Origin of the sequence: Micromonospora chokoriensis (assembly GCF_000718555.1) — a bacterium.
GTDB lineage: Bacteria > Actinomycetota > Actinomycetes > Mycobacteriales > Micromonosporaceae > Micromonospora > Micromonospora chokoriensis_B.
On record NZ_JOAN01000010.1, the window covers coordinates 57,672 to 113,806 of the forward strand.

Below are 56,135 nucleotides of genomic sequence, written 5' to 3' on the forward strand. Positions count from 1 at the left end.
AGCAACACGGTGCAAAGACGATCGGTCATGCCGGAACTCCCACCTCGTAGCTGCTCGCAGATCGTACCGGTCGGCGTGACGTAGCCGACATCCCGCCCGGAGGCGCGCGTCGGGGCGTACCGTCCGGGCAGCTCAGGCGGGTGCGGCGTCGGCGGCGCGTTCGCGGGCCTCCTGGCGGTCCAGCTCGCGGTCCACCCGGCGGGCCTCCCGCTCGGACTGCTTGACCCACTGCACCACCAGCACCGCGAGCATGGTCACACTGACGAACTCGCCACCGGCCCAGAGGATGCCGCCGGCGACCACCTGGTCCTGCCAGGGGTCGACCCAGCCGAGGTTGAGCGACGGGTACCAGTCGCCGCCGAAGAGCGTGCTGCTCTGCATGATGGTGAGGCCGAGCACGGTGTGGAACGGCACGGAGAGCAGCATCAGCAGCGCGCGCGCCGGGTACGGCCAACGGCCGGGCAGCGGATCGAGGCCGAGCAGCGGCCAGAAGAACACGCAGCCGGTCATGATGAAGTGCGCGTGCACCAGCTCGTGCGCCCAGGCGTGTTCGAGGGTGTAGCGGTACAGGTCACTGAAGTACAGCACGAACGGGTTGACCACGAAGATGGCGAACGCCACCAGCGGGAAGCTGTAGACCCGGGCGACGCGGCTGTGCACGATCGCGAGCAGGCGCTTGCGCGGCCCGACCGGCAGGGTCCGCAGGGCCAGGGTCATCGGCGCCCCCAGCGCCAGGAAGATCGGCGCCACCATGGACAGCACCATGTGCTGAATCATGTGCACGGAGAGCAGCGCGGTGTCGTACGCGTGCAGCCCGCTGACCGTGACCAGCGCGATGCCGCCCAGCCCGGGGCCGATGAAGAACACGGTACGGGCGATCGGCCAGCGGTCGCCCCGCAGACGCAGGCGGTATACCCCGTAGAGGTACAGGCCGGCGGCGAGCACCAGGCCCAGGGCCAGCCAACTGTCCAGCCGGGTCTCGCTCAGCACCGCGCCGACGGTGAACGGTGGCGGGGCCGAGGTGGCGGCGAAGATCGGATCGACGTGCAGCACGCTTTTCAGGCTAGGCCAGGCGAACCGGACCCTGACGGTCGGGCCACGGAAGGCGCAGGTTTGGCCCCCCGCTGATCGCCGGCCCCGGTCAGGGGCAATAATGACGGCGTGACTGCGGCCCCAGCCATTGACAAGAGCCGGATCCACTCTCTGACCCGACCGAACATGGTCAGCGTCGGGACGATCGTGTGGCTCTCCAGCGAACTCATGTTCTTCGCGGCGCTGTTCGCGATGTACTTCTCGATCCGCGCGGCTGCGCCGGAGCAGTGGGAGAAGCACACCGAGGCGCTGAACATCCCCTACGCGACCACCTTCACGGTGATCCTGGTGCTGTCCTCGGTGACGTGCCAGCTCGGCGTCTTCGCGGCGGAGAGGGGCGACGCGCACGCGCTGCGGCGCTGGTTCACCGTCACGTTCGTGATGGGCCTGATCTTCGTCCTCGGCCAGCTGAACGAGTACCGGCACCTGGTCGCCGACGGCATCAAGATCAACGAAGACGGGTACGGGTCGGTGTTCTACCTGACCACCGGCTTCCACGGTCTGCACGTGACCGGCGGTCTGATCGCCTTCATCATCTTCATGGTCCGTACGACCATGGGCCGGTTCACTCCGGCGCAGGCGACGTCGGCGATCGTCGTGTCGTACTACTGGCACTTCGTCGACGTCGTGTGGATCGGGCTGTACGCCATGATCTACTGGCTCCAGTGATCTTGCGCGTCACATTCCGCGCTGCTGCTCCGTCCCCTGAGACAGGTCCAACCGGTTAAGGACACCGCTCATGACTTCTGACAACGACCGCCGACGCGGTCTGCTCGCGCGGTTGCGCGAGCGGCCCGCCGCGCGCAGCAGGGGCCGCCGCCGGCTGGGCGCCGCGGTCCGGCTGATCGCCGCGCTGATGCTGGCCGGCGGCGCATACACCGTCTTCGCCCCGGGTGCCCAGGCGCAGGACAACCCGCAGCTGACCGGCGCCGCCGCCGAGGGCAAGGCGCTGTTCGACGTGAGCTGCGTGACCTGCCACGGCCGCAACGCCCAGGGTGTCGAGGGCCGCGGGCCGAGCCTGATCGGCGTCGGCGCGGCATCGGTCGAGTTCCAGGTCAGCTCCGGGCGGATGCCGCTGGCCCGCCAGGAGGCCCAGGCGCACCGCAAGCCCCCGGTCTTCACCGACGAGCAGACCCGGCAGCTGGCCCAGTACATCCAGGAGCTGGGCGGTGGCCCGGTCGTGCCCCAGGGCGACGACCTCCACGAGGACGGCAACATCGCTGCCGGCGGTGAGCTGTTCCGGATCAACTGCTCGCAGTGCCACGCGTTCGGTGGCGGCGGTGGTGCGCTCTCCTCGGGCAAGTTCGCCCCGAGCCTGCACCCCGCCACCGACCGCCAGATCTACGCGGCGATGCTGAGCGGCCCGCAGAACATGCCGGTGTTCGGCGACAACCAGCTCCGGCCGGAACAGAAGGCCGACATCATCGCCTACATCCAGGAGACGCTGAAGCACGACCAGGACCCGGGTGGGTTCAACCTCGGGCGGTACGGCCCGTCCACCGAGGGCCTGGCGATCTTCTTGATTGGCATCGTGGCGCTCGTCTTCGCCAGCCTGTGGATTGCGGGCAAGTCGTGACCGAGCGGACCATCCGATTCAGTGCTGTGGTGCCGCTCGGCGCCACCCGTAGCGAGGTGACGGCATGAGCACCCACCCCGAGCACCAGGCCCTGCAGGGCCCGGAGCCGCTCGACGTGAACGACCCCAGGCTGACCCGGTTCGACATCGTTCGCGAGGGCGCACGCCGGGACGACATCGAGATCGTCCACTACGAGCCGCAGGTGCTGCCGGGCACCAAGGCGGAGCGTCGGCTGACCCGGGTGGTTGCCGGCTTCTTCCTGATCACCGGTCTGGCCGCGACGGCCTTCCTGGCCATCTACATCTGGTGGCCGTGGCAGTACGAGGCGGGCCGCGGCGGCGACAAGTTCTACACCCCGCTGCTCGGCTTCACCCTCGGCGTGGCGCTGCTCGCCGTCGGCTTCGGCATCCTGACCTGGGGCAAGAAGTTGCTGCCCAAGGAGGTCTCGATCCAGGACCGGCACGAGGGCACGGTGGACTCCGAAGGCCGCACCATCACCGGCCAGACCATGCTCTACATGGCCGACGAGCTGGGTGTGAAGCGTCGCCCGCTGCTCGGCATCTCGCTGCTGGCCGGTCTCGCGCCGGTCGCCGCGGTCGCCGCAGCGCCGCTGGTCGGCGGCCTGATCTCGCAGCCGCACAAGAACAACCAGATGTTCACGACCGGGTTCGCCACGCCTGAGGGCGGCCAGCGGATCCGCCTGGTCCGCGAGGACGGCCGGCCGATCCGCCCGGCGGACATCAGCACCGGTGGGCAGATCACCGTCTTCCCCGGCATCGACCACGGCGTGAGCAACAAGCACGCCGACTCGCCGACGCTGCTGATCCACCTTCGGGATTCCGACGCGCAGGAGTCGCGCCGGGCCAACGAGCGGGTCGGCCACGGCGACTACATGTGGGGCAACTACGCGGCCTTCTCCAAGATCTGCACGCACGCCGGCTGCCCGGCCAGCCTTTTCGAGCAGCAGACCAACCGGCTGCTCTGCCCGTGCCACCAGTCCCAGTTCCTGATCACCGACAACGCCCGGCCCGTCTTCGGCCCCGCCAGCCGGCGGCTGCCGCAGCTGCCGATCGAGGTGGACTCCGAGGGCTTCTTCGTGGCGAAGTCCGACTACACCGAGACCGTCGGGCCTGATTTCTGGGAGCGGCCATGAAGCGTCGAAAGTTTGACCTTGCGGCGACGCCGGGCAAGGCCGCGGTGGGAGTGGACGACCGCTTCCAGGTGGCCACGCCGCTGCGCAAGCTGCTGAACAAGGTCTTCCCGGACCACTGGTCCTTCCTGCTCGGCGAGATCGCGCTGTTCTCGTTCGTCGTGCTGCTGCTGACCGGCGTGTTCCTCACGTTCTTCTTCGAGCCGGCGATGACCGAGGTGGTCTACAACGGCAGCTACGCGCCGTTGCAGGGCACGCCGATGTCCGCCGCGTACGCCTCCAGCCTGGACATCTCGTTCGATGTCCGGGGCGGTCTGGTGATGCGGCAGATGCACCACTGGGCGGCGCTGCTGTTCATGGCCGCGATCGTCGTGCACATGCTGCGGGTCTTCTTCACCGGCGCGTTCCGCAAGCCGCGCGAGACCAACTGGATCATCGGTTCGCTGCTGTTCTGGGTCGGCTTCCTGGCCGGCTTCAGCGGCTACTCGCTGCCAGACGACGGGCTTTCCGGCACCGGTCTGCGGATCGCCTCGGCGATCATGCTGTCCATCCCGGTGATCGGCTCCTGGGTCACCTCGTCGATCTTCGGTGGCGAGTTCCCCGGCACGATCATCATCAGCCGGTTCTTCATCGCCCACGTGCTGCTGATCCCGGGTCTGCTGCTCGCGCTGATCAGCGTCCACCTGGGCCTGGTCTTCAAGCAGAAGCACACCCAGTGGCCCGGCCCCGGCCGGACCAACAACAACGTGGTCGGCGAGCGGATGTTCCCGCGGTACGCGTTGAAGCAGGGCGGCTTCTTCATGGTCGTCTTCGGCGTCATCGCGCTGATGGGCGGTCTGTTCCAGATCAACCCGATCTGGCTGTTCGGCCCGTACGAGGCGTGGGTGGTCTCGGCCGCCAGCCAGCCCGACTGGTACGTCATGTTCCTCGACGGGTCGACCCGACTCATGCCGGCCTGGGAGATCAACATCCCGATCGGTGACGGGTACGTCATCCCGCCGCTGTTCTGGCCGACGGTAGTGCTGCCCGGCATCCTGGTGGGCCTGTCGACGATGTATCCGTTCATCGAGGCCAGGCAACGCAAGGACTACAAGAGCCACAACCTGCTCGAGCGTCCCCGGGATGCTCCGGCCCGGACTGCGGTCGGCGCCATGGCCGTCGCGTTCTACATCGTGCTGACGCTCTCCGGCTCCAACGACGTGATCGCGGACAAGTTCCAGATCAGCCTGAACGCGATGACCTGGGCTGGCCGGATCGGTCTGCTGGTGGTCCCGCCGCTCGCGTACTACGTCACCTACCGGCTCTGCCTGGGTCTGCAGCAGCACGACCGGGAGGTGCTCGCGCACGGCGTGGAGACCGGCATCATCCGGCGCCTGCCGGACGGCCGGTTCGTCGAGGTGCACCAGCCGCTCAGCGCGTCGAACGGGCACGCGGACGGTCACGGCCAACTCGACTACGTCGGCTGGGTCGTGCCGAAGAAGATGAACCGGCTGGGGGCCCTCGGCCCGGCCATCCGGGGCTTCTTCTACCCGATCGAGAAGCCGGTCGAGGCGCCGGTCTCGCCGGGGCACCCGCCGGTCGAGGCTCGGCCCGAGCGCGAGGAGATCGGCAGCGGCGAGAGCCGCCGCTGACCGCCCGATCGCACCGTTACGTGGCGCCCGCCGGATTCCGGCGGGCGCCACGTCGTATCCGCACCCCCCGCCCATCCGACCAGGAGTCGGACGGCCACGGCGCGACCGGTCGACCCCGCGCGACGGGCGATCGCAGGAATAACCCCGGTGAGCCGGGTATCCGTGCGGTCCAACGTCTCAAGGGGGGGAAGCATGTTGGGTATCAAACGCCTCGGCCTGTTGGCCGCGCTGGTACTTGTCGGTGTCGCGCCGGCTGCGGCCGCGCAGGCCGCGGCACAGCCGTCAACGCAGGACACCCAGTACCTGCAGGCGGTACACCAGGTCAACCTGTTCGAGATCACCGCCGGTGACCTGGCCCAGCAGAAGGGTCAGAACCAGGGGGTCAAGGACCTGGGCGCAATGCTGAAGACCGACCACACCCAGCTGGACCAGACGGTGCAGCAGACCGCGTCCCAGCTCGGTGTGGAGCTGCCGAACGAGCCCAGCGCCGATCAGCAGGCGGTCATCGACAAGCTGAACAACGCCAGCGGCGCGGAGTTCGACCGGCTCTGGGTGACCAGTGAGCTGGCCGGTCACGTCCAGGCCATCCAGGCCACCCAGACGGAGATCTCGCAGGGCTCCGAGCCGTCGGTGGTCCAGTTGGCGCAGACGGCGCTTCCGACGCTGCAAACGCACTACGACGAGCTGGTGGCGCTGGCCAACAAGCTCGGCATTCCGGTTCCGCAGACCAGCGCCAGCGGTACGCCCAGCCCGGGCGGCACCGGCACTGAGTCGCCGGCTCCGGGCGGCACCGGCACCGAGTCGCCGGCTCCGGGTGGCACCACCGAGTCCCCGGCTGCTCCGGGCGGCGGTAGCACCGAGGTACCGGCTCCCAGCGAGAGCTGATGTAGCGACAGCAGACGGCCGGTCCACCCGGGTGGGTGGACCGGCCGCCGTGCGTGCGGTGGGCGGGTCAGTCGGAGCTGGCCAGGCCGATTGCGAACGCCTCCTCCAGGTCGTGCTGGGAGTACGCCCGGAACGCGATGTGCGACTCGGTGTTGAGCACGCCCGGCACCTTGGAGATGCTGCCCGCGATGACCTGGGCGATCTGGTCGAACTCGCGGACCCGGACGATGGCGATGAGGTCGACGTGCCCGGCCACCGAGTAGACCTCGCTGACACCGGGAAGGTTGGCCAAGGTCTCCGCCACCTCGGGGATCGCGTCGGTGGCGCAGTCGATCAGCACAATCGCGGTGATCACGGGGCGTTTCTCCGTTCGTCGGCGTCGTCGCCCATGCTAGATGTTCCGGCCCGAGCCCGAGGGCGGGAGCCGTCAGGGCTCAGCCCTGGGCGGCGCAGGGCACAGTCAGGTCACTCCCGGCCCGGATCACGTTGTGCAGCCGCTCGCCGGCCCGCACGACCGCGTCCGGCCACACCACCGTGCGGGACACGTCACCGTCCACCCGCGCGCCTGCGCCGACGACCGACTCCACGCAGCGCCCGGAGACCGTCGCGGACTCCTCGACGAGAACGCCGCCGGCTGCGGCGTGCAGGTTGGCTGCCAGGTAGTCGGCCGGGGTGCCGGTGTCGAAGAAGGTGCCCGGATAGGGCACGACCTCCAGGGCGCCCGCCGCCTCGGCCGGACGCCACACCGCACGGACCAGGTCCGAGAAGACGACCGGCAGGTCGCGGACCAGCCGCCAGGGCAGCAGCGAGAAGCCGGTGAAGCAGTGCCCGGCGAAGGTGCCCGGCGCCGCCGGGTCCGCGGCGGGCTGGCCGAGCAGGCGTACGGTGTGCCCGTCCCAGCCGTCGAGTAGGGCGGCCACGTCCGGGCCCGGAGGAGCAGCCGGGTCGGCGAGGTACGCGTCGGCGTTGCCGACCAGCACCGGCCGCCCGTCGATCCAGTCCCGCAGGTTGGCCACCCCGCCCGCGGTGCCCAGCGGGTCGCCCGGCTCCACCGAGAGGTGCGCGCGGTCGCCGACGTGCGCGACCACCTGGTCGCCGAGGTAGCAGGCGTTCACCGCGACCCGGTCCGGACTGGTCAGGCCGAGCCCGGCCAGCCGGGCCAACGCCCGGTCCAGCAGCGGCACGTTGCCCACCGGGCAGAGCGCCTTGGGAACCCGTTCGGTGAGTGGGCGCAGCCGCGTGCCCTCGCCGGCGGCGAGCACCACCGCGCAGAGCTGGGCCGGCACACCGGCCGCCCCGGTCATGGCATGTCGTCGGGCACCGGTGGCGGGAACTGCCCGGCCAGTGGCCCGATGTCGTAGTAGGCGAGCAGCCGGGCCGTCGGCCAGGTCAGCTTGGGTAGGTCGTCCAGGGGGTGCCAGGCGGCCTCGAAGACCTCCCCGCCGTCGACGGTCAGCTCGGTGCGCGACGCCGGCACCTCGGTCTCGAAGACCATGTCCACCCAGCCCTTGGCGTGCACGATCGCGTTCGGCACCGCCGGGCGCAGCCGCGACGGCGGGAGCCGGACGCCGGACTCCTCGAACAGTTCGCGGGCCGCGCCCACCACCGGGGCCTCACCCCGGTTGAGCAGGCCGGCGGGGAGTGACCAACCCTTGCCGGGCGGCTGGCGCAGCATCAGCAACCGCCCCGGGCCCGTCGCCTCGGCGTCGCGGACCAGGGTGACCGCGCCGACGATGTACTTGGGCACGGCCAGCCGGACCAGGCGTCGGCGCACCGGCAGCGGCAGCCGGTAGAAGGCCTGGTAGAAGAGGGCCCGACCGGTGGCGCGGGAGCGGGGGATCATGACTCCAGGCTAGTGGTCACGAATGTCCTTCGGACGCGCTGGGGCCGGGCCGGTCACTGTCGATGGTCGACCAGGTCGATGAGCTGGCGGACCACGGTGTCCGGTTCGATCACCCGGTCGAAGACCGCGACCAGCATGGTCTCCAGGTCGGGGTAGCCCAACTCCTCGGAGAGGCGCAGCAGCGGCAGATCACTGGCGAGGCCCCGGTTGTGCTGGCGCAGGGCGAGCCCGATGGTGGCCCGACCGAGCCGAACCTTGTCGCTGATCGTGATGCCCGGCTCGGTGTGCTCGGCGAACCACCTGTTGATCTGCATCTGCGCGTGCGGCGACTTGACGAAGCTCAGCCACTCCCGGCGAGGGCCGCGCGGTGCCACCCCGGCCTCGAAGCCGTTGTCGCCGTCGTTCTCGGTGAAGATCTCCACCACGTCGCCCTCGTCCAGCTCCGAACTCAGCGGGGCAAGTCGACCGTTGATCCGTGCGGCGAGGCAGTGGTCGCCCCGGTCGTTGCCCAGCTCGTACGCCAGGTCGACCGGGGTGGCGCCGGCCGGCAGCACGACCTGTCGCCCGTCGGCGAAGACCTGGATCTGGCCGTCGGCGAGGTCGCAGCGAAGCGACTCGTAGAACTGTGCCGGGTCGGCGGCGTCCGGCTCCCAGTCGAGCACCCGGCGCAGCCAGTCCAGTTTCTCGGAACGGGCCGAGGTGCTGCTGCCCGAGCGGGGGAACCGGAAGTCGGCGGCGATGCCGTACTCGGCCGCACGGTGCATCTCCTCGGTGCGGATCAGCACCTCCACCGTGCGGTCCTGCGGGCCGCAGACGCTCGTGTGCAGCGAGCGGTAGAGGTTGTTCTTCGGAGAGGCGATGAAGTCCTTGAAACGGCCAGGCACCGGTCGCCAGGTGCCGTGGATCGCGCCGAGCGCGGCGTAACAGTCGGTCGCCGGGCCGTCGACCACCACCACGATGCGGGGCAGGTCGTACGGGGCGGTGTGGCCGCCGGCGATGGTGTCCTTCCAGATCGAGTAGAGGTGCCGGGGGCGAGGGCTCACCTCGGCGTCGACCCGGCTGCGGCGCAGCGCCACCCGCGTCCGGGTGACCACCGAGTTGAGGTATGTGTCCCAGCCCGGCCGGTCGTGCACGTGCCGGGCCAGCCGGGCGTGCTCGTCCGGCTCAAGGTGCAGCAGCACCACGTCGTCCAGCTCACGCTTGAGGGTCTGGATGCCCAGCCGGTCACAGAGCGGGACCAGCACCTCCTGGGTCTTGCGGGCGATCCGTTCCCGCGACGACGCCGAGCGCACCCCGAGGGTACGCATGTTGTGCAGCCGGTCGGCCAGCTTGATGATCAACACCCGGACGTCCTTGGCGGCCGCGACGATCATCTTGCGGATCGTCTCCGCTTCGGCGGCCTTGCCGTAGAACGCCTTGTCGAACTTGGTCACCCCGTCGACCAGGTGGGCCACCTCGCCGCCGAAATCCTCGGAGAGCGCCTGGAGGGTGTAGCGGGTGTCCTCCACGGTGTCGTGCAGCAGCGCCGCGACCAGGGTGGTGGTGTCCATCCCCAGCTCGGCGCAGATCTGCGCCACCGCGAGGGGATGGGTGATGTACGGTTCCCCGCTCTTGCGGAACTGCCCGCGGTGCATGTTCTCCGCGATCGTGTACGCACGCCGCAGCACCGCCGGATCGGTGCCGGCGTGGATGCCCCGGTGGGTGCGGACCAGCTGGGTGACCGGGTCGGAGTCGGTGGTCGGCCAGCTGAGCAGCGACCGCAGCCGGCGGGCGAGCGGCAGCTCACCCGGCTGTGTCGGCAGGGCGCCCCCCAGGGCGGCGCCGTGTCCGGCGTCGACGTCCACGAGGGACACCTCCTCACCCCGGCTCCACCTCGCCGGAGCCCGGCGGAGGGGAGCAGGCCCACGAATCGGGCAGGACTGCACTTCTCTAACAGCCTAAGCGAGTCGACGTAGTCCGATCGGTCAGTTGGTCATGAGCGTTCGGTCGAGAGTTGGTGGGACGCTCCGCTCTCGGCCTTCGCCAGCAGGTCACGGAAGCGGCCCGCGCCACCCGCCGGCGACGACCAACCGGCGGACATCTCCATCAGTCGGGTCTCCGGTCGCTCCAACCAGGACAGGATCCGCTCGGACTCCTCGGCGGTGGCCGCCGGCACCGGCCCGTGCCCGCCCGACACCGTCTCGGCGGTGGCCCGGATGGTGGTCAACGTGGGCCGCGGGTGCACGCCCGGCGGGGACACCCCCGCCCCGGCCAGCCGGCCGTGCCGGACCAGCGCCAACTCCCAGCCGCCCCGGGCCGCCGGCCGGGCCGCGGCCAGCTCGGCGATCCCGGTCAGCGCGGCCAGCCGCTGCATCCGCACGGTGGCCCGCAGCACGGCGGCCAGCCGGGAACGCACCACGGCGGCCTCCTCGTAGCGCTGGTCGCCGGAGAGCACGTCGATCCGGGCGAGCAACGCGTCCACCACCGGCTGGGGGTCACTGGCCGTCGCGGCGCGGAAGGGGGCAGCGGCGCTGTCGTCGTACTCCTCGGGGGTGATCTTGTGCTCGCAGGGTGCCGGGCAGCGACCCAGCTCGGCCAGCGCGCAGGCCGGCGTGATGGTGCGCAGCGAGAGCCGGTGCGTGCACTGGCGCAGCGGCACCGCGTCGTGGAAACCGGCGGCGGCCAGCTCGGCGGCCCGGCGGGAGGTGAACGGCCCGAGGTACGCGGTGTCGGTGGGGGAGAGGTCGCGCACGATCGACAGCCGAGGGTACGGACCGTCGGTCAGCTTGAGCCAGAGCATCCGCTCCGGGTATTTGGACCGCCGGTTGTACGGCGGGGCGTGTGCGGCGATCAGCCGCAGCTCGCGGACCTCCGCCTCCAACGAGTGGGCGCACTCCACCGCCTCGACCCGCTCGGCCACGCCCAGCATCTCGGAGATCCGGGCGCGCTTCTCCCCGGCGGTGAAGTAGCTGCGCACCCGGGTGGCGATGTCGACCGAGGTGCCCACGTAGAGCGGCCGGTCGTCGGCGGCCCGGAAGATGTAGACCCCGGGGACCTTGGGCAGCCCTTCGGCCAGGTGCCGTTTGCGGCGCTGGGCCGGGGTGACCGCCCGGGCGAACTCGATGGCGTCGCCGACCGTGTCCACCCGGTGCCCACCGAGCCGACCGATCAGCCCGTGCAACACGTCGACGGTGGCCTTTGCATCGTCCAATGCCCGGTGGGTGGGCTGGACGGTGGTGCGGAAGTAGGCGGCCAGGGTGCCGAGCTTGCGGTTGGGCACCTCGTCGCGGGTCAGCACCCGGCGGGCGAGCGCCGCCGTATCCAGCACGCGGGGGTTGGGCCAGCGGTAGCCGTGCTTCACGCAGGCGGCCTTGAGAAAGCCCACGTCGTACGGGGCGTTGTGGGCCACCAGCACCGCGTCGTCGATGAACTCCAGAAAACTCGGCAGCACCTGCTCGATCGGTGGCGCCGGCACCAGCATGGCCTGGGTGATGCCGGTCAGCACGGTGATGAACGGCGGGATCGGCTGCCCCGGGTTGACCAGGGTCGCCAACTCCCCCAACTGCTCGCCGCCGCGCACCTTGACCGCGCCGATCTCGGTGATGCCGCCGCCGTCCGGTGCGCCGCCGGTGGTCTCCAGGTCGACCACCACGAAGGTGGTCGCGTAGAGCGGCAGCGCCGGGTCCACCCCACCCACCGCCGGGTCGAGACCGGCAAGTGACTCCTGGACGTACTCCGCCTGTGCCATCGGCGGCACGCTAGCGCGCCGGTCCGACACTCCCGTCACAGCCGTCCCAACAGTCACCATGGGGCTAGGATGAGAGATCGGCTCACTCACCGGGCGGTGGGCCCGGTCGCGGTGGGAGACTTGCCACATGCCCCTCACCGAGCCATCCGACGACCACCTCCCGCAGGAGGATCAGGTCGCGCTCGACGGGGTCCTGAGCAACCCGGACGACAACGTAGTCAGCGAGACATCCGGCCCATCCGAGCCGACCGCACCGGCCGACGCCCCCGCGGCCGAGCCGGAGCCGACGCTGCCCGAGCCAGAGCCGACGCTGCCCGAGCCGGTCCGGCAGCGGATCGTGGCGCTGACCGCCGCGGTGCTGCCCACCCTGCCCGCCGACGAGGTGCCGGTGCCATTGCGCCGAGTGGCCAAGTTCGCCCCCAACCGGCGTGCCCGGCTCGGCGCGCCGGTCATCGCCGCCCAGCTCACCGCCGACCCGCTGTTCCGGCAGCGGGTCACCGCGCGGGTCTTGGCCGACGCCGGTGACCTCGGTGCGGCCGTCGTCGAGGGCACCGCTCCGGCCGCCGCCGACCCGGTCGAGGTGGCCGCGCTGGCCTACCTGGCCCGACCCCGTGGCTGGCGCGAGCTGATCGACGCCAGCGGCGCGGCCGTGCGCGCCGAGGCGGACAGCGCCGTCGTCGCCGAGCTGGTCCGCGAGGCCGAGCAGCGGGCCACCCGCGCCGAGCACGACCGGGCGGTGGCCCGGGTCGAGGCGGAGAAGCTCCGCGATGAGCTGGCCCGCGTCCGCGAGGAGTTGGGTCAGCTCCGCGAGGAGTCCCGGCAGGTGACCCGCACCCTGCGCGAGACCCAGGCCCGCGAGCGCAAGGCCACCGAGCTGCTGGCCACCGAGCGCGGCCGGGCCGCGCGCGCCAGCGCCGACGTGGACGCCGAACTCCGCCGGGCTCGGGCCCGGCTCGCCGAGGCCGAGTCGGCGGCCGGGGTGGCCCGGGCCAGCGCCAAGGAGGCGCGCTCCGTCGACGACGCTCGGCTCTGGCTGCTGCTGGAGACCATCGGCCAGGCCGCCGTCGGGCTGCGCCGGGAGCTGGCGCTCGACCCGGTCGACAAACTGCCCGCCGACTTCGTCGCCGACGCGTTCGCCGAGCAGCCGGGCACCGCCCCGGCCGGCCCCGCCGCCCGTGCCCGCGACACCGACGACCCGGCCCGGCTCGACCAGTTGCTCGCCCTGCCCCGGGCGCACCTCGTGGTGGACGGCTACAACGTCACCAAGCGCGGCTTCGGCGAGATGTCCCTGGAGCAGCAGCGCAAACGCCTGATCACCGGGCTGGGCGGGATCGCCGCGCAGACCGGCGACGAGGTCACCGTGGTCTTCGACGGCGCCGAGCGGATGCATGGGCTACCGCCCGCGCCGCGCGGCGTACGGGTGCTCTTCTCCCGCAAGGGCGAGACCGCCGACGAGCTGATCCGGCGCCTGGTCCGCGCCGAGCCGTCGGGGCGGCCGGTGGTCGTGGTGTCGTCCGACCGCGAGGTCGCCGACGGGGTACGACGGCACGGCGCGTACCCGCTGGGCGCCGACTCGCTGCTGCGGCGCCTCGCCCGCTCCTGACGCCGTCGTCGGGCACGTCGGCAATGGCCGACACGATTTCCGTGATGTCGGGGTGTCCGACCGGGCGTGATGGACCGATTTCATGGAACTGGAGTGGATCTCGCACTCAAACGGCCGGTCGGACGGGGTTTCTGTCGTACCCGGTGGTTAGCGTCGATGTGACCGACGGTGCTTGGTTGGCGACGACAGGGCGTCGGCCGTACGCCGCGAGCCGATCAGGAGGTCGGATGCTTATCGACTGCGACGGGTGCGTGAGGCGGGATAGCGGCTGTTCCGGCTGCCCGCTGACCGCCCTGTTCGACGACACGTCCCCGGCGGCCGGGTTGGTCGCCGCCGAGGTCGAGGCCATCGAGGTGCTCGCCCGGGCCGGCTTCGACGTGGAGGTGCTGGCCGCGCCGGCCCGCCCGGAGACGGCTCGCCGCCGGGCCATCCGTCGGGTCGCCTGAGCGCGACACCGTGCCCGGAAGCGGGCTCCTGGCGGGCCATAGGATGAGCGGTCACGGCGGGAGGAGCGGCGCGATGAGCGGGACACGACAGGCGGTGACGCGGTGACCCCGCGCGGGTGGGCGCTGCTGAGTCTGGCCGGGCTGACCGTCGCGCTGCTGGTGGTCGCCGCGCTGTTCATTCCGTGGCACCGTCCGCCAGCGCCGCGGGCCGACCAACTCGCCGCACTTGGTGACCTGCCGGCCGAGCAGGTGGCCAAGGGGCGGGAGTTCCGGGCCGCGCTGCGCCCCGGCGGCTATGCCGCGCTCGCCATTGGGCTGCTGGTCGCCCTCGCGCTCGGGCTCACCCCGCTGGGCAGTCGCCTGGTCGAGCTGGTGGGTCGGCCGTTCGGTGGGCACTGGGCCGCGCAGGCGGTGCTCGGCGGGCTGGCGGTGGTGCTCGTCGCCGACCTGGTGACGCTCCCGTTCGCCGCCTGGCGGCAGAGCGTGCTCACCCGCTACGGGCTGAGCACCAACGGCTGGAGCGGGTGGACGGTCGACCTGCTCAAGTCGTACGCGGTCAGCGCGGTGATCGGCGCGGTGGCGCTGTTCGGCTTCTACGCGGTCATCCGGCTCGCGCCGCGCTGGTGGTGGGCGTTCGGCGCGGCCGGCGCGGCGGTGCTGGTGGTGCTGCTGTCGTTCGTGCTGCCGGTGCTGGTGGAGCCGGTGTTCAACCGGTTCACCCCGATGGAGCAGGGCCCGCTGCGCACCGAGTTGATGAGCATGGCCGCCCGCGACGGGGTGCCGGTGCGCGACGTGCTGGTCGCCGACGCCTCCCGCCGCACCAAAGCGGTCAACGCGTACGTCTCCGGTCTCGGGCCGACCCGGCGGGTGGTCGTCTACGACACGCTGCTGCACGAGGCGACCCCGGCCGAGGTGACCGCCGTCGTGGCGCACGAGCTGGGGCACGCGAAGGACTCCGACGTCGCGGTCGGCACGCTGACCGGGGCGCTGGGGGCAGCCGCGGCCGTGGTGGCGCTCTACCTGCTCGGCTCGTGGGGGCCACTGCTGCGGCTGGCCGGCGTCGACTCGGTGGCCCAACCGAGCGCGTTTCCGTTGTTGGTCGCCCTGGTCACAGTGGTCGGCCTGGTCGCTGCGCCGGTGCAGGCGCTGATGTCTCGACGGGTCGAGGCGCGGGCCGACGCGCACGCGCTCGCGCTCACCAACGACCCGGAGTCCTTCGAGTCGATGCAGCGCCGGCTCGGCTCGGTCAACCTCGGCGACCCCGACCCACCCCGCTGGGAATACCTCTACTCGGCCTCGCATCCATCCACCGTGGAGCGGATGGCCGCCGCCCGCGCGTACGCCCGGGAGGCCGGCCGATGAGCCGCACGCTGCTGATCACCAACGACTTCCCGCCCCGACCGGGTGGGATCCAGTCGTTCGTGCACAACCTCGCGGTGCGTCAACCGGCCGGCTCGGTGGTCGTCTACGCGTCGAGCTGGCGCGGGGCTGAGAAGTTCGACGCCGACCAGCCGTTCGAGGTGATCCGGGAGCGCACCCGGGTGCTGTTGCCCACCCCGTTGATCGCCCGCAGGGCGGCGCGGCTGGCTCGCGCGTACGACTGCGACACCGTGTGGTTCGGCGCGGCGGCCCCGTTGGGGTTGCTCGCCACCGGTCTGCGGCGACGGGCCGGCATTCGCCGGGTGGTGGCGCAGACCCACGGCCACGAGGTCGGTTGGGCGGCGGTGCCGGCCGCCCGGCCGGCGCTGCGGCGCATCGGTCGGGGTGTGGACGTGACCACCTACCTCGGCGAATACACCCGTAGCCGGTTGGCCCGCGTGCTGGACGGGGTGACCGAGCTGCGCCGCCTCGCCCCCGGCGTCGACGTGGACACCTACCACCCGACTGTGGACGGTGAACAGGTCCGGGCCCGGCTCGGGTTGACCGACCGGCCGGTGGTGGTCTGCGTGTCCCGGCTGGTGCCACGCAAGGGCCAGGACATGCTGATCCGGGCACTACCGGAGATCCGCCGCCGGGTGCCCGACGCGGCGCTGCTGATCGTCGGCGGCGGGCCGTACCGGGCGACCCTGGAGAAGCTGGCCCGCCAGGCCGGTGTGGAACGGGACGTGGTGTTCACCGGCACGGTGCCGTGGGCCGAGTTGCCGGCGCACTACGCGGCCGGCGACGTCTACGCGATGCCGTGCCGCACCCGCAACCGTGGTCTCGACGTGGAGGGGCTGGGCATCGTCTACCTGGAGGCATCCGCGACCGGTCTGCCGGTGGTGGCCGGTGACTCCGGGGGCGCACCGGACGCGGTCCGCGAGGGGGAGACCGGCTACGTCGTACGCGGTCGGGACGTCGCCCAGCTCGCCGACCGGGTCGCCCGGCTGCTCGCCGACCGGGACCTGGCCCGCGAACTGGGCGCGGCCGGTCGGGCGTGGGTGGAACGGGAGTGGCGCTGGGAGGCGCAGGCGGAACGCATGGCGGCACTGCTCGCCGGTTGATCGCCGCCGGCGTTCAGCTCTGCAGGGCTCAGCTCTCCCGGGCCGGCGCGTAGCTCGGCACGTACTCCTGGCCGGTGAGCTTCTGGATCTCCGCCATCACCTCGTCGGTGACCGTCCGGATGTCGCGCGGCCCGTTGATCCGGTCGGCGACCGGAATCGGTGGGCCGAACCGCAGGGTGACCGGGTGCCGACGGGGCAGCCGCGCGTCGACCGGCAGCACCTCGGCGGTGCCGAGCACGCCGACCGGGATGATCGGCACCCCGGCGTCGCGGGCCAGCCGGGTCATCCCAACGCGGCCCCGGTAGAGCCGCCCGTCCGGGGAACGGGTGCCCTCCGGGTAGATGGCGACCAGGCCGCCGGCGCGCAACACCGGTACGGCGGCGTCGAGGGCGCGCAGGGCCGCCCGGCCGTCGACGCGGTCGACCGGGATGGCGCCCATGCCGGCGACGATCCGCCGGTTGAGCCAGCCGCCCGGACCGCGCCCGTTGAAGTACTCGACCTTTGCCCAGAAGGTGACGTGTCGGGGCGTCGAGGTGACCAGAAACCACTCATCGGCGACGGAGAGGTGGTTGCCGGCGAGGATCGCGCCGCCGTGTCGGGGCAGATGCTCCAGCCCTTCCACGCGGGGCCGCCAGCCCAATCGCAGCGCGGCGCCGACGGTCAGCTTGGCGACGTCGTACAGCAGGGGCACGGTTCCTCCGGGGTCTCAGGCCAGCGCCGGGCCGAGGTGGGCTTCTAGCGTGGCGCGCAGCAGGGCGTCGTCGTCGGTGGCGCCGGTGGCCAGCGGTAGGCTGCCCCACGCCCAGAGCTGGGCTATGCCGTGCAGATTGGCCCAGAGCGCGCCGGCGAGCACCGCCGCGGGCGCGTCGGTCGGGCGGCGTACCTGCGCCACCAGATCGGCCAGCACGGCGAAGAGCGGCAGGCTCGTCTCACGCAGCCGCAGCCGGCCGCTGTCCAGCAGGTCGTGGCGGAACATCAGCTCGAACATGCCGCGGTGGGTCGCCGCGAAGTCCAGGTACGTCCGGGCCAGTGCGGTCAATCGGGTACGCGGGTCCGGGTCGACGTCGCGCATCGTCTGCTCGACGCGCGCGGTGAGGTCGGCGAAGCCCTCCCGGGCGATTGCGGAGAGCAGGTCGACATGGGTGGGGAAGTAGCGGCGCGGTGCTCCGTGCGAGACCCCAGCACGGCGGGCGATCTCCCGCAGCGACACCGCTGACTGGCCCTCGCGTAGCACCAGGTCCACCCCGGCAGCCACCAGCCGCCCTCGTAGGCCCGTCTCATCCGCGTTCATAGACACTGTCTACCAGTAGCCGTAGACGCTGTCTACCTCAAGGGTGTGGGCCTGCCGTGCATTGCCGGGATCAGTGTGATGTCTGTGAGTCATCTTGATGACTCACAGACATCACGCTCAATGAAGCGTCCGGCCCCGGGCTCAGCTCGCCCGCGCCGTCGACGATCCGGTGAGCTGGGCGTGGGCGGGAACGGGTTGGGCGATGGCTGGGCCCGAGGGGTCAGCGGATGCGGGCCAGGATGCGATCGGCGGGGGCCGGGCGGCCGAAGTGCCAGCCCTGGGCGGCGTCGCAGCCGATCGCGCGCAGCCGCTCGGCCTGCCCGGCGGTCTCCACCCCTTCGGCGGTGACGGTCAGGTCCAGCGCGTGCGCCAGCGAGACCAGCGAGGCGAGGATTCGCTCATCGGTGCGGCCGACCGAGGGCGACCGCAGGCCGGCCACGAACTCGCCGGCGACCTTCAGTTCGGTCACCGGCAGGTCTCGCAGGTACGCCAGGTTGCTGTAGCCGGTGCCGAAGTCGTCGATGGCGATGCGTACCCCGAGGTCGGCCAGCACTCGCAGGGCGCGTACCGGTTCCTCGGCGGTGCTCATCATCGTGCTCTCGGTGATCTCCAGTTGGAGCCGCTCCGGCGGTAGGCCGGTCTGCCGCAGCAGCGCCCGGACCTCCTGCACCAACCCGGGCCGGTGCACCTGCCGTACCGCCAGGTTGACGCTGACGAACGGCGCGGCGACACCTCCAGCCGACCACGCCTCCGCCTCTCGGCACGCCTCGGCCAGCACCCACCCGCCCAGCTGGACGATCAGGCCGGTCTCCTCGGCCAACCCGATGAAGCTGTCCGGCCGGAGCACCCCCAGCTCCGGGTGCCGCCAGCGGACCAGGGCCTCCACGCCGACCAGGCTGCCGTCGCGCAGTGAGGTCAGCGGCTGGTAGTCGAGGTAGAACTCGCCCCGCTCCAGCGCGGCCGGGATGGCCGCGGAGAGCGCGTAGCGGGCCAGTTCACGTTGGTTGCGTTCGGCGTCGTAGAGCGTCCAGCGTGCCCCACCGGCGGCCTTCGCCCAGTGCAGAGTGCTGTCGGCGGCCCGCATCAGGTCGGTGGGGTTGGCTCCGGCCACCTGGCGCTCGACGATGCCGATGCTCGCCGAGATCTGCAGCTCGTGCCCGTCGACAAGCGCCGGGGTGCGTACCGCGGCGAGCGCGGTCTCGGCAACGGCGACCATGTCGTCGGTGCCGCCGGTGCGCTCCACCAGGATGACGAACTCGTCGCCGCCGAGCCGGGCCACCAGGTGCTCACCCATGGCCTTGCGTAGCCGCTCGGCCACCGTGACCAGCAGCAGGTCACCGATCTGGTGCCCCAGGCTGTCGTTGACGACCTTGAAGCGGTCCAGGTCGAGGAAGCACACCCCGACCCGCTGTGCCCCCCGGCCTGGCTCATTGAGCGCGGCGGTCAGTCGTTCGGTGAAGAGCGTCCGGTTGGGTAGGCCGGTGAGCGGGTCGTGGGTGGCCTGATGCCGGAACCGGGCCTCGCTGGCCCGCAGCGCCCGCTCGGCCTGGGTGCGAGCACGCATCGCGGCCCGGCGGATCGACTCCTGCTCGTCGAGCGTCCGGTCGCGCAGAGCACGGGCGTAGCCGGTCGCCACGGCCGCCAGCAGCCGGGCCATCCGGTCCTCGACGTCCTCGGCCACCAGCCCCAGATCGCGCACCAACCGGAGCTGGATGACCTCGACGGTACGACCCAGCCCCTCAGCGGAGGCGATGTGCGCGGCGACCAACTCGGCGCCGACCCGATGCCCGGCACGCAGGTCGAACGGCTCGGTGAGCAGCGCGCCGGCCAGTTGCCCGGTGAGCCGGTCCAGCAGGGTCTCCAACTGGGCCTGGGTCATCGGTAGGTAGCTGGTGCCGGAGACCGCCTTCGCCCAGGCCCGGGCGAAGGTGCCCGGGTAGGGGGTCGCCCCGAGCGACTCAGCCACCGAGGCGCCCGACGCCGCCCATGAAGACCGCGCGCTCGGCGTCCTCGGCGCTCTCGGGAGTGTCCGGTCGCCACTGGGGCACCCAGACCACACCGGGGTCGAGCAGCTCGAACCCGTCGAAGAGCGCGGTCAGCTCGGCGCGGTCGCGTATCCACAGGGGGTTGTCGGTGCGCCGGTAGACCCGCTCGGCCTCGGCGCGTTCGTCGTCGCTGCGGCCGTCCTTGCTGGCCTGGGACAGCACCAGATAGCTGCCGGGGGCCAACGCGTCGCGCAGCGTCCGCAGCAGCTCCGCCGGCCGGTCGTCGTCGGGGACGAAGTGCAGGACGGCCACGACCATCACCGCCACCGGTTGGTTCAGGTCGAGCAGCTTGCGGACGTCCGGATGGGCCAGGATCGCCTCCGGGTGCCGCAGGTCCTCCTGCACCACCGCGGCCCGCTCGTTGCCGGCGAGGATCTCGCGGCTGTGCGCCACCGCCACCGGGTCGACGTCCACATAGACCACTCGTGACTGCGGGTCGAGCCGCTGGGCGATCTCGTGCACGTTGCCGACGGTCGGGATGCCCGAGCCGATGTCCAGGAACTGCCGGACCCCGGCCTCGGCGAGGTGGTGGACGGCCCGGCGTAGGAACGCCCGGTTGGCCTGGGCCATCAACGGCGCCTCGGGCACCGCCGCGACCATTGCCTGCGCCGCGGCCCGGTCGGCGGCGAAGTTGTGTGAGCCGCCGAGGTAGTAGTCGTACATCCGCGCGACGCTCGGGCGCTCGATGTCGATGGTGTCGGGTGCCCAATCCGGCCGCTGCATGCGTTCACCCCTCGAATCCGCGACGCGAGCGTCGTCGCCCGCGCGGGTATTGTGCACCCGCCACGCACGCCAGACCATAGCGCGCTGGAGGTTCTCCGCCGACATCGGTCGATGCGCGACGGTCCGCGTCAGCCGAAGCTGGCGCGGACCGTCGGTCGCGACGTCCCGCTCGACGAGCGGGAGGCAGGTCAGAACTTCGGCGCGTCCGGTGCCTCGAGCAGGCCGAGCCGGAGCGCGGTCATCAGGGCCTGAGCCCGGTTGGCCGCGCCGAGCTTCTCGTAGAGCTTGGAGATGTGCGTCTTCGCCGTGGACTCGCTGACGAACAGCTGCTTGGCGATGCCCGCCACGCTCATCCCGTCGGCGAGCAGCCGCAGCACCTGCCCCTCCCGCGGGGACAACTGCGGGCCGGACGGCGCGAGCCGGCGCTTCATCGCCTCGGCCAGGTCGGCCGCGGTGAACGCGCTGGGGGAGGAGGCGGCATGCCGTGCGGCGGCCACCACCTCGTCGGCCGGGGCGGTCTTCGGCACGAAGGCGCTCGCGCCGGCCTCCAGAGCGCCGAAGAGCTGGTCGTCGCCGGCATACATGGTCAGCACCACGATGCCCATCGACGCGCTGGACTTGCGCAGCGCGCGGGTGGCCTCCAGGCCGCTGCCGTCGGGCAGCCGCAGATCCATGATCACCACGTCCGGCTGCAAGGCGCCGGCCTGGCGTACGCCCTCCGCCGCCGTGGCCGCCTCACCGACGACCTCGAACTGGCGGTCGCGCTCGAAGGCGTGCCGCAGGCCCTTGCGAATCAGGTCATGATCGTCGACAAGGAGGACCTTGGTGCGGGTGGCCGGTATCGGACTTGTGGTCATCCTCGGGTTACTCCCCTTCTGGTGCTGCGCTGCCGCGCACGTTATCGCGCCGGGCCGAGGTGCCGAGAACCACCGCCACGGTTGTGCCGCTGGGTTGCCGCGGCCTGATCTCCAACCGGCCCCGGATACGTTCCGCCCTCTCGGCCATGATCGCAAGACCGTACCGTCCGTCGGGGCGCTGGTCAGCCATCCCCTGACCGTCATCCGACACTTCTATTTGCGCGTACGGGGGGTCGACCTCACACGTGACCCACAAATTCGACGCTCCGGCGTGCTTGCGCGCGTTGGTCACCGCCTCCTGCGCGATGCGCAGCAACTCGGCCTCCGTCGCGGCCGGCAGCCGGGCGGTGGACTCGTCCAGCGAGAGGTGCACCCGCAGCCCGCCGGACGCGCCCACGGTGCGCGCGTACTCCGCGATCGCCGCGGCCAGCCCACCTTGGCGGTCCACCTCGCTGCGCAGCTCGAAGAGGCTCAGCCGCAGCTCCTGGATCACCCGGGTCACCTCGCCGCGCAACGTACGCAGGGCCTCGGCGGTCTCGTCGGCGTCGTCGAAGACGGTGGCCAGGGCGTTGTCGATGCCGTAGCCGACCATCACCAGCTCCTGCGCCACCCCGTCGTGGATCTCCCGGGCCAGCCGCTGCCGCTCCTCGTTCGTGGCCAGCGAGCGCACCTCGTCGAAGAGCAGCGCCGCCTCCAGCCGCAGCGCGGCCGGGCGGGTCAGCGCGGTCACCCGGGACACCACCGGCGGTGGGTACGCGTGTGCGGCGTCGGCCTCCAGCACCACAAGCCCCACCGTGCGCACCCCGGCGAACAGCGGAACGATCAGCGCGGAGACGTCCCCGCCACGGTGCGAGCGGGACTGCGACCGCGCGGCCGTGGTGGCCTGCTGGCTGGCCCAGGCGTCGGCGATCGCCGAGTCCGCGTCCAGCGTCGTCTCCCAGTCCACCCGATCGACACCGGCCTGGGCGAGCACCACGAGCCGGCCGCCGCCGCTGGCCGACAGCACCGCGCCCCGGTCGGCGCGGGCCACCGTGCGCAGCTCCTCCAGCAGGTGCTCGGAGATGCCGCCCGGATCCAGCGTCGCCCCGGGAAGTTGCCGGGCCACCGTGCGCAGCTGGGTCAACAGCCGGGTGGCCTCGGCGTACGGCTGGGGTTTGCCCTCACCGCGGACCGCCATCACCCGGTGCAGCGTGCTGGCGGCGTAGAGCCCGAGCGCCGCCAGGATCAGCCACTGCGCGCAGACCGCGAGGTAACCCGGCTGGCCGAGCTGGCGCCCTCCGTCGACCTGGGTCAGCGCGCCGCTGACCAGCAGGGTGGCGGCGGTGACGACGAGCAGGGCGGCGCCTTCGCGGAAACGACGGCGCAGCGCGGTGACGGTCACCGGGACGGCCAGGTAGGGCAGCACCGCCGACGCGCCCAGGCCGTCGACCGTGCCGCCAATGGACGCGGCGGCGGCGACGTGGCTCGCGGCCAGCCCCAGGACCACCACCTCGGCCACCCGGCTCAGCGGACCGACCAGCCGGTGCTGTGGTGCCAGCAGCGACGGCAGCCCGGCCACCGCCAGCAACGCGATCCACCACAGCTGGGCGACGTCGTGGGTGGCGAAGAGGGTCAGGACGGCGACCAGCGCCAACATCACCAGGCGGGCGGCCGCGGCGAGGGGATGCGGGTGCGGTGCGGTGGCTGTGGATGCGGGCACGTGACGGATGGTAGTCAGCCTCGGTAGATATCGGCGATCTCCGCCGCGTACGTCTTGTGGACAACCTGGCGTTTGACCTTGAGCGACGGGGTCAGCTCGCCGGTCGCCTCGGTGAAGTCGCGGGGCAGGACCCGGAACACCTTGATCGCTTCGGCCTTCGAGACGGCCTGGTTCGCGGTGTCGATGGCGGCCTGGATCTCCTTGCGGAGGCCCTCGTGCTCGCGCAGCTGCTCGACCGAGGTGTCGAGGGGCATCCCGGCGCCTTCCAGCCAGGTCGGCAGCGCCTCCTCGTCGACGGTGACCAGCGCCGCGATGAACGGCTTGCGGTCACCGACCACGACGCACTGGCTGATCAGCGGATGCGCCCGGACCAGGTCTTCCAGCACGGCCGGAGCGACGTTCTTGCCGGCGGCGGTGACGATCAGCTCCTTCTTGCGGCCGGTGATGCTCAGGTAGCCGTCGGAGTCGAGCTGGCCCAGGTCACCGGTGCGGAACCAGCCGTCGGTGCTGATCGCCTCGGCCGTCGCCGTCTCGTTGCGCCAGTAACCCGCGAAGACCAGCTCGCCGGAGATCAGAATCTCGCCGTCGTCCTCGATCCGCACGGTCACGCCGGGCAGCGGGCGGCCGACGCTGCCGATCCGGGTACCGGTGGGCAGGTTCGCGGCGGCGGCGGGCGAGGTCTCGGTCAGGCCGTAGCCCTCCAGGACCGTCACGCCGATACCCCGGAAGAAGTGGCCGAGTCGGGCGCCGAGCGGCGCGCCGCCGGAGATCGCGTCCCGGCAGCGTCCGCCGAGCGCGGCGCGTAGCTTGCGGTAGACCAGCCGGTCGAAGACCACGTGCTGGGCGCGTAGCGCCAGCCCCGGCCCGCCCGGGGTCTCCAGAGCCTCGCTGTACGCGATAGCGACCTGCTCGGCGCGGGCGAAGATGTTGCCCTTGCCGTCCGCCTCGGCCTTCTGCTTGGCGGCGTTGTAGACCTTCTCGAACACCCGGGGTACGGAGAGCACGAAGGTCGGCCGGAACGCCTGCAGCTCGGCGACCAGGTTCTTGGTGTCGGCGCAGTGCGCCATGGTGGCCCGTGCCTGCACGACGCCGATCTGGATGAGCCGGGCGAAGGCGTGCGCCAGCGGGAGGAAGAGCAGGGTGCTCGCGCCGGCGTTGAACAGGTTCGGCAGCACCGGCACCGCGTTGGCGACGTCGGCGTACATGTTGCGGTGGGTGAGCACGCAGCCCTTGGGTCGGCCGGTGGTGCCGCTGGTGTAGATGATCGTGGCCAGGTCGTTGGCGCGGACGGCCTTGCGCCGCCGCTCGACCTCGGCCAGCTCGACGGCGGCGCCGGTCGTGACCAGCTCGTCGACCCCACCGAGGTCGATCTGCCAGACCTGGCCCAGCTCGGGCAGTCGGTGCCGGACACCGGCGATGAGGGCGGCGTGCGCCTCGGTCTCCACCACGACGGCGACCGCGTTGGAGTCCTCGAGGATCCACGCGGCCTGCTCGGCGCTGGACGTCTCGTAGATCGGCACGGTCACCGCGCCGACGGCCCAGATGGCGTAGTCCAGCAGGGTCCACTCGTAGCGGGTACGACTCATCAGTGCGACCCGGACACCCGGCTCGATGCCGGCGGCGATCAGCCCGCGGGCGACGGCGGCCACCTCGTCGCGGAACTGTAGGCAGGTCACCTCGGCCCAGGCGGTGGCGGTGCCGTCGGCGCTCGGGGTGGGGCGGGCGAACTGGACGGTGTCGGGCGCGACCTCGGCGTTGTCCCAGACCGGATCGGTGAGGTTGGCCGCGTCGCCAACGGTGACGATCGGCGGGACGGAGAACTCGCGCACCTGCACTCCTTCGTGCTCGCACTGGCCGGGCTGACCGCCGCCGTGGGCGTCGGTTGTGTCGAAACCTACCCGCCGCGCGGTCCGAGGGGGACAGGCAGGAGGGTCGGTGGGGCGGTGTGGCGTGCGAGCGGTACCCGCCGGGTAGCCTCCCCCCATGGCGGACTCCTCCACCCAGTCGATCATCATTGGCGCCGCACCGGATCGGGTGACGGCGGTCATCTGCGACTTCGCGCGCTACCCGGAATGGACCGACGCGGTGCGTCGCGCCGAGGTCATCGAGGAGTACGAGGACGGCTACGCCAGTCAGGTGCAATTCACCATCGACGCCGGGGTGATGGCCGACGAGTACGTGCTCGCCTACGAGTACGCCGAGGACCTGTCCCGGATCGAGTGGCACCTGATCGCCCCCTCGAAGATGCAGAAGGCCCAGCGTGGTTCGTACGACCTGGTAGGTAACCCGGACGGCAGCACGACGGTGACCTACACGCTGGAGGTCGACCTGTCGGTCGGAATGCTCGGGATGTTTCGGCGCAAAGCCGAGAAGATGATCATGGACACCGCGTTGAAGCAGCTCAAGCGCCGGGTAGAAGCAACCGGCGCGGCGCAGTGACGTGTCCGGTGGCACGGTAGAGGAGCCGACGATGGGCGCAACGGATCCGGGTTCGGCCCGGGAAGAGGCAGAGCGACTGGTCGCCACCCTGCTCGCGGGGGCACGACTGGCCTCGGTCGGCTCGGCGGGCGACGCGCTCGGCTCGTTGGGCGGGATGTTGTCCGGTGTCCTCGGTCACAGCGCCGGTCCGGACGGGCGCTCCGGCGTCGGCGGTGCTTTCGCCACCGGTTCGCCCGAATGCTGCGTCTGCCCGGTCTGTCGGGGCATCGCCGCGTTGCGCGACCCAAGTCCGGAATTCGCCGAACGCCTCGCGACCGGCGCGGGTGACTTCGCCGCGGGCGTGGCCAGCCTGCTCCGTGCGTTCTCACCGGCGGAACCGCCTGCGACGAGCCCGTTCGAGCCGGCCGCCGCCCCGAGCGCCCCGGCGTCTTCGACACCCGCCGCGAGCACCGACGACGTGCTTCCGGAGCCAACCCCGAGCGCCCCGTCCACCGGGGCCGGCGACGATCACGTGTGGCGCGATGCCACCCGCACCGGGCATGATTCTCAGCCGGCGCCGGAGCGGGATGTCTGGTCGGTCGCCACCCGGACGGCGGACCCACTCGCCCCGGCCGCCGTACCACCCGTCGACGAGGCCGGGTCGGCGACCGTACCGGTACCGACCACCCGTCCCGTGGTGCCCGCCTCGCGGGTGCCTGACGACACCGGCGCGCAAGCATCGGGCGACGGCGCCTGAGCGCGGGACACACCGATCCGGACCGGCACTGGGCCGGGACACGGGCCGGACAGCACAGCAGAGGGGGGCGGCAGCGGTGACGCTGACCATCGGAGTCGACGTCGGTGGCACGAAGGTGGCCGGCGGTGTCGTGGATGACACCGGCACGGTCCTCGTGCAGACCCGACGGGACACTCCCGCCGATGACGTTGCCAAGACCCGCGACGTCATCATCGAGCTGGTCGGCGAGCTGGCTGCCGGGCGGACGATCGAGGCCGTCGGCATCGGCGCGGCCGGCTGGATCGACGCCAGCCGTTCGACAGTGCTCTTCGCCCCCAACCTGGCCTGGCGTGACGAGCCGCTGCGCGAGTACGTCAGCGAGGCCATCGGGCTCCCGGTGATCGTGGAGAACGACGGAAACGTCGCCGCCTGGGCCGAGTTCCGCTACGGCGCGGCCCGTGCCGCCGACGACTCGATGATCATGTTCACCATCGGCACCGGCGTGGGCGGCGGCATCGTCCTCGGCGGCGAGCTGATGCGCGGCGCGCACGGCATCGCCGCTGAGCTGGGCCACATGCTGGCCGTGCCGGACGGGCACCAGTGCGGGTGCGGCCGGCTGGGCTGCATCGAGCAGTACGCCAGCGGCAGTGCCCTCGTCCGGTTCGCCCGCGCGGGCGCCCGGCAGGAGCCCAACCGGGCCACCGCTCTGCTGGAGCTGGCCGGCGGTGAGGCCGAGGCGATCACCGGCCCGATGGTGACCGCCGCCGCGCAGGGCGGCGACCCGATCTCCGCCGAGGCGTTCGCCCAGATCGGCCGGTGGCTGGGCACCAGCCTCGCCGACATGGCGCAGATCCTCGACCCGCAGACCCTGGTGGTCGGCGGCGGTGTGATCGACGCCGGTGACCTGCTGCTCGGCCCGACCCGTCGCTCGTACCTCGACGCGCTCGCCCAGCGTGGTCGCCTGCCGGTGGCCGAGGTGCTCCCGGCGAAGCTGGGCAACAGCGCCGGGGTGATCGGCGCCGCCGACCTGGCCCGCCGGATCTGAGGCGGTCGGCGATGGGCGTGCCGCTGCGGGTGGTGTCGTACAACATCCACAGCCAGCGCGACGACACCGCCGCGCTGGCGGCAGTGGTCCGGGCCGCGTCGCCGGACGTGGTGATCGTGCAGGAGGGGCCGCGCCGGTTCCGGTGGCGGCAGAAATCCGCCACGTTGGCCGAGTCGTTCGGGCTGGTGGTGGCCGCCGGCGGGCTGCCCGCCCTGGGTAACCTGCTCCTGACCAGCCTGCGGGTTCAGGTGCGGGGCACCCGCTGCCAGCGCTTCCCGCTGACCCCCGGCCGGCACCTGCGCGGTGCCGCGTACGCCGACTGCCGGGTCGGCGACGCCCAGTTCACCCTCGCCGGTTCGCACCTGTCCACCGACCCGGCCGAGCGTCCGGCGCAGGCCGCCGAGTTCAAGCGCGAGCTGGACTCGGCGACCAGCCCGGTGCTGGCCGGGGCGGACCTCAACGAGGGACCGGACGGGCCCGCCTGGGCCACCGTGTCGCGCGGGTTGACCGACGCCGCGGTGGCGGCCGACCGGGCCGAGCGGCTCACCTACTCCTGCGCCGACCCGCGTCGACGCATCGACGCGCTCTTCGTCGACCCGCGGATCACCGTGGTCGACTACGACGTGGTGGACACCCCAGAGACCCGCCGGGCCAGCGACCACTTCCCGGTCCTGGTCGACCTGCTCCTGCCCAGCACCGGCTGACCCCCGACCCTGGCTCTACCGTCGACGCGTCCGGCTCAGGACTGGACATCCGGCTCGGTTGTGGAGAGGATTTCGCGGCGACCGGCACGCCTGCCGTACCCAAAAGGAGATCCCCCCGGTGTCCACCTCCACCGACCACGGCCGGCCTGACCCGGAGGCGACCTCGTCCGCGGTGAGCGGCGACGGCCGCCCGGTCTCCGACCGGGGCGACACGGTCTGCGTCATCGGGGCCGGGGCCAGCGGCCTGACGGCCATCAAGAATCTGCGCGAGCACGGGTTCGGCGTGGACTGCTACGAGCGGGAAACCGGCATCGGTGGCGCCTGGAACTGGCGACACGACCGCAGCCCGGTGTACGCCAGCACCCACCTGATCTCGTCGAAGCCGTTCACCCAGTTCCCCGACTTCCCGATGCCGGACTCCTGGCCGGACTACCCGCACCACAGCCAGCTGCTGTCGTACTTCGAGCGGTACGCCGACCACTTCGACCTGCGTTCACACATCTGGTTCGGCACCGAGGTCATCCGGGTCGAGCCGGCCGAGGGCGAGCGGTGGGACGTGACCACCCGCTCCACCGGCGGGTACGGCCCCGAGCGCACCTCCCGGTACGCCGCCGTGGTGATCGCCAACGGGCACAACTGGTCGCCGAAGCTGCCCCGCTACGAAGGTCTCGAACAGTTCCGTGGCGAGATCATGCACGCCTCGTCCTACAAGGACCCGGCGCAGCTGCGCGGCAAGCGGGTGCTGGTGGTCGGTGCCGGCAACACCGGCTGCGACATCGCCGTCGAGGCCGCCCAGCAGGCGTCGCGCTGCTGGCACTCCACCCGCCGCGGCTACTGGTACGCGCCGAAGTACGTCCTCGGCCGCCCCGCCGACCAGGTGAACGACAGCCTGCTGGCGCTGCGGGTGCCGCTGCGGGTACGGCAGTGGCTCTACCACTGGACGATGCGGCTGACCGTCGGCGATCTGACCCGCTTCGGCCTGCCCAAGCCCGACCACCGGGTGTACGAGACGCACCCGATCGCGAACAGTCAGCTCGTCTACTACGTGGGCCACGGCGGCATCGGCCCGGTGCCGGACATCGCCCGATTCCACCCGTACGCGGTCGAGTTGGCCGACGGCCGCGAGATCGACCCCGAGGTGGTCATCTTCGCCACCGGTTACCTGCCTCGCTTCGAGTTCCTCGACGCGTCGGTCTTCGGTGACAGCGCGGGCGCCGGCCGGCCCACGCTGTGGCTCAACGCGTTCACCCCGGGGCACCCGACCCTGGCCGTCGCCGGCCTGGTGCAGCCAGACTCCGGGTTGTTCACCCTGTCGCACTGGCAGATGGTGCTCTTCGCCCGACTGCTGCGGGCCCGCCGGGACCGACCGGAGCGGGCTGCGGCGTTCGCCCAGCGGGTGCGGGACCGGGCCGGAGAGCGGTACTCCGGGCAGGTCAAGGAGAGCAGCCGGCACTGGTTCGAGGTCGGGCACGCCGACTACCTGCGCGCCGTCGAGCGCGCCCTAGTCGACCTGGAGGCCAAGTGAGCGCGAGAAGTGAGTTGCGGATCATGCGGGGCCGGGAGTGGTCTCGCCCGGTCCGGCCGGCCCGGCGGGAGGTGCTCAGCGCGATCCCCGAGCTGGAGGAGGGGCGTCCACCGCTGCTCTTCGTGCCCGGGTTCGGGCATGGCGCGTGGGCGTTCGCCGAGCACTGGTTGGGGCACGCGGCGTCGCGGGGTTTCCCGGCGTACGCGGTGAGCCTGCGCGGGCACGGTGGCAGCGAGCCGGCGCCGGAGGCGACGCTGCGCGCGTACGCCCACGATGTGGCCCAGGTGGCCGCGAGCCTGCCGCGGCAGGCGGTGCTGGTGGGGCACGGCGCCGGGGCCCTGGTGGTGGCGCACGCGATGGCGCGCTACCCGGCGCGCGGCGCGGTGCTGGTGGCACCGGTCTTCGGTGGTTGGGGCGTGCTGGGCGCGGCACTGCGCCGCAACCCCGGGGGTACGCTGCCGGCGGTGTTCGGCGGGCCGTTGCGGCTCAACCGGGGGCAGCTGTTCAGCCGCGAGTTGCCCGACGAGGAGGCCCGGCGCTATGTCGGACGCCTCGGTCGGGCGGGTCGGCGGGCGCAGTGGGCGCTGCTGGGTGAGCCGGAGGCCGAGCCGGCCGTGGGTGCCCCTGCGGTGCTGGTCCTGGGCAGCCCGGACGACCGGGTGGTGCCGGCGTCGACGTTGACCCGGGTGGCCCGCCGGTACGGTTCAGCGCCGCTGCTCTTTCCCGGGATGGGCCACGACCTGATGCTTGACGCGCGGTGGGCGGAGCCGATCGACGCGATCCTGGACTGGTTGGAGAAGGAGCCCGCGGCGCGCTGAGCGACGCGGGGCCCTCGGCGGTCAGCCGCTGGTCTGATGGGCTGCGGTGCCGGTCGGGGTGGTGGGCCGGGGCACCCGAGCGGCGCCGTCGGGGCCGGTGTCGGTGCTGGTGGTCAGGCGACTGATCAGGGCGCCGCCCTCGTCCAGGGCACGAAGGTAGGAGCGGGCCCAGGCCCGGATGTCGTGCTGGTGCAGGTGGGCTCGCATGGCCCGCATCCGCTCGGTGGTGTCGGCCGGGGTGGCCCGCAGTGCCGCGCGCAGGCCCTGCTTGAGCCCCTCCAGGTCGTGCGGGTTGACCAGGTACGCCTGGGACAGCTCGGCGGCGGTGCCGGCGAACTCGCTGAGCAGCAGGGCACCCGTGTCGTCGACCCGCGCGGCCACGTACTCCTTGGCGACCAGGTTCATTCCGTCGCGCAGCGGGGTCACCGCCATCACGTCGGCGACCCGGTAGAGCGCGGCCAGCTCGGCCCGGTCGAACGGCTGGGTGAGGTAGTGGATCGCCGGCTCGCCGACCCGGCCGAACTCGCCGTTGATCCGGCCGACCTCGCGTTCGATGCGCTCGCGCAGGATCTGATATTGGCCGACGCGCTCCCGGCTCGGCATGGCGACCTGCACCAGCACCGTGTCGCGGACCTTGACGTCGCCGCTGGCCAACAACTCGCTGTACGCCTTGAGGCGCTGCTCGATGCCCTTGGTGTAGTCCATCCGGTCGACGCTGAGGATGACCTGCCGGGGATCGCCGAGGTCCTGGCGTAGTCGGCGGGCTCGGGCGGCCACATCGGGGCGGGCGGCGAGCGCACCCATCTCGGCGGTGTCGATGGAGACCGGGAACGCGCCGATGCGGACCACCCGGTCGTCGACGCCGATCCGCCGGTCGGTGGCCGGCAGCTCCAGCACCCGGGTCACCAGTTGGGCGAAGTTGTGCGCCGCCTGCGCGCGCTGGAAGCCGACCAGGTCGGCGCCGAGCATGCCGCGGAGCAGCTCGGCCCGGCGGGGAAGCTGCATGAACAGCTCCGGTGGCGGGAACGGCACGTGCAGGAAGAACCCGATGCGCAAATCCGGACGGAGCGCGCGCAGCTGACCGGGGACCAGTTGCAGGTGGTAATCCTGCACCCAGACCACCCCGCCCGGCTCGGCCACCTCGGCGGTCGCCTCGGCGAAGCGCTGGTTGACCCGCTGGTACGCCTCCCACCACCGGCGGTGGTGCTGTGGCTGCTCCACGGCGTCGTGGTAGAGCGGCCAGAGGGTGGCGTTGGCGAACCCCTCGTAGTGGTCGCGCAGGTCCTCCGGGCTCAGCGCGACGGTGTGCATCCGCACGCCGTCCACATCCGGTAGGGAGGGGGCCGGACCGGTGCCGCCGGCCCAGCCGACCCAGGTCGCAGGGGTGTGCCGCAGGAGCGGGTGCAGGGCGCCGACCAGCCCGCCCGGGCTACGTCGCCACTCGCAGGCCCCGTCGGGCGCCTGATTGTCGTCGATGGGAAGGCGGTTGGCCACCACCACGAGAGAACTCTGTCGCATCTCGGGCATTCCGATCAGCAGAGGACTGACCGCCGCGAGCAAGGAAAAACCGGTCAGTCAGCGGGGGAAGTGACGTACAGCGGTATTCCTACTGACAGTAAGTTACACCACTGTTACGACCTCGGCGGGTCGCTGCTGTCCCGGGATGCGGGCCGAACTCAGACGACGGCGCCGTTGTCCGGGTCGTCCTCGTCCTCGTCGCCGGGGCGTAGCCGCCAGATCAGCGTGACGAAACCGGCCAGGATGCCGGTGAACCCGAACAGCGTGACCGCCGAGCGGTCCACCGGGAGCAGCCACGGGAAGAGGAACAACACGAACCCGACGACCACCCCGAGCGCGCCGACCACCGCGTACTTGCTGACTCGGGGCAGTGGCGGCGGTGGGGGCGGGTGGTACCCCTCGTCGTCCTCGTCGTCGGGTAGGTCGGCACCGAAGGTGTCCAGCCCGTCCAGCAGCGACGGCTCGTCCGGTCGGGTGCCGCGGCCCACGGAAATCCCGGAGATGTCGGTCGCGGACGGTAGCCGCCGGACGTCGGTGGCGGTCGGGCCGGGCTCGTCGGCACCGGAGCGGGTCAGCGGCCCAGCGGACGGCTCGTCCCGTACGTCCCGTTCGTCCACATCCTCCGCGGCTGGCCACGGGTGCTCACCAGTCGTGGAGGTGGTGTGGAAGCCCGCCACGATTCGTGCCCACTCGGCATCGATGTCCGGTTCGTCGCGAGCCGGCGGCTGCTCCCCAGTGGCCTCGTCGGCGAGCTGGGTCAGATAGTCGCGTGCGGTGGTCAGGTGCGAGCGGTCGACATAGAGCCGGTCGACCGGTCGGGCCGGCACGGTGGTGGTGCGGGTGACCGGGTTGAGATCGGCGGAGGGCTGGAGGTAGGCGGCGATCCCGCCGGCGGCCAGCACGTCGAGCAGGTGCTCACCGACGCGCGGATCGACGTCGCCGACGATGGCGTACTCGTTCGCGTCGAGCCCGTTGTCCCGCCGTCCCCGGCGGGCTCCACCCGCTGACACCCGGACATCCCCCTTAACGCGCCTTCCGGCGCGGCCACGCCCTGCCCCTCGACGCCCGTCCGCACGCCGTGCTCTGAATCGTGACACGTCAGGGCATGGTTCCGGGAGTGCGTTGTGTCGCGTCTTGCAAACTCACGGCTGCTGCCGCAGGTCGCGGCGGGGCTTCTTTGTCCGTTCTTGCGCGACAAGTGTGATCTCGGTGATCGTTGACGGCAGCCCTGTCGACCGCGGCCAATGCCCGGTGGTGGTGGGTGCGGGCCGGTGTCGATGCGTCAGCTCCGTTGTGGTGGCAGCGCTCGCTTCGTAGGCTCGTCGGCGACGACGGCGTTCCCTGGCCTGGCGCTGTCGCGGGCCCACCACGGGAAAGGACGCCGGTGCTCTACTGGCTGTTGAAGTACGTCATCCTCGGTCCGCTGCTCAAGCTGATCTTCCGCCCGCAGGTGGAGGGCCTGCACAACGTGCCGGCGACCGGTCCGGTGATCCTGGCGAGCAACCACCTCTCCTTCTCCGACTCGATCTTCACGCCCTTGATCACCGCCCGGAAGGTCACCTTCGTCGCCAAGGCCGAGTACTTCACCGGCAAGGGGATCAAGGGTTGGCTGACCAAGATGTTCTTCGTCGGCACCGGCACGATCCCGGTGGACCGCTCCGGCGGCAAGGCCGCCCGCGCCGCACTGGACACCCAGTTGCAGGTGCTGCGCGCCGGGGGAGTGGCCGGCATCTACCCGGAGGGCACCCGATCGCCCGACGGGCGGCTCTACCGGGGGAAGACCGGGGTGGCCCGGCTCGCTCTGGAGAGCGGCGCGGTGGTGGTGCCGGTGGCGATGCTCAACGCCGACGAGATCCAGCCGCCGGGCAAGCTCATCCCCAAGATCGACCGGGTGAAGATCCGGTTCGGCGCCCCGCTGGACTTCTCCCGTTACGTCGGGCTGGCCGGCGACCGGTTCGTCGAGCGCGCGGTCACCGACGAGATCATGTACGAGTTGATGGAGCTCTCCGGTCGGGAGTACGTCGACATCTACGCCCAGAAGCTCAAGGAGCCCGTCGGAGCGCCGCTGGCCGCCTAACCACCGCCCGTGCCGGCCCGGTCGGCGGTCAGGGCAGGTGGAGCAGGGCGGGGGCGTGGTGCCGGGTGGCGAAGTCGTGCAGGCGGGCGTGGACCACCGTGGCGGCCGGCGGGTCGGTCTCGCGCAGCGGGCCGTACGCCAGCGCCAACGTGATGATCTCGTCGGTCACGGCGGTCATCCGGGCGTAGCTCGCCGCCGCCGAGGCCAGCAGGTCCGCCGCGGTCGAGGCGTCCCCGTCGTACCGGGCCAGCGTGGCGTCGGCGACCTGACCGGCGGCGCGAGCCCACGGGGTCATCCGGGGCGCCCGGTCCAGCATCTGCCGGACCAGCCGGGCCGCGTCCGCGCCGAGCACCCCGGCGACGTGCCCGACGGCCGGCACCCACTCGGCGAACGGGATCATCCGGGTCCGTCGCCAGTCCTCGTCCAACTCGGTGAGCAGCGCCATCGCCTCGCCCCGGCGGCCCTGCACGGCGCGGCACAACGCCGCATGCGCCAGGGTGGAGCGCAGCACCCGATGGAATCCGCTGCGCCGCGCCGCGACCAGCGCCCGCTCGACCAGATCCGGGTCCGTGCCGTCCAACTCCGCAGTTGCGTCCGGCGCAGTTCCGTCCAGCCCGCGCATCCACTCCGAGATGGCCACGATGTGCAGGTCCCACTCCGCGGTCGGCCGTCGGGTCGACTCCGCCGCCATCGCCAGCGCGGCCGTCCAGTCGCCCGCGTAGTACGACCGTGCCCACTTGTCGGCGAAGCTGGTGGCCAGGCTGTGCTCCCCGCCCAGGTCGAGGGTGAGCTGCTCGTCGACCAACCGGGCCGAGCCGGCCAGGTCGCCCTCCTCCTGCAACGCCCAGGCCAGGTTCTGCACGGCCCGGCGTCGACTGGTCAGCCGCTCTACCCGGCAGTGCTCGGTTACCTCCGCCAATTCCGGGAACGCCGAGGCGGAGCCGGCCAGGTAGCGCGCGACGGCCAGGGTGATCCGCGCGTTGGCCTGGACCTCCCGCAGTTGGAGCCGCTCGGCGAGGGACTCCGCCGCCCGCGCCGCGGTGCACGCCGGGTCGGTCTCCGCGTTCAGCATGTGCACCCGGGCCAGCTCCAGCAGGGCGCTCGCCTTCTCCTGACTGTCCGGTAGGTCGCTGTAGATGCTGATCGCCTGGTCCAGGCAGTGCAGGGTCGTCGAACGGTCGGCCCGACTCCACGCGGCGGTGGCGAGCAGCGTCCAGGCCCGTGCCGCGCCCGTCCGGTCGCCGCTCGTGGTGAGCCGCTCGGCCAGCCGGGTGAGGGTGTCCGTGCCCCCCGCCACCAGGAAGGCGTCCCCGTCGCGATAGAACGCCAACTCGGCGTCGAACAGCTCCAACGCCGGGTCCGGCCCGACGTCCAGAGCCAGCGCCCGGCCCACCAGCGCGGCGGCGGTCTCCAGCGCGTGCAGCTCGTACGCCCGCCGGGCCGCCCGGTGCAGCGCGGCCCGTGCCGGCGGGGCGTAGGGGGAGGTGTCCAGCCCGACGGTACGGGCGATCTCGTGTGCCGCCCAGCGATGGTGGGCCAGCACCTCGGCCAGGTCGTACTGCCGGCCGTCGGTGAGCTGCGCCATCCAGTCGGCGGTGCGTTGGTGGCGCAGCACCCGCTCGGCCCGGGGCAGCCGCTGGTAGCAGACGTCGCGCACCAGGATGTGCCGGAACCGGTATTCGGACTGGCCGGGCATCGTCGACGTGCTCTGCTCGTACACCAGGTCGCGACGTTGCAGGTGGTCCAGCGCACGCTCCACCCACTCCAGCGGCCGCCCCAGCGCCATCGCCACCGGCGCGGCCCAGAACACCACGCCGACCACGGCGGCGGCCTGGAGCACCGCCCGGTCGGCCGGGTCCAGCAGGTCGAGCCGGTTGGCGATGACCGCCTGCACCGTGCGAGGCATCTCCGCGCCACCGTCGAGGTCGGGGCGGGCGGCCGGACCGACGGCGTCGAGCAGACCGCCGTCGAGCAGCATGCGGGCGTACTCCTGGGCGTAGAGCGGGTTGCCGTCAGCGAACTCGATCAGCGGGGTACGCGAGCTGACAGGCAGCGTCGCCTGCCCGAGCAGCAGCGAGTAGAGCGTGTCGATGTCGGTGTCGTGCATCGGCGGCACCGAGATGGACATCGCGCCACTTATCGTGCCGGTCCACGCCGGGTGCCGTTCCCGCAGCTCCGGGCGGGCGGTCGCGACGACAAGCAGCGGTACGCCGCGCGCCGTCGCCCCCAACTGCTCGACGAAGGCGAGCATCGACTGGTCGGCCCAGTGCATGTCCTCGAAGGCCAGCACGGTCGGGCCGGTGGCCGCGAGGGCGAGCAGGAACCGCCGCCAGGCGGCCTCGGTCTCACCGGGGGTGAGTCGTTCGCCGGGTACGCCGATCAGCGGCCCGAGCGCCTCGGCCAGCCGCGTCGCGTGCGGGTCGGCGAGCTGCGCCAGACGGGCCCGCAGCCGCTCGCGCAGGGCGACCGGGTCGTCGACCTCCGGCACGCCCACCCAGGTCTTCACGATGTCCGACAACGCGGCCCAGGTGACGTTCTCGCCGAACGGCGGGCACTGCCCGACGAGCCAGGTGATCGGCGGGCCGGGCACGCTGCCGGCGTGCCGGGCCAGCTCGCGCAGCAGCCGGCTCTTGCCCACACCGGCCGGGCCGAACACGGTCACCAACTGGGAGGTCCGCTCGGTCACCATGCGGTGCAGCGCGTTGACCAGCAGGCCGCGCTCGTGCTCCCGGTCCACCATCGGGGTCAGCTCGGCAGCGCGCGGGTCCCGGTGTGGTCGGACCTGGACGGCCAGCCAGATCCGGCTCACCGCGGACCGGCCGCGCAGGGTGACAGGTGGTCGGTCGGCGTACTCCATCTCGTGTCGGGTGGCCGACCAGGTGCTCTCGTCGACGACGACACCGCCCGGCGGGGCGAACCCCTGCAACCGGGAGGCCGTGTTGACCACGTCTCCGGTGACGAAGGCCTGACCGCCGTCGCGGGTTGCGGAGAGGTCCACCAGGGCCTCGCCGGTCGCGATGCCGACCCGGAAGCCGAGCGGCGGCTGCGGGCCGGCGGGCTGGCGGGCGAGGCTCCGTTGCAGCTCCAGGCCGGCACGGACACACCGCAACGCGTCGTTGTCGGTGGCCACCGGCGCGCCGAACAGCGCCATCGCCGCGTCGCCGATGTACTTCTCGACCACCCCGCCGTACTGGTGCACGATCCGTCGCACCGTGGCGAAGTAGGTCTGCTGGAGACTGCGGGCCTGCTCCGGGTCGGCCTGCTCCGCGTACCTGGTGAAGTCCACGATGTCGACGAAGAGGACACTGACCTGACGCCGGTCCTCCTGCACCACGACGACGTGGTCGCGCAGCGGTTGGCCGCAGCTGGTGCAAAAGTTGACCTCGGTGCTGTTGACGTGCCCGCAGTGCGCACAGTTGAGCCCGAGCGGCTGGCCACAGCCGCCGCAGAAGCGGTCGTCCGGCCCGGCCGCGCGGGCGCAGTGTCCACACTTGAGGTCGATGTTCAGCTCCGTGGGCGAAAGAGGGTCAGTATCCCGCTCGGCCTGGCCAGTCGGGTACCCGACGTGCGGATGGGCAACGTCATCGATCGGCCGGGGTTAGTGTTTCGTGCCAGGAAGTTTCATGTCAGGGAGAGTGCCGTGCAGGTACGACTGTCCGCCTCGTGGACCGATCCGGGTGGCACGCTGTGGGCTCCGGGCGACACGATCGACGTCGATGCGGTCACTCTCGCCGAACTTGAGGAGCAGGGCATGGTGGAAGAGCCTGAGGGTCAGTCGGGCGGGTCGGGGGAGACCACGACCACCTCGTCGAGCACGTCCACGGCTGGTAAGCCGACCGACCCGAAGAAGATCGGTCCGGGGCCGGGTGCGCCGCCGGCCGACAGCACGGAGAACTGATCGACCCGGTGCGGCCGGCGGACCCATGGGTCCGCCGGCCGCACTCGTCCACATCGGAAGTCTCACCGGCGACGAACCCGGAGCGGGGCCGGTCGGTCAGCGGTCGTTCATGCCGGCGCGGCGGCGCAGCGCGGCCACGTCGGTCACCACGATCCGGCGGCCCTCGGTACGCAGCCAGCCGCGGCTGGCGAACGAGCCGATCGCCTGGTTGACGCTCTGCCGGGAACCACCGGCCATCTCGGCCAGTTGGCTCTGGTTGAGCTCGATCGTGATCATCGGCGCCTGGCTCTCGCCGGCCAACCGGACCAGCGTCTTGGCCACCCGGCCGGGCAGGTCGAGGAAGACGTGGTCGGCGTTCTGCTCGGTGAGCCGGCGGATCAGCCCGCCCAGCGAGCGCATCACCGCGTCCAGGATGCGCGGGTTGGAGTGCACCAACTCCATGAACGCGCCCCGCGAGAGCGCGAGCGCCGCGCAATCCTCGATGGCCTCCGCCGAGGCGGACCGGGTGGACGCGTCGAGCAGGGAGACCTCACCGAGCACGTCCGGTGGACGGATAACCGACAGCACGGCCCGCTCGCCGGTGGGCGCGGTGCGGAACACGGCCACCGCGCCACGGCGCAGCACGATCAGCGACTCGCCGGGGTCGTTCTCCACGAAGAGCAGTTGGCCCTTGCGATAGGTACGCGGAACGGCGGCAGCGATGACGCGTTGCCGCACCTCGGGCTCCAGCCCGGCGAACATCTCGACACCCGTGAGCGCGTCACCCGGCTCTGGCAGGCGAACCTCCACGGCCCAACCCCTCCCCGGTCATGGACCACACAACTCGCTCACCGGGCGAACCTGATGGGCCCCGACTAGGTGAACTGACACCGATTCGGCGTCCGGTAGCGGTACACATCAGATCATGACGGTCCGGTCGCTTGCTGTACACCCCTCGAAGCACTTCCGTGACCGTCACGAGCTGTGATCTGTCGATTACCGAGGCGTCGGGGTGGCTCGACGCCTCCGTGGAGGTGGGCCCCGCCGGGCACGGCCGCGCGGCGGTGGGCGAAGATGCCCGGAATGGTCTACCGCTACTTCTACGACTGCGAGTTCATCGAGGACGGCACCACCGTCGACCTCGTCTCGATCGGTGTCGTCGACGAGTACGGCCGCGAGTTCTACGCGGTCTCCACCGAGTTCGACGACTCCCGCGCCGTGCCCTGGGTCCGCCGCAACGTGCTGGACAAGCTGCCCTCGCCGGCGGACCGAGCCTGGCGCTCGCGCGAGCGTATCCGCGACGACCTGTACGACTTCCTGGTCGAGCCGATCCGGGACCGGCCGGGGGAGCAACTGGAGCTGTGGGCCTGGTTCGCGGCGTACGACCATGTGGTGCTCGCCCAGCTCTGGGGTGCGATGCCGGCGCTGCCCCGGGAGATTCCTCGCTACACGAAGGAGCTGCGGCAGCTCTGGGACGACCGGGGTAGGCCGACGCTGCCAGACGCGGACGCGGCCCGGCACGATGCTCTGGTCGATGCCCGGCACAATCTGGCCCGCTGGCGGGCGATGACCGCCCGCTGAGTGGTGGCCACGCCGCCGTAGGTTTGACCGGTTCTGTCCCGGGCATCGGTTCGACCAGCCGAGCCAAGGGAGATTGCCATGAGCGACCAGCCGACCAGCGCCGCGCAGGCACGCGCCCGGGTCACCGAGCTGGCCCGGGCCGCGCGGATCTGCATGCTCACCACTACTGCTCTGGACGGGCGGCAGGTGAGCCGGCCGATGGGGCTCCAGGAGGCCGAGTTCGACGGCGACCTGTGGTTCTTCGCCTACGCCGACTCGGCCAAGGTCCGCCAGCTCCGGGTGAACCCGGAGGTCAACGTCGCCTTCTCCGATCAGAGGCACAACGCGTGGGTGTCGATCTCCGGCACCGCCACCGAGGGGTTCGACCGGGCCCGCGCCGAGCGGCTGTGGAACCCGCTGCTCAAGGCGTGGTTCCCCGACGGGCTGGATACCCCGGGTCTCACGCTGATCAAGGTGCACACCAGCTCCGCCGAGTACTGGGAGTCGCCGAGCAGCACCGTGGTGAACCTGCTCGGCTACGCGAAGGCCGCGGTCACCGGCCGACCTCCCAAGGCCGGCGAGAACCGCGGGGTGACGTACTGACCGGGGCGGGTGGCCGGGGCGCGCTGTCGCCGTACCGGCGGGCCGACTACAGTGCGCAGTGACGGCCCGCCCCGGGCCGGCAACGGCGCCGATGGTCTGACCTGACACATATCCTGGGGCATATCGGGCTTTACCTGATGCTCCAGGAGGATGAGCGGATCATGCGTATCGGCGTGCTCACCGGCGGCGGCGACTGCCCCGGTCTCAACGCGGTCATCCGGGCGGTGGTCCGCAAGGGCGTCGCCACTTACGGTCACGAGTTCGTAGGCTTCCGGGACGGTTGGAAGGGCCCGCTAGAGGGTCTGTCCCGGCCCCTGGGTATCGCCGACGTCCGCGGCATCCTGCCCCGCGGCGGCACCATCCTCGGCTCGTCCCGGACCAACCCGTTCAAGATCGAGAACGGCGTCGAGCGGATCAAGGACAACCTCGCCGAGCAGGGCGTGGACGCGCTGATCGCGATCGGCGGCGAGGACACCCTCGGCGTGGCCACCAAGCTCTACGAGCTGGGCGTGCACGTCGTCGGCGTGCCGAAGACGATCGACAACGACCTCGGCGCCACCGACTACACCTTCGGCTTCGACACCGCGGTCAACATCGCGATGGAGGCTATCGACCGCCTGCACACCACCGCGGAGAGCCACCACCGCACCCTGGTCGTCGAGGTGATGGGCCGGCACGCCGGCTGGATCGCCCTGCACGCCGGCCTGGCTGGCGGCGCCAACGTGATCCTGCTGCCCGAGCGGCAGTTCGACGTCGACCAGGTGGCCGGCTACGTCGAGAAGCGCTTCCAGCACCAGTACGCCCCGATCGTGGTGGTCGCCGAGGGCGCCCAGCCGCTCGACGGCCAGATGGTCCTCGCCAACCAGGAGCTCGACTCGTTCGGCCACGTCCGCCTCGGCGGCATCGGCCAGTGGCTCGCCGAGCAGCTGGAGGCCAAGACCGGCAAGGAAGCCCGCACCGTGGTGCTGGGCCACATCCAGCGCGGTGGCACCCCGAGCGCCTTCGACCGGGTGCTCGCCACCCGCCTGGGCCTGCAGGCCATCGACGCCGTCAACGACGGCGACTGGGGCAAGATGGTCGCGATGCAGAGCACCGACATCGTCCGGGTTCCGCTGGCCGACGCCACCCGCGAGCTGAAGACGGTGCCGCTGGAGCGGTACGCCGAGGCCGAGGTCTTCTTCGGCAGCTGATCGACGGTTGGCGGCGCGGCGGGCCTGCGGGTCCGCCGCGCCGCGACCCAAAGCGAGGGGGTACGGGCCGACATGTCAGCCGGGGTGCACACGGTCGCGGTGATCGGCGCGGGCAAGATCGGTGAGCTGATGCTCTCCGGGCTGCTGCGCTCGGGATGGCCGGTGGACCGACTACTGGCCACGGCCCGCCGGCCCGCCCGTGCCGAAGAGTTGAGCGCCCGCTACGGCGTACGGGTGGTCGACAATCTGACCGCGGTGGACGAGGCGGCGGTGCTCGCGGTCTCGGTGAAGCCGCAGGACGCCGCCGCGCTGCTCGACGAGATCGGCCCCAAGGTGCCGGCCGACAAGCTCGTCATCTCGCTCTGCGCCGGTCTGCCCACCAGCTTCTTCAGCCGCCGGCTGCCCGACGGCACCCCCGTGGTGCGGGTGATGACCAACACCCCGGCGCTTGTCGACGAGGCGATGACCGCGATCTCCGCCGGCGCGCACGCCACCGGGGCGCACCTGACGTTGGCCGAGGAGATGTTCAAGCCTCTCGGCCAGACGATCCGGGTGCCCGAGTCGCAGCAGGACGCGGTCACCGCGCTCTCCGGCTCCGGCCCGGCCTACTTCTACCTGCTGGTCGAAGCCATGATCGACGCGGGGATCCTGCTCGGCCTGCCCCGCCAGGTGGCGCACGAGTTGATCGTGCAGACCGCGATCGGGTCGGCGGTGATGCTGCGCGACTCTGGCGAGCACCCGGTCAAGCTGCGCGAGGCGGTCACCTCTCCGGCCGGCACCACCATCTCCGCCATCCGCGAGTTGGAGAAGCACGGCGTACGGGCGGCGCTGCTCGCCGCGCTGGAGGCCGCCCGGGATCGCGCCCGCGAGCTGGCGGCACAGGCCGACTGAGCGTTCGGGGCGGGTAGTGGGGCCGTGCGTGCCGCATACTGGCCCGGTGTTCACACTTGCCCAGGCCCGGCACCTGGTGGCCACTCTGCAGCCGCGCGTCGACGAGTTGATCCGGGTCCGAGCTGACCTGGCCGAGTTGCGCGCCGACCTGGCCGACCACGGCGTCAGCGCGCTCGGCGGGCTGGCCGAGGTGAAAGGGCTGGAGGCCCGGCTGCACGCCGTCGTCGACGAGCTGCACCAACACGAGATCCAGGTCAAGGGCATCGCCCCGGTGCTGCTCGACTTTCCCGGCGAGCGTGCCGGCCGTGCCGTGCTCTGGTGCTGGCTGGAGGGCGACTCCGACGTGCGCTGGTACCACCGGGCCGAGTGCGGCTTCGCCGGCCGCCGCCCCCTCTGACTCAACCTGCCGCAGACTCCGGCAGGCCCGGGGCGGGAGCATCGGTCACCGCGAACACCACCACGTTGTCGACGTAGTGGCCCCGCCGCCGGTCGAAGTCACCCCCGCAGGTGACCAGGCGCAACTCCGCCCGGGGAGTCGGCCCGTAGACCACGGCCGTCGGGAACCGGTCCTTGCGGGTACGCAGCGACCCGGTCACCCGGAACGACAACCGCTGCCCGCCGCGCCACACCTCCACGCGGTCACCGGGCCGTAGCTCGCCGAGCCGGGCGAAGACCGCCGGGCCGCGGCGTGAGTCCAGATGCCCAGCGAGTACGGCCGGGCCGGTGTCGCCCGGGGCCGGGCCGCCCCCGTACCAGCCGGCGGTGCCGAAGTCGGTCGGCGGGATCAACACGCCGGCCCGATCCAGGCCCAGCACCGTGAGCGGTGAGTCGACGCCGATGCGCGGTACGCGTACCCGAGTGGGTGGACCCTGCGGCGCGGGCGTGGCGGCCGCCGGCGGGCAGTCGTCGCCGCAGCCGGGGTGCCAGCTCGCCACCGGCGGTGGCGGATCGGTGGTGGCCAGCCCGACCCCGGTGCCGACGGCCAGGCAGACCGCCGCGCTGGCCGCGACCAGCGCGGCCAGCGGCACGCGGCGTTCGCGGTGCCGCTGGATCGACGGGTCCCTTCCGGCGCTCACCAGGTGGTGCGCCGCCGTCGCCGCCAGAGCAGCAGAGCCACCGCGCCGGCTGCCGCGGCCAAGGCGCCGGCCACCAGGGGGTACGCGTCGAACCCGGCCCCGGCGGTGCCACCGGCGCCGGTGTCCACCCCGCCAGCCGGGACGACGATGCCGCCCTCGGCGTCGCGGCGCAGTTCGGCAGTGAGCCCGCCCTGCTTCGCGTCGAGCACCAGCAGCGAGTAGACCGCGCCGCCGATGAGCCGCACCTCGGCGTCGGTGCTCGGCCCGCCGGCACCGGTGAGCTTCAGCCGCCAGTTGCCCGGCTCGACCTGCTGGTAGTCGGTCGTGGTGGCGAACTGCACCCCGTCGGCGATCATCGGGCCGTCGGCGGCGGCCACGTCGAGCATCGGAGTCCGCACGGACGCCTGCACGACCCGCACCTTGGCGCGACCGTCGGTGGGGGCGCTGAGATCGTCGTTGAGCACCCGCAGACCGAGGTCGGCGTGCCGGCCAACACCGGCCACCGTGTAGGCGTCGCCGCTGGTCACCGCGACCTCGGTGGTGAGCACCGGGGGATCGCTGGCGGGGGCGCCGGCCTCGCGCATGGCCACCGCGTACCGGCCCGGGGGAAGTTCGAGGTAGTCGGAGACCACGCCGTAACCGACCCCGGGGAAGACCTGCGGCTTCGCCGCGCCCGGCGCGGCCAGGTAGACGTCCACCGCCGGGGTGTCCGGGGAGAGGTGCGCGAGCCGCACGTATCCGACGGTGTCCGCTGCGCTGGCCGGAAGCGGAGTGGCAGCGGCGGCGAGGGCGGCGGTGAGCAGGAGCGCGCCGGAGCCGGCCAACAGCCGGCGGGGCACGGTGCGGAGCGTTTGCATGTCGCCTCCGGGGGCACGTTCGGTGAGCGGGCGGCAACCCAGAGAACAGAGTCTCGTGAACGGGACTACAGCGCAAGTTGCCAAGCCGATGTTTTTCTCATCTGTCGCTACCGCTCTGGCACCGGTGCCCGCGTCGCCGACGAGCCGATGCCCGACCCCATCAGCTGACCCGGCCGCCGCCCTCCGTCCGCCGGTTCGAGGCCACCGCGGACCGGCGTGCTCGCCTATCCTCGGTCGATGCGGGATCGCCGGGTGGCGCTGGCATGGGCGGCCTTCGTCGTCGTCGCGCTGGTGTCCTGTGTGCTCGTTCTGCGCCGTCCGGATCGCCTCTCCGACCTGCACATCTACTACGGTGCGCTGTCCGACCTGCAGGCTGGCAAGCCGCTCTACGGGTATGTGGCGGCCAACGGGGGCCCGTTCACCTATCCGCCGTTCGCCGCTCTCGTGCTGTGGCCGATCACCGCCCTCAGTGAGGGCCTGCTCCAAGGGATCTGGCTGGTGGCGACGTGCGCGGCGGTCGTCGCCATCGCCGGGTCGGTGGGTGTCGCGCTGACCACCCGACGGTCCCGACGCCCGCTCGTCGTGGCGCTGGCGGCCACGGTGCTGATGCTCTCCGCGCCGGTGCAGAGCAACCTCCGCTTCGGGCAGGTCAGCATCTTCATCGTGCTGATGGCCCTGCTCGACGGGCTGGGCATCGTCCCGTCCCGGCTGCGCGGGGCGCTGGTCGGGGTGGCCGCGGCTATCAAGCTCACCCCGCTGCTGTTCGTGGTCTACTTCCTGGCCGTCGGTCGCTACCGCGACGCCGGCCGCTCGGCGGCCACCTTCGTGGCCTGCGCGGGGCTCGCCGCGATCGTGCTGCCCGGGGAGAGCTGGGCCTACTGGACCGAGACCGTGCGGCAGACCTCGCGGATCGGCAACCTGGCCTCGCTGGGCAACCAGTCTCTGCACGGGATGTTGCTGCGACTCGGCGTCGGCGAGACGGCGCTGCCCCTGCTCTGGGCCGGCCTGGTGGCACTGGTCTGCACGGCGGCGCTGCTGCGGGCCCGACAGTTGACGCGGCAGGGCCGCCCCGGGCACGCCGCCGTACTCGTCGGCTGCGCCACCGTGGCCGCGTCCCCGGTCTCCTGGACCCACCACCAGGTGTGGCCGGTGCTCGCCGCGATGCTGCTGATCGGCGGGTCCGGTATCACCCAGCGGGCCGCCGGCGCGGCGCTGCTCGCCGCCATGGTCGTCTCGTTGGGCGCGGTGCTCAGCCCGGTCTCGGCGCGGCCGGGCGTGCAGTTCCTCTTCGAGAACGCCCGTGCCGTCGGGGTGGGCCTCCTGTGCCTCGTCGGCTTCGGCGGTGTCGCCGTGGCCGCCCAACGCACGAGCAGACGACCGGCCCCTAGGCGTGCCTGGCTGCGGGTGGGAGTCACCGCCACGGTGGCGCTCGCGTTCTTCGCCGTGCAGCCGCTGCCGGCCGGGGCCGACCCCACCTTCAAGGCGTACGCCCTCGACGACGTGGTCAACCCGCAATACTTCTTCGTCTGCCGTGGCCCAGCCGAGTGCGCCGCCTTCGGCACCGATGCGCCAGTCACCTTCGGCACCCGCGCCGAGAAGACCAAGGTCCGGGTCAACGGCGTGGTCTCCCCGCAGGTGACCCGCCTGGAGTACTACTCCGCCCCGGGCGGAGCGCCCAGGGCCATTCCGCTGCTCGCCGCCTACCCGGGTACGCGTACCTTTTCGTTCCGTGCGGCGACGATGGCCCAGGGTCGGCTCGTCGCGTACGCCTCGGACGGGCAGCCGATCGCCAGCTACGACGACGAACTGGCCGCCGCCCTCCGCACGGCCACCCGGTAGGCGACCGCAGGGAGGGCGGCGGCGATGCTCAGCGGGTGGCGGCGGCCAGGACTGCGCGCAGCTTCTCGACGCTGCCCGGGGCGGGGTGCTCCCAATCGGTCGGGCTGGCGGAGTAGATCGTGCCGTACGCCGGGGTGTCCGGCTGGTAGCGCCACCCCTCGGCCAGCGGGCCGACGTCCACCGCGTCGTAGCCGATCCGGTCCAGGAAGGCCGTCACCTCGGCCTTCGCGGCGGCGTCGTCACCGGCGATCGCGAGGGCGCTGCGGTCGGCGGCGCCGGACGGCCGGGCGAGCGCGGCCAGGCCCTTGAAGTAGATGTTGTTGAAGACCTTGACCACTCGCGAGTCCGGCAGGTGCCGCTGGAGCAGCTCGCTGCTGGTGGTCTCGCCCGAGTCCAGCTCTGGGAAGGTCCCGTCGCGCTGCGGGTAGTAGTTGTTGGTGTCGATGACGACCTTGCCGGCCAGCGGCTCGACAGGCACCGCGCGGTACGCCTTGAGCGGCACGCTGACCACCACCAGGTCACCGACCTGTGCCGCGTCCTGCGTCGTGCCGGCGCTGGCGTGCTCGCCCAGTTCGTCGACGAGGTCCTTGAGCGTCTCCGGGCCGCGCGAGTTGCTCAGCACCACGTCGTAGCCGGCGTCGACGGCCAGCCGGGCCACGGTGCCGCCGATGTTGCCACTGCCGATCAGTCCCACAGTTGTCATGTTCGTTCCCAACTCCGTCCACCCACGACGCATTCCCGACCAACCTGGTGGGTTATTTTGTCTCCCCGCCGTTACGGCGGGGGGGCGGGTGGGGCCCCGGCCCCCCCCCCCCCCCCCCCAGTCTCTCCGCAGGACGTGCCACTCGTCCGGTGACGATCAGTTTGCCAAACCGCACTGTCCCGGACTGTCCCGTCGATCATGGAGTTGTGGTGGGTGACAAAAGTGGCCGCACCAAGCCAAACCAGGCACCACAACTCCATGATCGACGCGACCAAGGGCGGCTCTGGTGAAGCCCGGGCGGCGCGTCAGGGGGTGGGGAGGGTCTTCTCGATGGCCGCGCGCAGGTCGTCGGAGTTGGGTTCGACCGTGGGGGCGAAGCGGGCGGCGACCGAGCCGTCCGGGGCCACCAGGAACTTCTCGAAGTTCCAGCGCACGTCACCGGTGTGCCCGTCGGCGTCCGGGGTGTCCACGAGCGCGGCGTAGAGCGGGTGCCGGTCGGGGCCGTTGACGTCGACCTTCTCGGTAAGCGGGAAGGTCACCCCGTAGTTGACCTGGCAGAAGTCGCTGATCTCGGCGGCGCTGCCCGGCTCCTGCCCGGCGAACTGGTTGCACGGCACGCCGAGCACCACCAGGCCCCGGTCGGCGTAGGAGTCCGCGAGCGCCTGGAGGCCGGCGTACTGGGGGGTGAGGCCGCACCGGGAGGCCACGTTGACGACCAGCAACGCCTTGCCGCGGTAGCGGGTCAGGTCGGCGGGGCCGCCGTTGAGGGCGTCGATCGGGATGTCGAAGACGGTCATGGGCCGAGGCTACGCGCCGACCGGGCGTCGGCCCGGGGTGGGCGCAGCGTACGCAGTACATGCACCAGGAGAAATCGAAACATGCACATCTTGACGAACTGATGACGCCGTGAGTACCGTCTCACCATCTCTTTTGGAAAGTTTCCTAACAGTTCGGGAGACGCCTCATGAAAAGATCGCTCCGCCGGGCCCTCTGGGCCGGTGCCGTGGTCGCCGTGACCGTCGCAGCGGTGCCGGTGACCACCGCGTTCGGCGCCGGCACGGTCACCACCACGTTCACCAAGGCGCAGGACTGGGGGACCGGTCACGAGACGAGGGTGACCGTCACCAACGGTTCCAGCGCCACGGTCGCCACCTGGCGCATCGAGTTCGACCTGCCGTCGGGCACCACCATCAGCAGCGCGTGGGACGCCGACGTCACCAGCAGCGGCAACCACTACGTCGCGGTCAAGAAGAGCTGGGCCGGTGGCCTCGCCCCCGGTGCCTCGTTCAGCTGGGGCTACAACGGCACCGGCGCCTACAAGGCGCCGCTGAACTGCACCGTCAACGGCGTCGCGTGCGGCGGCGGAACGACCCCGCCGACCACCACGCCACCGACCACCACCCCACCGACGACGACGCCGCCCACCACCCCTCCGCCGACCACGCCACCACCGACCACCAACCCGCCGAACCCGGGTGGCAAGAAGGTCGTCGGCTACTTCGCCGAGTGGGGCGTCTACGGGCGCAACTACCACGTCAAGAACATCCAGACCAGCGGCTCGGCCGCCAAGCTGACCCACATCCTGTACGCCTTCGGCAACACCACCGGCGGCCGTTGCGCCATCGGTGACAGCTACGCCGACTACGAGAAGGCGTACACCGCGGCGGACAGCGTGGACGGCGTCGCCGACACCTGGGATCAGCCGCTGCGCGGCAGCTTCAACCAGCTGCGCAAGCTCAAGCAGCTCAACCCGCACCTCAAGGTGATCTGGTCGTTCGGCGGCTGGACCTGGTCCGGCGGCTTCACCCAGGCCGCGCAGAACCCGGCCGCGTTCGCCGAGAGCTGCTACAACCTGGTCGAGGACCCGCGCTGGGCGGACGTCTTCGACGGCATCGACGTCGACTGGGAGTACCCCAACGCCTGTGGTCTGAGCTGTGACACCAGCGGCCCGAACGCGTTCAAGAACGTGATCAGCGCGCTGCGGTCGAGGTTCGGGTCCAACGCCCTGGTCACCGCCGCCATCACCGCGGACGGCAGCAACGGTGGCAAGATCGACGCCACCGACTACGCCGGGGCCATCGGCAACCTCAACTGGCTGATGCCGATGACCTACGACTACTTCGGCGCCTTCGCCGCCCAGGGCCCGACGGCACCGCACTCCCCGCTCACCTCGTACACCGGCATCCCGCAGCAGGGCTTCAACTCCGACGCGGCGATCCAGAAGCTCAAGAGCAAGGGCGTCCCGGCCAACAAGCTGCTGCTCGGCATCGGCTTCTACGGTCGCGGCTGGACCGGTGTCACTCAGGCTGCTCCGGGCGGCAGCGCCACCGGCGCGGCGCCGGGCACCTACGAGGCCGGCATCGAGGACTACAAGGTCCTCAAGAACACCTGCCCGGCCACCGGCACGGTCGCCGGCACCGCGTACGCCAAGTGCGGCAGCAACTGGTGGAGCTACGACACCCCGTCGACCATCAACGGCAAGATGACGTACGCGAACAACCAGGGCCTCGGTGGCGCGTTCTTCTGGGAGCTCTCCGGTGACACCAGCAACGGCGAGCTCATCGGCGCCATCAAGGGCGGTCTCGGCTGAGCCGACGTCCGACGCACCACCCACACGGCGGGAAGGGGCCCGCACCGCCCCTTCCCGCCCGTGCCACAGCGGCCCGGTCGACGCCCAGCGTCGGTCGGGCCGCCGCGGTCGGGTTCGGTCAGCCCGACGTGTCGGTCAGCTCGATGTGGCAGACTCGCGGCTCGGCACGTCTCGATCTCACCGTCCACGGAGGTGATCATGCGCCCGACCCGCCACAGGCTGACGGCGACCGCCGCCGGGCTGGTGCTGTTGCCGGTCGCCCTGGTCGGCTGCGGGATCGGCGGGGACGAGGACGAGTCCCCCATCGAGTCGGTGCGAGCTTTCGCCGCGCCGACCCAAGCCCTCATCGAGCCGGCGCGAGACCCCGCCGAGGAGGCCGCCGCCCGCTCCCGTGAGCGCGTGCAGGCGTACCTCGACGCGATGGCGGCCAAGGACGTCGCCGCCGGCCGCAGCCAGCTCTGCGCCGCGCTGCACGACGGCTTCGACCTGGGTGCCACCGGCCCCAACGGTGACTTCGCCGACCACTTCCAGGTGCCGGCGGCGGTGATCACCGACATCCGCTCCGGCCGGCTCGGGCAGGAGGTCCGCGTCTCGGTCTCGGTCGCGGTCGGCAAGCGCACCGTCGCCCGGCCGCTGGTCTTCACCGTCGCCCAGGACGGCGGCGACTGGTGCATCGCCGGGGAAACGCCGGGCGGCCCGCCAGCCGCCGCGAAGCCGACCGGCGTCGCCGCGAAGCCGACCGGTGCCGCCCCTACCTCCACGTCCTGAGCAGCACCCGGCGGATTGATCTCCCACCTGCCGGAACCATCCCCCTCGCTGCCCGGGCACCCCGGCCGTCGCCGTAGGCTTTCTGTCATGCGCCATGAGTGGCATCAGCTGAGCCATCCCGGGGTAGGCAGCCCGGGCCTGCAGACCAGCCGTCCGACCGTCGACTCCGCCGAGGATGCCGCGCTCGGCCTGGACCGATGGCGGGAGCTGCCCCGCGAGCAGGTTCCGCCGTGGTCCGACCCGGCTGCGGTGGCCGAGGTCTGCAAGGTCCTCGACACCGTGCCCTCGGTCGTCGCGCCCTACGAGGTGGACCAGCTCCGGCAGAAGCTCGCCCTGGTCTGCGAGGGCAAGGCGTTCCTGCTGCAGGGCGGCGACTGTGCCGAGACGTTCGTGGACAACACCGAGAGCCACCTGCTGGCCAACGCCCGCACCCTGCTCCAGATGGCGATCGTGCTCACCTACGGCGCGTCGCTGCCGGTGGTCAAGGTCGCTCGGGTCGCCGGGCAGTACACGAAGCCCCGCTCGCTGCCCACCGACGCCCGTGGCCTGCCCGCGTACCGCGGCGACATGATCAACGCGCTGGAGGCCGACCCGGCCGCCCGGGTCGCCGACCCGCAGCGCATGATCCGGGCGTACGCCAACTCGGCGGCGGCCATGAACATGCTTCGGGCATACCTCGCCGGTGGGCTCGCCGACCTGCACGCCGTGCACGACTGGAACAAGGGCTTCGTGAAGAACTCCCCGGCGGGGGAGCGCTACGAGGCGATCGCCCGGGAGATCGACCGTGCGCTGGCCTTCATCCGGGCCTGCGGAATGACCGACGACGAGGCGCTGCGTACCGTCACGCTCTACTGCTCCCACGAGGCCCTCGCCCTGGAGTACGACCGGGCGCTCACCCGGGTCTCCGACCGGCGGGCGTACGGGCTCTCCGGGCACTTCCTCTGGATCGGCGAGCGCACCCGGCAGATCAGCGGCGCGCACATCGACTTCATCTCCCGGATCGCCAACCCGATCGGGGTCAAGCTCGGCCCGACCACCTCCCCGGACGAGGCGATCGAGCTGTGCGAGAAGCTCAACCCGGACAACATCCCCGGCCGGCTCACGCTGATCAGCCGGATGGGCAACCATCGGGTACGCGACGCCCTGCCGCCGATCGTCGCCAAGGTCACCGCCGCCGGCGCCAAGGTGGTCTGGCAGTGCGACCCGATGCACGGCAACACACACGAGTCGTCCAACGGCTACAAGACCCGGCACTTCGACCGCATCGTCGACGAGGTGCTCGGCTACTTCGAGGTGCACCGAGGGCTGGACACCCACCCCGGTGGCCTGCACGTCGAGTTGACCGGCGAGGACGTCACCGAGTGCCTGGGCGGCGCCCAGGGCATCGAGGACCTCGACCTGCCCGACCGGTACGAGACCGCCTGCGACCCGCGACTGAACACCCAGCAGTCGCTGGAGTTGGCGTTCCTCGTAGCGGAGATGCTCCGTGGCTGACGCGAGGAGTGAGCTTGCGAGCCCCGCAGTCGGCAGCCGAAGGGATGACTGTGGCTGACCTGTTCGTGGACCTTCGGTCCGACACGGTGACCCGACCCACCGCCGGAATGCGGGAGGCGATGGCCACCGCCGAGGTCGGTGACGACGTCTACGGCGAGGATCCGAGCGTCAACGCGCTGGAGACCGAGGTCGCCGCGTTGTTCGGGCACGAGGCGGCGCTGTTCGCCCCGAGTGGATCGATGGCGAACCAGATCGCCCTGCAACTGTCGGTCCCGCCCGGCGACGAGATGCTCTGCGACGCCGACGCGCATGTGGTCACGTACGAGATCGGCGCCGCGGCCGCGTACGGCGGGATTTCCTCACGGACCTGGCCTGCGGTCGGCGCGGACATCGACCCGGAGGTGGTGGCCGGGATGATCCGGCCGGACGGCTACTTCGCCGTCCCCACCCGCGTGATCGCCGTCGAGCAGACGCACAACCGCGGCGGTGGCGGGGTGATTCCGCTGGCGACCCTGCGGGATCTGCGCGCGGTCGCCGACGGGGCGGGCGTCGCGCTGCACTGCGACGGTGCCCGGATCTGGCACGCGCACGTCGCCGACGGGGTGCCGCTGATCGAGTACGGCCAGCTGTTCGACACGCTGTCGGTGTGCCTCTCCAAGGGGCTCGGCGCGCCGGTCGGTTCGCTGGTGGTGGGCAGCGCGGAGAAGATCGGACGTGCCCGGCTGATCCGCAAGCGGATGGGCGGTGGCATGCGCCAGGCCGGCATTCTCGCCGCCGCCGGTCGGTACGCGCTCGCGCATCACGTCGACCGGCTGGCCGATGACCACGCGAAGGCGGCCCGGCTCGCCGAGGCGGTCGCGCCGTTCGGGGTGCTGGCCACCACGGTCCGTACCAACCTGGTCGCACTGGACCTCACCAAGCACACCCTGGACGCCCGTGCCCTGGCCGCCGCAGCTCGGGCCGAGGGCGTACTGATCTCGGTGCTCGGCCCCCAAACCGCCCGCCTGGTCACCCACCTGGGCCTCAGCGACGCGGACATCGACCGCGCACTGGCAGCCATACCCCGAATCCTCGCCGCATCCTAAAACCCCACCCCTGTTCACCTCGGTGATCAAGAGGTTCGCGTCAGATTCCGGTCGCCGGGTGACGCAAACCTCTTGATCAACAAGGTTGGGTCTTTAGGGGTGGGACAGGCGGGTCAGGGTGGTGATGTCGGCGGCGTGGCCTACGTGCTTTTCGCTGGGGGTTTCCACGACGATCGGGACGCCAGCGGTTGCGGGGTGGGCCATCAGTTCGGCGAAGGCGGGTTCGCCGATGGTGCCCTTGCCGATGTTCTCGTGCCGATCCCGGGTGGAGCCGCACAGATCCTTCGAGTCGTTGGCGTGGACCAGCCGCAGCCGGTCTGCGCCGACCGTCGCCACCAGGGTGTCCAGGGTCGCCGTCATGCCGCCCTCGGCCGCCAGGTCGTGGCCGGCCGCCCAGGCATGGCAGGTGTCGAAGCAGACCCCGAGCATGGGGTGCCCGTCCACCGCGTCCAGGTAGGGCCCGAGCTGCTCCACCCGGGAGGCGAGTGACCGGCCTCCGCCCGCGCTCGGCTCGACCAGCAACATCGGCCCGCCAGCGTCGGCGGCCCAGTCGAGCAGCGGCAGCAACTCCTGCCGGACCTGCCGCATCGCCGCCTCGGCGTGCCCCTCGTCGACCGAACTGCCCGCGTGGAACACCACCCCTTGCGCGCCGATCGCCACGCCCCGACGCAGCGCGTGCGCCAGCGTCTGGGTCGACTTCTCGACCGTGGCCGGGGTGGGTGAGCCGAGGTTGACCAGCAGCGCGGCGTGAATGAAGGTCGGGATGCCCCGCTCGGCGAAACCATCACGGAACAGGGCGTCCTGCGCGGGGTCACCGTTGGGCAGTGCCCAGCCCCGCGAGTTGGAGACGTAGACCTGCACCACCTGCGCACCGGTCGCGTCGGCATACGGCAGGGCCGCCTTCGCCAGCCCACCGGAGGTCGGAGTGTGCGCGCCCACCGGGCGCGCGGAGATCGCCGACATCAGAAGCAGGTCAGGGTGACCGGGGTGCCCGGCGGCACCTGCGAATTCTCGCCTGGGATCTGGATCCGGACCACGGCGTTCGGGTTGAGCGCAACAGTGACCGGGAAGCCCTGGCTCTCCAACGCCTGCTTGGCCTGCTGGCAGGGCAGGTCGATCACCCGGGGCATGACGATCGCCGGCGGGCCCTTGCTGACGTCCAGCTTGACCTGGGCACCCTTCTCCACGCCGGCACCATCGGCCGGGCTCTGGCCGAGGATCTCGTCCTTCGGCTTGTCGGAGTCCTTGTAGGTCTCCACCAGCTCCAACTTGAGCTGGGCCAGGGTCGTCCGGGCCTCGGTGAGGCTCTTGCCGACCAGGTTCGGCACCGTCACCGGCGCCCTGCCCCGGCTCATGATCAGGGTGATCTTCGCACCCGGTTTGACCTCGGTGCCCACCTTGGGGGAGCTGTCCACCACGACCCCGGCCGGCAGGCTGTCGTCGTAGCGGGCGGACCCCTTGGCCACCACCAGCTTCACGTTGAGCAGGTCCGCCTCGGCGAGCTCGTACTCCTTGCCGATCACGTCCGGCACGGGGAAACGCTCCGGGCCGAGGGAGAGGGTCAGGGTGACCGTGCCACCCTTGAGGATCTTGGCAGCGGACGCGGGGCTCTGCCCCAGCACGCTGTCCTTCGGGGCCTTCTCGTCGAAGCGCGGCTCAGCGTACGTGAGGACGAGCCCGGCGCGGTCGGCCTGCGCCTGTGCCTCGGCCTTGCTCAGGCTCACCAGCTGCGGAGCGTCCGTGTAACGGCCGACGCCGAACCACCAACCCCCGATCGCGGCCACCAGACCCAGCGCCACCACCACAGCCGCCACGGCCAGCCGGCCATGGGAGTTGCCCAGCATCGAGCTGCGCAGCGCGGCGAACCGGGCACCCAGGCCCTCCGCCGGCTCCGCGGCGGCCCGACGCCGGCCCGGCCCCTGCGTGCTGGCCCCCTCGGGCAGCCGCGCCCACGCCGGGCGGTTGGGCGGCTGGACCGTCGCGACCATCATGGTCGGCTGGGAGATCGGCGGTTCGTCGCTCACCGGGCGGAGGACCGCGGTGTGGCTGTTGGCGTCACCCAGGCGATCCCGGGCAACCTGCACCTCGGCCAACAACGCGCCAGCGTCGGCGGGCCGTGCGCCGGGATCGCGTCGAGTGGCCCGCTGCACCAGGTCGTCGAGGGCCGACGGCAGGCCCGGCACCAGCGTCGAGGGCGCCGGCACGTCACGGTCGACGTGCTGCCAGGCGACATCCACTGGACGGTCCCCGTCGTAGGGCACACGACCGGTGAGCATCTCGAACAACACGATGCCGGCCGAGTAGACGTCGGTGCGCGGATCGGCGCGGCCCTCGGTGACCAACTCCGGGGCGACGTACGCCACGGTGGCCATCAGTTGGTTGCCCTGCTCCTCGTCGGCGCTCGCCTCCACCGCCCGGGCCAGCCCGAAGTCGGCCACCTTCACGACGCTGTCGACCAGGTTGGCGACGCCACCGGTGGGTGCCTCCGCGACCAGCACGTTCTCCGGTTTGACGTCGCGGTGCACGAGACCGGCCCGGTGCGCGGCGGCGATCGCGGCGAGCATCTGCTCGGCGATGGCCAGGGCCTCGTCCGGGTTGAGTCGGCGCCGCTCGGCCAGCACGTCACGCAGCGTGCGGCCGCGGACATACTCCATCACCAGGTACGGCAGACCGGCGTGTGTGCCCTGGTCGTAGACCGCCACCACGTTCGGGTGAGTCAGTCGGGCGATGGTCTTCGCCTCGTCGGTGAACCGAGCCACGAAGTTCGCGATCCGAGCCCGTGCCTCGCTCGCCTGGGTCGGGTGAATGATCTTGACAGCGACGGTGCGCTCAAGGCGCTCGTCGGTGGCGGTGTACACGGTCGCCATGCCACCACGGGCCACGCGACCGCGAATGCGGTAGCGCCCGTCGATCAGCGAGCCCAGCAACGTGTCGGCGACCTGTGTGTCCATCGGCAGGCAGTCTATGTGTCCAGAGGGTGAAGGTTGAACAGGATGCTACAGCCGTACGCCGAACTGGTTCGTCCCACCGCGCTCGTCGCCCCTTATCCGCTGGTCAGCGGTGGTCGAGAAAGTGAGCACCGACAAGTAGCCCGGGGTGCCGGTGACTCGTCGCGGCGGCGGCGTGGCAGGGTGGTCGGGTGACCGAACCCGTACCCGACCAGGCCGCGCCCGGCCTGGAGCTCGCCGGACCCACCGACCCGGCCGGCTGGTTGACCCTGCCCGACGTCGCCGAACGCCTCGACGTGTCGATCAGCAAGGTGCACCAGATGATCCGTGACCGGGAGCTGCTGGCGGTCCGCCGCGACGGCGTCCGCCGGATCCCAGCGGACCTGGTGGCCAACCAGACCGCGCTCAAGCACCTGCCCGGCGTGCTCAACCTGCTCGCCGACAACGGCTACGACGACGAGGCAGTCCTGCGCTGGCTCTACGAGCCGGACGACACCCTGCCCGGCGGCACCCCAGCGGCAGCCCTCTCCGGCGACCAGGCCCGCGAGGTGAAACGCCGAGCTCAAGCCCAAGGCTTCTAACCCGCGCCAATCCCACCGCCCCCCGTTGATCATGAAGTTATTGCCACGACACGCCGAGCGAGCTGGCAATAACTTCATGATCACGCGCGGGGTGGGTGGGGTAGGTGGGGCGGGGTGGGTGGGTGTGGCGGGGTTAGTCGGCTCGGCGGGTTGCGGCTATGGCTAGGTCGACCAGGGCTTG

The 56,135-nt window shown here is 71.7% G+C and carries 53 protein-coding genes (2 of these 53 cut by a window edge); 28 read left to right on the forward strand and 25 right to left on the reverse strand.

The genetic code is table 11. The features are described from left to right. Together IF46_RS0114645 and IF46_RS0114650 are read right to left on the reverse strand one after the other, a co-directional pair. A protein-coding gene (locus IF46_RS0114645; RefSeq protein WP_030488887.1) for a hypothetical protein crosses the window boundary here: on the reverse strand, positions 1-29 show its 5' end (the start). It extends 367 nt beyond the left edge of the window; the window shows 29 of its 396 coding nt (coding positions 1-29); the start codon lies at positions 27-29; the stop codon falls past the left edge of the window. 103 nt (positions 30-132) lie between these two features. Beyond that, a complete protein-coding gene (locus IF46_RS0114650) occupies positions 133-1,053 on the reverse strand; it encodes a cytochrome c oxidase assembly protein (protein WP_420063567.1) in 921 nt (306 codons plus the stop codon). Positions 1,054-1,161: 108 nt separating this feature from the next. On the opposite strand from IF46_RS0114650, the gene IF46_RS0114655 reads away from it, so the two are divergent. From IF46_RS0114655 to IF46_RS0114675, 5 genes are all read left to right on the forward strand, one after another. Then, positions 1,162-1,761 (forward strand): cytochrome c oxidase subunit 3, encoded by a 600-nt coding sequence (locus IF46_RS0114655; protein WP_030489095.1) that lies wholly within the window; start codon positions 1,162-1,164, stop codon positions 1,759-1,761. A gap of 70 nt (positions 1,762-1,831) precedes the next feature. Continuing rightward, on the forward strand, positions 1,832-2,668 hold the full coding sequence (locus tag IF46_RS0114660; protein ID WP_030488889.1) for a cytochrome c: 837 nt from the start codon (positions 1,832-1,834) through the stop codon (positions 2,666-2,668). A gap of 64 nt (positions 2,669-2,732) precedes the next feature. After that, on the forward strand, positions 2,733-3,821 hold the full coding sequence (locus IF46_RS0114665) for a ubiquinol-cytochrome c reductase iron-sulfur subunit (protein ID WP_036392190.1): 1,089 nt from the start codon (positions 2,733-2,735) through the stop codon (positions 3,819-3,821). Beyond that, positions 3,818-5,449, forward strand: a complete 1,632-nt coding sequence (locus tag IF46_RS0114670) for a cytochrome b (RefSeq protein WP_030488891.1) — start codon at positions 3,818-3,820, stop codon at positions 5,447-5,449. Before IF46_RS0114665 ends, IF46_RS0114670 begins: the two co-directional genes overlap by 4 nt. A gap of 192 nt (positions 5,450-5,641) precedes the next feature. Further along, on the forward strand, positions 5,642-6,334 hold the full coding sequence (locus tag IF46_RS0114675; RefSeq protein ID WP_030488892.1) for a DUF4142 domain-containing protein: 693 nt from the start codon (positions 5,642-5,644) through the stop codon (positions 6,332-6,334). 67 nt (positions 6,335-6,401) lie between these two features. On the opposite strand, the gene IF46_RS0114680 is transcribed toward IF46_RS0114675, so the two are convergent. The 5 genes from IF46_RS0114680 to IF46_RS0114700 form a co-directional block, all read right to left on the reverse strand. Then, positions 6,402-6,689, reverse strand: coding sequence for an Lrp/AsnC family transcriptional regulator (locus tag IF46_RS0114680; RefSeq protein ID WP_030488893.1), 288 nt, complete (start codon positions 6,687-6,689; stop codon positions 6,402-6,404). A 79-nt stretch (positions 6,690-6,768) separates the two neighbouring features. Continuing rightward, a complete protein-coding gene (locus IF46_RS0114685) occupies positions 6,769-7,638 on the reverse strand; it encodes a nucleotidyltransferase family protein (RefSeq protein WP_030488894.1) in 870 nt (289 codons plus the stop codon). Further along, the gene (locus IF46_RS0114690; protein WP_030488895.1) at positions 7,635-8,177 is read right to left on the reverse strand and encodes an NUDIX hydrolase; all 543 of its coding nucleotides are present in this window, start codon (positions 8,175-8,177) and stop codon (positions 7,635-7,637) included. Before IF46_RS0114690 ends, IF46_RS0114685 begins: the two co-directional genes overlap by 4 nt. A 53-nt stretch (positions 8,178-8,230) precedes the next feature. Continuing rightward, the gene (locus IF46_RS0114695; protein WP_030488896.1) at positions 8,231-10,021 is read right to left on the reverse strand and encodes a RelA/SpoT family protein; all 1,791 of its coding nucleotides are present in this window, start codon (positions 10,019-10,021) and stop codon (positions 8,231-8,233) included. Positions 10,022-10,149: 128 nt separating this feature from the next. Continuing rightward, entirely contained in the window at positions 10,150-11,904 is a 1,755-nt protein-coding gene (locus IF46_RS0114700; RefSeq protein ID WP_030488897.1) for a DEDD exonuclease domain-containing protein, read from the reverse strand. 127 nt (positions 11,905-12,031) lie between these two features. Here IF46_RS0114700 and IF46_RS0114705 point away from each other — a divergent pair, with 127 nt between their 5' ends. The 4 genes from IF46_RS0114705 to IF46_RS0114720 all read left to right on the forward strand — a co-directional run bounded on the left by IF46_RS0114705 (position 12,032) and on the right by IF46_RS0114720 (position 16,436). Next, positions 12,032-13,507, forward strand: a complete 1,476-nt coding sequence (locus IF46_RS0114705; RefSeq protein WP_030488898.1) for an NYN domain-containing protein — start codon at positions 12,032-12,034, stop codon at positions 13,505-13,507. 227 nt (positions 13,508-13,734) lie between these two features. Then, entirely contained in the window at positions 13,735-13,953 is a 219-nt protein-coding gene (locus tag IF46_RS0114710) for a hypothetical protein (RefSeq protein WP_030488899.1), read from the forward strand. A 102-nt stretch (positions 13,954-14,055) separates the two neighbouring features. Beyond that, on the forward strand, positions 14,056-15,315 hold the full coding sequence (locus IF46_RS0114715; RefSeq protein WP_030488900.1) for a M48 family metalloprotease: 1,260 nt from the start codon (positions 14,056-14,058) through the stop codon (positions 15,313-15,315). Beyond that, positions 15,312-16,436: a glycosyltransferase family 4 protein gene (locus tag IF46_RS0114720; RefSeq protein WP_030488901.1), complete on the forward strand. Its 1,125-nt coding sequence runs from the start codon at positions 15,312-15,314 to the stop codon at positions 16,434-16,436. The genes IF46_RS0114715 and IF46_RS0114720 overlap by 4 nt, the downstream gene beginning before the upstream one ends. A 28-nt stretch (positions 16,437-16,464) precedes the next feature. Here IF46_RS0114720 and IF46_RS0114725 read toward each other — a convergent pair whose 3' ends face one another. The 7 genes from IF46_RS0114725 to IF46_RS0114755 all read right to left on the reverse strand — a co-directional run bounded on the left by IF46_RS0114725 (position 16,465) and on the right by IF46_RS0114755 (position 24,880). Beyond that, positions 16,465-17,127, reverse strand: coding sequence for a lysophospholipid acyltransferase family protein (locus tag IF46_RS0114725; RefSeq protein WP_030488902.1), 663 nt, complete (start codon positions 17,125-17,127; stop codon positions 16,465-16,467). Positions 17,128-17,142: 15 nt separating this feature from the next. Continuing rightward, on the reverse strand, positions 17,143-17,727 hold the full coding sequence (locus IF46_RS0114730; protein WP_030488903.1) for a TetR/AcrR family transcriptional regulator: 585 nt from the start codon (positions 17,725-17,727) through the stop codon (positions 17,143-17,145). 220 nt (positions 17,728-17,947) lie between these two features. After that, a complete protein-coding gene (locus IF46_RS0114735) occupies positions 17,948-19,606 on the reverse strand; it encodes a putative bifunctional diguanylate cyclase/phosphodiesterase (protein WP_232234055.1) in 1,659 nt (552 codons plus the stop codon). Positions 19,607-19,685: 79 nt separating this feature from the next. Continuing rightward, a complete protein-coding gene (locus tag IF46_RS0114740; RefSeq protein WP_030488905.1) occupies positions 19,686-20,495 on the reverse strand; it encodes an SAM-dependent methyltransferase in 810 nt (269 codons plus the stop codon). 188 nt (positions 20,496-20,683) lie between these two features. Beyond that, positions 20,684-21,352 carry a response regulator transcription factor gene (locus IF46_RS0114745; protein WP_030337723.1) on the reverse strand — a complete coding sequence of 223 codons (669 nt, stop codon included), beginning with the start codon at positions 21,350-21,352 and terminating at the stop codon, positions 20,684-20,686. Between the two features lie 7 nt (positions 21,353-21,359). Further along, positions 21,360-23,051 carry a sensor histidine kinase gene (locus IF46_RS0114750; RefSeq protein WP_030488906.1) on the reverse strand — a complete coding sequence of 564 codons (1,692 nt, stop codon included), beginning with the start codon at positions 23,049-23,051 and terminating at the stop codon, positions 21,360-21,362. A 14-nt stretch (positions 23,052-23,065) separates the two neighbouring features. Further along, positions 23,066-24,880: an AMP-dependent synthetase/ligase gene (locus tag IF46_RS0114755; RefSeq protein ID WP_030488907.1), complete on the reverse strand. Its 1,815-nt coding sequence runs from the start codon at positions 24,878-24,880 to the stop codon at positions 23,066-23,068. Positions 24,881-25,034: 154 nt separating this feature from the next. On the opposite strand from IF46_RS0114755, the gene IF46_RS0114760 reads away from it, so the two are divergent. The 6 genes from IF46_RS0114760 (at position 25,035) to IF46_RS0114785 (ending at position 30,297) form a co-directional block, all read left to right on the forward strand. Next, positions 25,035-25,490, forward strand: a complete 456-nt coding sequence (locus IF46_RS0114760; RefSeq protein ID WP_030488908.1) for an SRPBCC family protein — start codon at positions 25,035-25,037, stop codon at positions 25,488-25,490. 31 nt (positions 25,491-25,521) lie between these two features. Further along, positions 25,522-26,226 carry a hypothetical protein gene (locus IF46_RS0114765; RefSeq protein ID WP_030488909.1) on the forward strand — a complete coding sequence of 235 codons (705 nt, stop codon included), beginning with the start codon at positions 25,522-25,524 and terminating at the stop codon, positions 26,224-26,226. A gap of 76 nt (positions 26,227-26,302) precedes the next feature. Beyond that, a complete protein-coding gene (locus IF46_RS0114770) occupies positions 26,303-27,250 on the forward strand; it encodes an ROK family glucokinase (RefSeq protein ID WP_030488910.1) in 948 nt (315 codons plus the stop codon). A gap of 11 nt (positions 27,251-27,261) precedes the next feature. After that, the gene (locus tag IF46_RS0114775; protein ID WP_030488911.1) at positions 27,262-27,954 is read left to right on the forward strand and encodes an endonuclease/exonuclease/phosphatase family protein; all 693 of its coding nucleotides are present in this window, start codon (positions 27,262-27,264) and stop codon (positions 27,952-27,954) included. A gap of 118 nt (positions 27,955-28,072) precedes the next feature. Further along, on the forward strand, positions 28,073-29,479 hold the full coding sequence (locus IF46_RS0114780; RefSeq protein WP_030488912.1) for a flavin-containing monooxygenase: 1,407 nt from the start codon (positions 28,073-28,075) through the stop codon (positions 29,477-29,479). A gap of 23 nt (positions 29,480-29,502) precedes the next feature. Continuing rightward, the gene (locus IF46_RS0114785; protein ID WP_030488913.1) at positions 29,503-30,297 is read left to right on the forward strand and encodes an alpha/beta hydrolase; all 795 of its coding nucleotides are present in this window, start codon (positions 29,503-29,505) and stop codon (positions 30,295-30,297) included. A 21-nt stretch (positions 30,298-30,318) separates the two neighbouring features. Here IF46_RS0114785 and IF46_RS0114790 read toward each other — a convergent pair whose 3' ends face one another. After that, positions 30,319-31,815 (reverse strand): alpha,alpha-trehalose-phosphate synthase (UDP-forming), encoded by a 1,497-nt coding sequence (locus IF46_RS0114790; RefSeq protein WP_232234043.1) that lies wholly within the window; start codon positions 31,813-31,815, stop codon positions 30,319-30,321. A gap of 158 nt (positions 31,816-31,973) precedes the next feature. Further along, positions 31,974-32,825 carry a hypothetical protein gene (locus IF46_RS0114795; RefSeq protein WP_030488915.1) on the reverse strand — a complete coding sequence of 284 codons (852 nt, stop codon included), beginning with the start codon at positions 32,823-32,825 and terminating at the stop codon, positions 31,974-31,976. A gap of 374 nt (positions 32,826-33,199) precedes the next feature. Between IF46_RS0114795 and IF46_RS0114800 the strand changes: the two genes are divergently transcribed. Then, the gene (locus IF46_RS0114800) at positions 33,200-33,892 is read left to right on the forward strand and encodes a lysophospholipid acyltransferase family protein (protein WP_030488916.1); all 693 of its coding nucleotides are present in this window, start codon (positions 33,200-33,202) and stop codon (positions 33,890-33,892) included. Positions 33,893-33,920: 28 nt separating this feature from the next. Here IF46_RS0114800 and IF46_RS0114805 read toward each other — a convergent pair whose 3' ends face one another. Next, entirely contained in the window at positions 33,921-37,481 is a 3,561-nt protein-coding gene (locus IF46_RS0114805; RefSeq protein ID WP_332261492.1) for an adenylate/guanylate cyclase domain-containing protein, read from the reverse strand. Between the two features lie 51 nt (positions 37,482-37,532). Here IF46_RS0114805 and IF46_RS33815 point away from each other — a divergent pair, with 51 nt between their 5' ends. Continuing rightward, on the forward strand, positions 37,533-37,790 hold the full coding sequence (locus IF46_RS33815) for a hypothetical protein (protein WP_084597913.1): 258 nt from the start codon (positions 37,533-37,535) through the stop codon (positions 37,788-37,790). 96 nt (positions 37,791-37,886) lie between these two features. On the opposite strand, the gene IF46_RS0114815 is transcribed toward IF46_RS33815, so the two are convergent. Continuing rightward, entirely contained in the window at positions 37,887-38,579 is a 693-nt protein-coding gene (locus tag IF46_RS0114815; RefSeq protein WP_030337710.1) for a Crp/Fnr family transcriptional regulator, read from the reverse strand. Between the two features lie 273 nt (positions 38,580-38,852). On the opposite strand from IF46_RS0114815, the gene IF46_RS0114820 reads away from it, so the two are divergent. The 5 genes from IF46_RS0114820 to IF46_RS0114840 all read left to right on the forward strand — a co-directional run bounded on the left by IF46_RS0114820 (position 38,853) and on the right by IF46_RS0114840 (position 42,410). After that, positions 38,853-39,350, forward strand: a complete 498-nt coding sequence (locus IF46_RS0114820) for a polyadenylate-specific 3'-exoribonuclease AS (protein WP_030488918.1) — start codon at positions 38,853-38,855, stop codon at positions 39,348-39,350. Positions 39,351-39,428: 78 nt separating this feature from the next. After that, the gene (locus tag IF46_RS0114825; RefSeq protein WP_030488919.1) at positions 39,429-39,932 is read left to right on the forward strand and encodes a pyridoxamine 5'-phosphate oxidase family protein; all 504 of its coding nucleotides are present in this window, start codon (positions 39,429-39,431) and stop codon (positions 39,930-39,932) included. A gap of 161 nt (positions 39,933-40,093) precedes the next feature. After that, positions 40,094-41,122: a 6-phosphofructokinase gene (locus IF46_RS0114830; RefSeq protein ID WP_030488920.1), complete on the forward strand. Its 1,029-nt coding sequence runs from the start codon at positions 40,094-40,096 to the stop codon at positions 41,120-41,122. A 72-nt stretch (positions 41,123-41,194) separates the two neighbouring features. Then, on the forward strand, positions 41,195-42,013 hold the full coding sequence (gene proC, locus IF46_RS0114835; RefSeq protein WP_030488921.1) for a pyrroline-5-carboxylate reductase: 819 nt from the start codon (positions 41,195-41,197) through the stop codon (positions 42,011-42,013). Positions 42,014-42,059: 46 nt separating this feature from the next. Continuing rightward, positions 42,060-42,410: a DUF2203 domain-containing protein gene (locus tag IF46_RS0114840; RefSeq protein ID WP_036392195.1), complete on the forward strand. Its 351-nt coding sequence runs from the start codon at positions 42,060-42,062 to the stop codon at positions 42,408-42,410. Position 42,411: 1 nt separating this feature from the next. On the opposite strand, the gene IF46_RS0114845 is transcribed toward IF46_RS0114840, so the two are convergent. Next, entirely contained in the window at positions 42,412-43,089 is a 678-nt protein-coding gene (locus tag IF46_RS0114845) for a class F sortase (protein WP_232234044.1), read from the reverse strand. Next, entirely contained in the window at positions 43,086-43,946 is an 861-nt protein-coding gene (locus IF46_RS0114850) for a DUF4397 domain-containing protein (RefSeq protein ID WP_051723918.1), read from the reverse strand. The genes IF46_RS0114845 and IF46_RS0114850 overlap by 4 nt, the downstream gene beginning before the upstream one ends. A 237-nt stretch (positions 43,947-44,183) precedes the next feature. Between IF46_RS0114850 and IF46_RS0114855 the strand changes: the two genes are divergently transcribed. Beyond that, entirely contained in the window at positions 44,184-45,785 is a 1,602-nt protein-coding gene (locus IF46_RS0114855) for a glycosyltransferase 87 family protein (RefSeq protein WP_084597914.1), read from the forward strand. 28 nt (positions 45,786-45,813) lie between these two features. Here the strand turns inward: IF46_RS0114855 and IF46_RS0114860 are convergent, their stop codons facing one another. After that, positions 45,814-46,488, reverse strand: coding sequence for an NADPH-dependent F420 reductase (locus tag IF46_RS0114860; RefSeq protein WP_030488926.1), 675 nt, complete (start codon positions 46,486-46,488; stop codon positions 45,814-45,816). A 305-nt stretch (positions 46,489-46,793) separates the two neighbouring features. Further along, positions 46,794-47,285, reverse strand: a complete 492-nt coding sequence (locus IF46_RS0114865; RefSeq protein WP_030488927.1) for a glutathione peroxidase — start codon at positions 47,283-47,285, stop codon at positions 46,794-46,796. A gap of 167 nt (positions 47,286-47,452) precedes the next feature. Here IF46_RS0114865 and IF46_RS0114870 point away from each other — a divergent pair, with 167 nt between their 5' ends. The 4 genes from IF46_RS0114870 to IF46_RS0114885 all read left to right on the forward strand — a co-directional run bounded on the left by IF46_RS0114870 (position 47,453) and on the right by IF46_RS0114885 (position 52,425). Continuing rightward, a complete protein-coding gene (locus IF46_RS0114870) occupies positions 47,453-49,078 on the forward strand; it encodes a glycosyl hydrolase family 18 protein (RefSeq protein WP_030488928.1) in 1,626 nt (541 codons plus the stop codon). 198 nt (positions 49,079-49,276) lie between these two features. After that, positions 49,277-49,846 (forward strand): hypothetical protein, encoded by a 570-nt coding sequence (locus IF46_RS0114875; protein ID WP_051723932.1) that lies wholly within the window; start codon positions 49,277-49,279, stop codon positions 49,844-49,846. Between the two features lie 87 nt (positions 49,847-49,933). Beyond that, a complete protein-coding gene (locus IF46_RS0114880) occupies positions 49,934-51,340 on the forward strand; it encodes a class II 3-deoxy-7-phosphoheptulonate synthase (protein ID WP_030488930.1) in 1,407 nt (468 codons plus the stop codon). A gap of 44 nt (positions 51,341-51,384) precedes the next feature. Beyond that, complete coding sequence (locus tag IF46_RS0114885) at positions 51,385-52,425, forward strand: threonine aldolase family protein (RefSeq protein ID WP_420063568.1); 1,041 nt, start codon at positions 51,385-51,387, stop codon at positions 52,423-52,425. Between the two features lie 93 nt (positions 52,426-52,518). On the opposite strand, the gene IF46_RS0114890 is transcribed toward IF46_RS0114885, so the two are convergent. Together IF46_RS0114890 and pknB are read right to left on the reverse strand one after the other, a co-directional pair. Further along, entirely contained in the window at positions 52,519-53,388 is an 870-nt protein-coding gene (locus IF46_RS0114890; RefSeq protein ID WP_030488932.1) for a deoxyribonuclease IV, read from the reverse strand. Beyond that, the gene (gene pknB / locus IF46_RS0114895; RefSeq protein WP_030488933.1) at positions 53,388-55,376 is read right to left on the reverse strand and encodes a Stk1 family PASTA domain-containing Ser/Thr kinase; all 1,989 of its coding nucleotides are present in this window, start codon (positions 55,374-55,376) and stop codon (positions 53,388-53,390) included. Before pknB ends, IF46_RS0114890 begins: the two co-directional genes overlap by 1 nt. A gap of 188 nt (positions 55,377-55,564) precedes the next feature. On the opposite strand from pknB, the gene IF46_RS0114900 reads away from it, so the two are divergent. Next, entirely contained in the window at positions 55,565-55,954 is a 390-nt protein-coding gene (locus IF46_RS0114900) for an Rv2175c family DNA-binding protein (RefSeq protein WP_030488934.1), read from the forward strand. A gap of 133 nt (positions 55,955-56,087) precedes the next feature. Here IF46_RS0114900 and IF46_RS0114905 read toward each other — a convergent pair whose 3' ends face one another. Continuing rightward, positions 56,088-56,135: the final stretch of a polyprenyl synthetase family protein gene (locus tag IF46_RS0114905; protein ID WP_030488935.1), read on the reverse strand. Its footprint extends 1,035 nt past the window's final position; the window shows 48 of its 1,083 coding nt (coding positions 1,036-1,083); the start codon falls outside the window, past its right edge — the gene reads right to left on this strand; the stop codon is at positions 56,088-56,090.

Excerpts from the sequence above, each read along its gene's own strand:
- IF46_RS0114825 (WP_030488919.1), top strand. The coding sequence starts at position 39,429 with ATGAGCGACCAGCCGACCAGCGCCGCGCAGGCACGCGCCCGGGTCACC.
- IF46_RS0114705 (WP_030488898.1), top strand. The coding sequence starts at position 12,032 with ATGCCCCTCACCGAGCCATCCGACGACCACCTCCCGCAGGAGGATCAG.
- IF46_RS0114720 (WP_030488901.1), top strand. The coding sequence starts at position 15,312 with ATGAGCCGCACGCTGCTGATCACCAACGACTTCCCGCCCCGACCGGGT.
- IF46_RS0114685 (WP_030488894.1), bottom strand. The coding sequence starts at position 7,638 with ATGACCGGGGCGGCCGGTGTGCCGGCCCAGCTCTGCGCGGTGGTGCTC.
- IF46_RS0114860 (WP_030488926.1), bottom strand. The coding sequence starts at position 46,488 with ATGACAACTGTGGGACTGATCGGCAGTGGCAACATCGGCGGCACCGTG.
- IF46_RS0114730 (WP_030488903.1), bottom strand. The coding sequence starts at position 17,727 with ATGAACGCGGATGAGACGGGCCTACGAGGGCGGCTGGTGGCTGCCGGG.
- IF46_RS0114855 (WP_084597914.1), top strand. The coding sequence starts at position 44,184 with ATGCGGGATCGCCGGGTGGCGCTGGCATGGGCGGCCTTCGTCGTCGTC.
- IF46_RS0114660 (WP_030488889.1), top strand. The coding sequence starts at position 1,832 with ATGACTTCTGACAACGACCGCCGACGCGGTCTGCTCGCGCGGTTGCGC.
- IF46_RS0114820 (WP_030488918.1), top strand. The coding sequence starts at position 38,853 with ATGGTCTACCGCTACTTCTACGACTGCGAGTTCATCGAGGACGGCACC.
- IF46_RS0114880 (WP_030488930.1), top strand. The coding sequence starts at position 49,934 with ATGCGCCATGAGTGGCATCAGCTGAGCCATCCCGGGGTAGGCAGCCCG.
- IF46_RS0114785 (WP_030488913.1), top strand. The coding sequence starts at position 29,503 with ATGCGGGGCCGGGAGTGGTCTCGCCCGGTCCGGCCGGCCCGGCGGGAG.
- IF46_RS0114775 (WP_030488911.1), top strand. The coding sequence starts at position 27,262 with ATGGGCGTGCCGCTGCGGGTGGTGTCGTACAACATCCACAGCCAGCGC.
- IF46_RS0114885 (WP_420063568.1), top strand. The coding sequence starts at position 51,385 with ATGACTGTGGCTGACCTGTTCGTGGACCTTCGGTCCGACACGGTGACC.
- pknB (WP_030488933.1), bottom strand. The coding sequence starts at position 55,376 with ATGGACACACAGGTCGCCGACACGTTGCTGGGCTCGCTGATCGACGGG.
- IF46_RS0114790 (WP_232234043.1), bottom strand. The coding sequence starts at position 31,815 with ATGCGACAGAGTTCTCTCGTGGTGGTGGCCAACCGCCTTCCCATCGAC.
- IF46_RS0114700 (WP_030488897.1), bottom strand. The coding sequence starts at position 11,904 with ATGGCACAGGCGGAGTACGTCCAGGAGTCACTTGCCGGTCTCGACCCG.
- IF46_RS0114740 (WP_030488905.1), bottom strand. The coding sequence starts at position 20,495 with ATGCAGCGGCCGGATTGGGCACCCGACACCATCGACATCGAGCGCCCG.
- IF46_RS0114710 (WP_030488899.1), top strand. The coding sequence starts at position 13,735 with ATGCTTATCGACTGCGACGGGTGCGTGAGGCGGGATAGCGGCTGTTCC.
- IF46_RS0114745 (WP_030337723.1), bottom strand. The coding sequence starts at position 21,352 with ATGACCACAAGTCCGATACCGGCCACCCGCACCAAGGTCCTCCTTGTC.
- IF46_RS0114875 (WP_051723932.1), top strand. The coding sequence starts at position 49,277 with ATGCGCCCGACCCGCCACAGGCTGACGGCGACCGCCGCCGGGCTGGTG.
- IF46_RS0114765 (WP_030488909.1), top strand. The coding sequence starts at position 25,522 with ATGGGCGCAACGGATCCGGGTTCGGCCCGGGAAGAGGCAGAGCGACTG.
- IF46_RS0114865 (WP_030488927.1), bottom strand. The coding sequence starts at position 47,285 with ATGACCGTCTTCGACATCCCGATCGACGCCCTCAACGGCGGCCCCGCC.
- IF46_RS0114670 (WP_030488891.1), top strand. The coding sequence starts at position 3,818 with ATGAAGCGTCGAAAGTTTGACCTTGCGGCGACGCCGGGCAAGGCCGCG.
- IF46_RS0114760 (WP_030488908.1), top strand. The coding sequence starts at position 25,035 with ATGGCGGACTCCTCCACCCAGTCGATCATCATTGGCGCCGCACCGGAT.
- IF46_RS0114690 (WP_030488895.1), bottom strand. The coding sequence starts at position 8,177 with ATGATCCCCCGCTCCCGCGCCACCGGTCGGGCCCTCTTCTACCAGGCC.
- IF46_RS0114675 (WP_030488892.1), top strand. The coding sequence starts at position 5,642 with ATGTTGGGTATCAAACGCCTCGGCCTGTTGGCCGCGCTGGTACTTGTC.
- proC (WP_030488921.1), top strand. The coding sequence starts at position 41,195 with ATGTCAGCCGGGGTGCACACGGTCGCGGTGATCGGCGCGGGCAAGATC.
- IF46_RS0114870 (WP_030488928.1), top strand. The coding sequence starts at position 47,453 with ATGAAAAGATCGCTCCGCCGGGCCCTCTGGGCCGGTGCCGTGGTCGCC.
- IF46_RS0114735 (WP_232234055.1), bottom strand. The coding sequence starts at position 19,606 with ATGACCCAGGCCCAGTTGGAGACCCTGCTGGACCGGCTCACCGGGCAA.
- IF46_RS0114890 (WP_030488932.1), bottom strand. The coding sequence starts at position 53,388 with ATGTCGGCGATCTCCGCGCGCCCGGTGGGCGCGCACACTCCGACCTCC.
- IF46_RS0114850 (WP_051723918.1), bottom strand. The coding sequence starts at position 43,946 with ATGCAAACGCTCCGCACCGTGCCCCGCCGGCTGTTGGCCGGCTCCGGC.
- IF46_RS0114665 (WP_036392190.1), top strand. The coding sequence starts at position 2,733 with ATGAGCACCCACCCCGAGCACCAGGCCCTGCAGGGCCCGGAGCCGCTC.
- IF46_RS0114830 (WP_030488920.1), top strand. The coding sequence starts at position 40,094 with ATGCGTATCGGCGTGCTCACCGGCGGCGGCGACTGCCCCGGTCTCAAC.